Below are 57,671 nucleotides of genomic sequence, written 5' to 3' on the forward strand. Positions count from 1 at the left end.
CCGTCGGTGATCTGGAGCGCCAGTCCGCGGGCGGAGGCGAGCATCGCGAGGGTGGCGATGAACGGCACCATCCCGCCGTACGCGATGAGCAGGCCGTTGACCAGGCCGCAGCCGACGCCGACCAGGACCGAGGTGAAGAGCACCCCGCCGAAACCGTAGTCCTGGGTGGCGAGGGTGGTCGCCCACACCGAGGCCAGGGCGACGATCGCGCCGACCGAGAGGTCGATGCCGCCGGAGGTGATGACGAAGGTCATGCCGACGGTGACGACGCCGATCACGGACGCCTGGGTGAGGACGAGTTGGAGGTTGCGGGTGTCGAGGAACTCGTCGGGCTTGGTGATGCCGCCGATGACGATCAGTGCGGCGAGCACCCCGAGGAGGGAGAGGGTGCGGACGTCGGCGCGGGCCATCACACCCCGCCAGGGCGGGAGTTGGGGTATCGCCGCGGTCTTGCCGGTGCCGTCCCTCGGTGGGGACGCGTGCTGCGTCATGACGCCGGGCTTCCTTCCATGACGAGGTCGAGGACACGGTGTTCGTCGAGTTCACGGGCGGGCGCGGTGTGGACGACCCGCCCCTCCCGCAGGACCAGGACACGGTCGGCGAGGCCGAGGACCTCGGGCACCTCGCTGGAGACGAGCAGTACGGCGAGGCCCTCGTCGGCGAGGCGCCGGACGACCGCGTACAGCTCGGCGCGGGCGCCCACGTCGACGCCCCGGGTGGGTTCGTCGAGGAGCAGCACCCGGCAGCCGCGCAGCAGCCAGCGGGCCAGGACCGCCTTCTGCTGGTTGCCGCCGGACAGGGTGCGCACCGGCACGGCGGGGTTGTCGGGCCGCAGGGACAGTTCACGGGTGGCGGCGCGCGCGGCGTCGAGTTCGGCGCCCCGGTCGACCCAACCACCGCGTGAGAAGCGGGACATGGAGGATACGGAGACGTTGCGGGTGACGGACTCCAGCATCAGCAGGGCCTGTGCCTTGCGTTCCTCGGGTGCGAGCCCGAGTCCGGCGGCCACCGCGGCCCGGACGCTGCCGGGGCGCAACGCGGCGCCGTCGACGAGGACTTGGCCCTGGCTGGGCCGCCGCGCTCCGTAGATCGTCTCCAGGATCTCGGAGCGGCCCGAGCCGACCAGTCCGGCGAGCCCGACGATCTCACCGGGCCTGATCTCCAGGTCCAGCGGCTCGAACTCGCCTTCGCGGGCCAGCCCCTTGACCTGGAGCACGGGGGTGCCGACCGCGTCGGAGACGGGCCGCTCGGGGAAGACGTACTCGACGTTGCGGCCCGTCATCAGCGCGACGATGTCCCGGGTGGGTGTGGACTCGGCGGGCAGTCCGACCGCCACGGCCCGGCCGTCCTTGAGCACGGTCACCCGGTCGCCGATGCGCCGGATCTCCTCCAGCCGGTGCGAGATGTAGACGACGGCGACGCCCTCGGCGGTCAGGTCGCCGACGATCCGGAAGAGGTTGTCGACCTCGTCCGGGTCCAGGGCGGCGGACGGCTCGTCCATCACGATCAGCCGTACGTCGTGGGAGAGGGCCCGCGCCATGGAGACGATCTGCTGCTGCGCCGCCGACAGCTCCCCCACCAGCCGGCCGGGGTCGATCTCGGGGTGCCCGAGCCGTTTGAGGAGCCGGGCCGTCGACGCCCGGGCGGCCTTCCTGCGGACGACGAAGCCGGCGGCGGTCGGTTCGTGGCCGAGGTGGACGTTCTCGGCCACGGACAGGTGCTCCACCAGGTCGAGTTCCTGGTAGATGGTGGCGATGCCCAGCCGCATGGCGGCGATGGGCGAGCGCAGGGTGACCTCCTCGCCGCGCCAGCGGATGGTGCCGGTGTCCGGCTGGTGGGCGCCGGCCAGGACCTTGATGAGGGTGGACTTCCCGGCCCCGTTCTGGCCGAGCAGACAGTGCACCTCCCCGTCCAGGACCTCCAGATCGACTCCGTCGAGGGCCCGGACACCGGGGAAGGACTTGGTGATTTCGGACATGCTGAGCAGCGGTGGTTCTGGTGCCATGGGCTCCCCTTGGCGGGCGTGCGGGCCGTGTTCAGGGCAGGGCGAAGCAGGGCGCCGTGCTGAAGTGACTCGTGTAACGGGCCGGTTGCGCCGGGTCCGTGAGCAGATGCGGTGACGCGGGTGGGAACAGGTGCGGTTACGCGGGTGAGAACAGGTGGTCGCTGATGAGGCGGGCCGCGCCGATGACTCCGGCGGTGGGGCCGAGCTCCCCCAGCACGATGGGCAGGTTGCCGGTCGCCAGCGGCAGCGACTGGCGGTAGACCTGGGTGCGGATCGCGGCGAGCAGGGTGTGACCGAGGCCGGTGACCCCGCCGCCGATCACCACCAGGCCGGGGTTGAAGAAGCTGACCAGGCCGGCGATGACCTGGCCGGTGCGGTTGCCGCCCTCGCGGATGAGATCGAGGGCGGTGGCGTCGCCCGCGGCGGCCGCCGCGGCGACGTCGACGGCGGTGAGGCCGCCGTTCGTCTCCAGCCGCCCGGCGAGTTCCGCCGACCGCCCCTGTTGGGCGGCCTCCTCGGCGTCCCGGGCCAGGGCGGCCCCGCTGAAGTGCGCTTCCAGGCAGCCCCGGTTGCCGCAGGCGCAGGGCCTGCCGTCGGGGACGGCCTGGATGTGCCCGATGTCGCCGGCACTGCCCGTCACGCCCCGGTGGACGTCGCCGCCGACGACGATGCCGCAGCCGATGCCGGTGCCGATCTTCACGCAGAGGAAGTCGCCCACGGAGCGTGCCACGCCCGCGTGCTGCTCCCCCATGGCCATCAGGTTCACGTCGTTGTCGACCATGACCGGGCAGCCGAGTTCCTGGCTGAGCGCCTCCCGGACGGGGAAGCCGTCCCAGCCCGGCATGATCGGCGGGGCCACCGGGACGCCCTCGGGAAAGCGGACCGGGCCGGGGACGCCGATGCCGGCGCCGTCGTACCCCTCCGCGAGCCCGGACGCCCGCAGTTTGGCGGCCATGGCGAGGACCTGCTCGAAGACCGCGACCGGGCCCTCGCGCACGTCCATGGGGTGGTTGAGGTGTCCGAGGATCTCCAGTTCCGCGTTGGTGACGGCGACGTCGACCGAGGTCGCGCCGATGTCGACACCGAGGAAGCGGAGCCCGGGGTTGAGCCGGATGTTGTGGGAGCGGCGGCCGCCGCGCGAGGCGGCGAGTCCGTCGGCCACGACCAGGCCCGTCTCCAGCAGCCGGTCGACCTCCACGGCCAGTTTGGACCGTGAGAGGTCGATCTGATCGCCCAACTGCGCACGGGAGTTGGGACCCCCGTCGCGCAACAGCTTGAGCAGCCTGGCCTGATGGCCGTTCGCGGGTCGTGCCGTCATGCGTCTCACATGCCCCTCCCCGCCTCGATCGGCCACCGGTCGCCGTGCTTTCGAGGGGAACGTAGCAGCGGCCGCCACGGCTGGGAAGAAGCTGTGCAGGAATTACCCTCGACTTTTTCCACTCACAGGACAAAGGGCGGTCCGACCGGCCCCCCCGACACCCGGCGACCCACCCGCTTCCGGCGCCTCAGCCGCTTCCGAACCCACCCGCTTCCGGGCCTCAGCCACCTCCGGACCCCACCCGCCTCCGGGCCTCAGCCCCGCTGACGCGCGTGGTACGAGGTCCGGGTGTGCTCGGTGTGTTCGCGCATCAGCTCGGTGGCCCGCCGCTGGTCCCGGTCGGAGATCGCCGCGATGAGCCGGCGGTGCTCGATCCAGGACTGCTGCCCGCGCTGCCGCGCCACGGGCGTGTAGTACCAGCGCACCCGGCGGTCCACCTGGGCGGCGAGTTCGCCGAGGACGGCGTTGCCCGCCAGCTCCATCACCTTCGCGTGGAAGCGGGCGTTGAGTGCGACGGCGGCGTCCACGTCGTCGGCCTCGACCGCGCGCTCGCCCTCGGCGCACAGCTCCTCCAGCGCGGCGATGCCGGCCGCCCCGGCGTTGGCGGCGGCGAGCCGGGCCGCCTCGGCCTCCAGCAGGGTGCGCACGGTGAGGAGCTGGTCGGCCTCCTCCTCGGTCGGCTCGTGCACGAACGCGCCCTGGGCGGGCCGCAGATCGACCCAGCCCTCGGTGTTCAGGCGTTGCAGCGCCTCGCGCACGGGCTGCCGGGACACCCCGAGGTGCCCGGCGAGTTCGCTCTCGACCAGGTGCTGGCCGGGGCGCAGGGCGCGGGTGGTGATGAGTTCGAGGAGCGCCTCGTAGACCCGGTCGCGCAGCGGACCGGGGCGTTCGAGCCTGGGTACCGCCCCCTGCGGCAGTCCTGTCGGCAACATCGCCGTCCCCCTCCAGAGCCGTCGGACAGCAGAACAAGGATTGTCTTTCGTCTACAGTCTACGGCGCACCGAGGCCAGGCACAGGGGGAGTCGGCCTCGTCACACCCCCGCGGTCACGGGCAGCGGACGACCTGCCCCGCGTAGGAGAGGTTGCCGCCGAAGCCGAACAGCAGCACCGGGTCGCCGGCGGAGATCTCGCCGCGCTCGACGAGCTTGGAGAAGGCCATCGGGATGCTCGCGGCCGAGGTGTTCCCGGAGTCGACGACGTCCTTGGCGACGACGGCGTTCACCGCGCCGATCCGCCGGGCGAGCGGCTCGATGATCCGCAGGTTGGCCTGGTGGAGCACGACGGCGGCGAGGTCGGCCGGCTCGATCCCGGACCGTTCGCAGGTCCGGCGGGCGATGGCCGGCAGCTTGGTGGTGGCCCAGCGGTAGACGCTCTGGCCCTCCTGCGCGAACCGGGAGGGGGTTCCCTCGATCCGCACGGCGTGCCCCATCTCGGGCACCGATCCCCACAGCACGGGTCCGATGCCGGGGTCCTCGGCGGCCTCCACCACGGCGGCCCCCGCGCCGTCGCCGACGAGGACACAGGTCGTGCGGTCGTTCCAGTCCGTCACGTCGGTCATCTTGTCGGCGCCGATGACCAGGGCGCGGGTGGCGGCGCCCGCGCGGACCGCGTGGTCGGCGGTGGCCAGCGCGTGGGTGAAGCCGGCGCACACGACGTTGACGTCCATGGCGGCGGGCGAGGGGATGCCCAGCCGGGCGGCGACCCGGGCAGCCATGTTCGGTGAGCGGTCGACGGCGGTGGAGGTGGCCACCAGTACCAGGTCGATGTCGCCCGGGGTGCGGCCGGCCGCCGCGAGCGCCTTGGCCGCCGCGTGCCCGGCGAGCTCGTCGACGGGCTCGTCGGGGCCGGCGATGTGGCGCGTGCGGATGCCCACCCGGGAACTGATCCACTCGTCACTGGTGTCGACCATGCCGGCCAGGTCCTCGTTGGTGAGCACCTTGGCCGGCTGGTAGTGGCCGACCGCGGCGATGCGCGAGCCGTTCATCGGGGGGTCCCCCTCGTTGCCTTGGGTAGCGGGATCCACCAGTCTGATCAGTGACTCACGGGTACGGCGGCAGGTGATGCCACAGGAAACGGGCGCTCGGGTTGTCGGCTTCCATCAGGCACCCGGACGCCCGAACACTTTTCGAACGGTCGGCCGCCCCCGGTCACCCGGTGAACAGCTTCGTCGCCTTGCGCACCAGTTCGTACAGGCCGTAGGCGAGCGGTGTGCCCACCCACAGCCAGGCGAGGGCGATCAGTCCGCGCCGGTCAGGCGGACTCTGACTGCTGTCGTTCGGCATCGGGGACGGCCTCCTGACGGGGTGCGGGGACGTGGTGGTGGCGGGGGTGGACGGGGCGGACCAGTTCGTTGGCGACGAAGCCGACGGCCAGCAGGCCGATCATGATGGCGAAGGAGAGCCCGTACAGGGACGCCCCGGTCCGGCCCGCCTCCTCCTGCCGGTCGGCGATCCAGTTGACGATCAGCGGTCCGAGGACCCCGGCGGTGGACCAGGCGGTGAGCAGACGGCCGTGGATGGCGCCGACCTGGTGGGTGCCGAAGAGGTCCTTCAGATAGGCGGGGACGGTGGCGAAGCCGCCGCCGTAGAAGGAGAGGATCACCAGGGCGCACAGGACGAACAGCGGCTTGGAGGAGTCTCCGAACAGGGCGATGCAGGCGTACATCAGGGCGCCGACGCCCAGGTAGACGCGGTAGATGTTCTTCCGGCCGATCAGGTCGGAGGTGGAGGACCAGCCGATGCGTCCGGCCATGTTGGCGGCCGAGAGCAGGGCGACGAATCCGGCGGCGGCGGTCGCCGACACCGTGGTCGAGGTCTCCGCGAAGAAGTCCATGATCATGGGAGCGGCCTTCTCCAGGATGCCTATGCCGGCGGTCACGTTCATACAGAGGACGACCCACAGACACCAGAACTGGGGGGTGCGGATCGCCTGCCTCGCGGTCACCTGCGGGCCGACGGGCGCCGGCCGCGGCTCGGGGACGGGGGCGGGTGCCGCCGTTTCCGCACCGTCCGAAGCCCCGGCGGCCGCGGTCCCCACACTCCCCGACGCCCCCGCGAGATCGCCCCGCGCCACCGTGCCGGGCCCCGGCACCCGTACCAGGAAGACGCCCAGCGCCATGAAGACCGCGTACGACAGGCCGTGCACCAGGAAGGCGAGGGCGATTCCGTCGGAGTCCGCGCCGAAGGACTCCAGCATCTGCGCCGACCACGGCGAGGCGATCAGCGCGCCGCCGCCGAAGCCCATGATGGCGATGCCGGTGGCCATCCCGGGCCGGTCCGGGAACCACTTGATCAGGGTGGAGACGGGCGAGATGTAGCCGATGCCGAGGCCGATCCCGCCGACGAAGCCGTAGCCGAACACGATCAGCCAGTACTGCTCGGTGGCGGCGCCGAGGGCGGAGAGCAGGAAGCCGGACGAGAAGCAGCACAGGGCGACCGTCATCGCCCAGCGCGGGCCGTTGCGCTCGACCAGCGTGCCGCCGAACGCGGCCGACAGGCCCAGCATGACGATGCCCAGCTGGAAGGGGAGCGCGCTCTGCGTGCCGCTCAGACCGAGCGCGGACTCCAGTGGCGGCTTGAACACGGACCAGGCGTAGGCCTGTCCGATGGAGAGGTGGACCGAGAGGGCGGCGGGGGGAACGAGCCAGCGGCTCCATCCCGGGGGTGCCATGGGGGGACTCATGATCCGGAACGCTAGGAACGGGCACGGTGGTTGAGAACCCGACGGTCGACCGTATGCGGTGAGCGGTATGCGCCGCGCGGCGAACGGTCGTACCGCCCGGTTTTCGTCGCCGCGCGAACCCTTGCCGAACCCCTTGCCGCCCCAACAAGCATACTGTAGACAATATTTCGTCGACAGAGTTCGACGGTGCACCCACTCCGCGGTATCCCTCGAACCGAACGGAGCTCCCCCGTATGAAAGTCGCAGTCCTCGGCGCCGGTGCGATCGGCGCCTATGTCGGCGCCGCGCTCCACCGCGCGGGCGCCGACGTCCATCTCGTCGCCCGTGGACCCCATCTGGCGGCCATGAGGCAGCACGGCGTGCGGGTGCTCAGCCCGCGCGGTGACTTCACCGCCTTCGCCCACGCCACCGACGACCCCGCCGAGATCGGCCCGGTCGACTACGTGTTCCTGGGCCTGAAGGCCAACTCGTACGCGGCGTGCGGGCCGCTGATCGAGCCCCTGCTGCACGGTTCCACCGCGGTGGTCGCCGCCCAGAACGGCATCCCCTGGTGGTACTTCCACCGGCACGGCGGCCCGCACGACGGCCACCGTGTCGAGAGCGTCGACCCCGGCGGCGCGGTCAGTGCGGTGCTCGCCCCCGAACGGGCCGTCGGCTGTGTCGTCTACGCCGCCACCGAACTCGAAGGCCCGGGTCTGGTACGGCACCTGGAGGGCACCCGGTTCTCCGTCGGCGAGCCCGACCGCGGTGTCTCGCCGCGCTGTCTGGCGTTCAGCGAGGCGATGCGGGCCGGCGGCCTGAAGTGCCCCGTCGAGCCGGACCTGCGCAACGACATCTGGCTCAAGCTGCTCGGCAACATCTCCTTCAACCCGATCAGCGCGCTGGCCCGCGCCACCATGCGGCAGATGTGCCTGCACGGCGGCACCCGCGAGGTGATCGAGACGATGATGGCCGAGACGCTCGCCGTCGCCGAGGCCCTCGGCTGCGAGGTCGGCGTCTCCATCGAGCGCCGGATGGCCGGCGCCGAGCGGGTCGGCGACCACCGCACCTCCACGCTCCAGGACCTGGAGCGCGGCAAGCCGCTCGAACTCGACGTCCTCCTCGCGGCCGTCGTCGAGCTGGCGGAGATCACCGGTGTCCCGGTGCCCACCCTGCGCACCGTGCACGCCATCTCGGACCTGCTCGCGTCGAGGAGCGCCGCATGAGGAAACGCCAGGCGAAGACCTATACGAGGCTCACCCGTCCGCTCGTCAGGGACTCCCGCGACGAGCCCTTCCGCGAGGCCGGCTGGCAGGAGGCCCTGGACCGGGCCGCCCGGGGCCTGGCCCGCAACCGCGGCGCGTTCGGCATGTTCTCCTGCGCCCGCGCCACCAACGAGATGAACTACGTGGCCCAGAAGTTCGCCCGGGTCGTGATGGGCACCAACAACGTCGACTCCTGCAACCGCACCTGCCACGCCCCCAGCGTCGCCGGACTGTCGGCGGCCTTCGGCTCCGGCGGGGGTACCTCCTCGTACGAGGAGATCGAGCACACCGACGTCGTCGTGATGTGGGGCTCCAACGCCCGCTTCGCGCACCCGATCTTCTTCCAGCACGTCCTGAAGGGGATCAGGAACGGCGCCCGGATGTACGCCGTCGACCCGCGCCGGACGTCCACCGCCGAATGGGCGGAGAGCTGGATGGGCCTGAACGTCGGCACCGACATCCCGATGGCCCACGCCGTCGGGCGGGAGATCATCCACGCGGGCCTGGCCAACGAGGCGTTCATCCGGCGGGCGACCACCGGCTTCGAGGAGTACAAAACACTCGTCGAGCCCTGGACGCTGTCGCTCGCGGAGAAGGTGACGGGCGTACCGGCCGCCGCCATAGGCGAGTTGGCGCACGCCTACGCCCGCGCCGAGCGCGCCCAGCTGTGCTGGACCCTCGGCATCACCGAGCACCACAACGGCACCGACAACGTCCGCGCGCTGATCAACCTCTCCCTGCTGACCGGCCATGTCGGGCGCTACGGCAGCGGGTTGCAGCCCCTGCGCGGGCAGAACAACGTGCAGGGCGGCGGTGACATGGGCGCCATCCCCAACCGGCTCCCGGGCTTCCAGGACATCCTCGACACCGGCTCCCGGCTGAAGTTCGAGTCGGCCTGGGACACCGTCATCCAGCCGCACTACGGGCTCAACCTCACCGAGATGTTCGAGGCGATGGAGGAGGGCGCGCTCAAGGCGGTCTACTGCATCGGGGAGAACCCGGCCCAGTCGGAGGCCGACAGCGAGCAGGCCGTCCGCCGGATGCGGCAACTGGACTTCCTGGTGGTGCAGGACATCTTCCTGACGAGGACCGCCGAGCTGGCGGACGTGGTCCTGCCCGCCACGGCCGGGTGGGCCGAGACCGACGGCACCACCACCAACAGCGAGCGCCGGGTGCAGCGGGTACGGCGGGCGGTCGCCCCGCCCGGCGAGGCGCGCGAGGACATCGACATCATCTGCGAGCTGGCGGCCCGGCTCGGCCACGACTGGAAGTACGCCGACGCCGAGGCCGTCTGGAACGAACTCAGGTCGGTCTCCCCGGACCACTACGGGATGACGTACGAGCGCCTGGAGCGGCATCAGGGCATCCAGTGGCCGTGCCCGAGCACCGAGGGGGTCGAACCCTCCTATCTGCACGGCAGGTTGTGGGAGGCGGACCCGGCCGCGCGCGGGGTGCCGGCGCCGTTCGGGATCGTCCAGCACGATCCGCCGGTCGACCTCACCGACGAGGAGTACCCGGTCCGGCTCACCACCGGACGGCGGCTCGACTCGTACAACACCGGTGTGCAGAGCGGGAGTTTCGCCTCCCCGCTGCGGCGCGGCGAGTTCGTGGAGCTGTGCCCGGAGGACGCCGAGCGGTACGGGGTCGTCGTCGGCGAGGAGGTGCGGGTGAGTTCGCGCCGGGGCTCGGTGGTCGCGCCGGTGTGGATCGACACCGCGCTGCGGCCCGGGCTCGCCTTCATGACCATGCACTTCCCCGACGAGGTGGACACCAACGCGCTGACGATCGAGGCGAACTGCCCGATCGCGGGGACGGCGGAGTTCAAGGCGTCGGCGATCCGGATCGAGAAGCTGCCCGTCGCGACCATCGTGAGGTGACACACGTGGACCTGCACTTCGGCGACAGCAAGCCGACGGACGACGAACGGGCGGCCGTCGACGCCCTGTTGGGCCCCCCGGAGTCCTCGTGGGAGGGCGCCGACCGCTCCGGCGCCGACCTGAGGTGGGCGCGCGGCGGACGCGCGGCACGCGAGCGCCGGGACCTGCTGCTGCCGGGGCTGCACGCGGTCAACGACCGGGTCGGCTGGATCAGCGAGGGCGCCCTGGACTACCTGTGCCGCCGTCTGACCGTGCCCCCGGCCGAGGCGTACGGCGTCGCCACCTTCTACGCGATGTTCTCCGTCCGGCCGCGCCCGGCGACCGTACTGCACGTCTGCACCGACCTGGCCTGTACGGCGGCGGGCGCGGCCGAGCTGTGCGCCGGTGTCGAGGCGGCCCTCGGCCCCGGGGTCCACGCCGGCGCCGGCAACGAGGCGGGTCCCGGCCCCGGGGGCCACGCCGGCGAAGAGGAGGGTCCCGGCCCCGCGGTCCACGTAGAACGCTCCCCCTGCCTGGGCCTGTGCGAGCGCGCCCCGGCGGCCCTGGCGATCAGGGCGGGCGACCCGGCGCGTACGGCGGTCGCGGCGCCCGCCACCGTGCGCGGCGCCGTCCTCGCCGCGACCGCTCCGGACTCGGCGCCCGAGGAGCCCCCGGCGGCGACGGCGGTGCCCCAGGCCGGGGACCCCGGGCTCACCCTGCTCGGGCGGGTCGGCGTGGTGGACCCGGCGAGCCTGGACGACTACCGCGCCCACGGCGGCTACCGCGCCCTGCGCCGGGCCTTCGAGCTGGGCCCGGCCGACGTCATCCGTGAGGTGACCGACTCCGGGCTGGTCGGGCGGGGCGGGGCCGCCTTCCCCACCGGCCGCAAGTGGCAGGCCACCGCATCCCGGCCCGACCGTCCGCACTACGTCGTCTGCAACGCCGACGAGTCCGAGCCGGGCACCTTCAAGGACCGCGTGATCATGGAGGGCGACCCGTACGCCCTGGTCGAGGCGATGACGATCGCCGGGTACGCGACCGGCGCGCACCGCGGGTACCTGTATCTGCGCGGCGAGTACCCGCGGGCGGTCCGGCGCATGGAGCACGCCCTGGCTCAGGCCCGGGCGCGGGGGCTGCTCGGCGAGGACGTCCTCGGTCAGGGCTACGCCTTCGACATCGAGATCCGGCGGGGCGCGGGCGCCTACATCTGCGGTGAGGAGACCGCGCTGTTCAACTCCGTCGAGGGGTACCGGGGCGAGCCCCGCTCCAAGCCGCCGTTCCCGGTGGAGAAGGGCCTGTTCGGCAAGCCGACGGTGGCGAACAACGTCGAGACGCTCGTCAACGTCCTGCCGGTGCTGACCCTGGGCGCCCCGGCGTACGCGGCGATCGGCACCCCGGGGTCCACCGGCCCGAAGCTGTACTGCGTCTCGGGGAGCGTGGACCGGCCCGGGGTCTACGAGTTGCCGTTCGGCGCGACGCTGGGCGAGCTGCTGACGCTGGCCGGGGTCCGGGACGGGCTGCGGGCGGTGCTGCTGGGCGGCGCCGCGGGCGGCTTCGTACGCCCCGACGAACTGGACGTCCCGCTCACCTTCGAAGGGACCCGGGCGGCGGGCACGACCCTCGGCTCCGGGGTCGTCATGGCCTTCGACGGCACGGTGCCGCTGCCCCGGCTGCTGCTGCGCATCGCCGAGTTCTTCCGGGACGAGTCCTGCGGGCAGTGCGTGCCCTGCCGGGTGGGGACCGTCCGCCAGGAGGAGGCGCTGCGCCGGATCGCGGACCGCTCGGGTGCGGCGGCGGCCGATGACATCGCCCTGCTCAGGGAGGTGGGCCGCGCGATGCGGGACGCCTCGATCTGCGGTCTGGGACAGACCGCGTGGAACGCCGTGGAATCCGCCATCGACCGCCTGGGGGCCTACGAATGACCGCCATCGAGCGTCCGCAGGTCCACGCATGACCGCCATCGACCGTCCGGAGGTCCACGCATGACCGCCACACCGCTGGGCATCCCGCGCCGTCTGCTGGAGTTCACCGTCGACGGGGAGCCGGTGCGGGCCCCCGAGGGCTCCACCGTGCTGGACGCCTGCCGGGCCGCCGGGAAGGACGTCCCGACCCTGTGCGAGGGCGACACCCTGCGGCCGAAGAACGCCTGCCGGGTGTGCGTCGTCGAGGTCGAGGGGTCCCGCACCCTGGTCCCGGCATGCTCCCGCCGGGCCGAGGCGGGCATGGAGGTGCGCACCGACACCGAGCGGGCCCGGCACAGCCGCAAGATCGTCCTGGAACTGCTCGCCTCCTCGGTCGACCTGTCGACCACCCCGCGGGTGGCCGGGTGGATCAAGGAGTACGAGGCGGAACCGGACCGCTTCGGCCCGGACGCGGTCCGTCTCGGTGAGGAACCGAGGGTCGACAACGAGCTGTACGTGCGGGACTACGACAAGTGCATCCTCTGCTACAAGTGCGTGGACGCCTGCGGCGACCAGTGGCAGAACAGCTTCGCGATCTCTGTTGCCGGGCGGGGCTTCGACGCCCGGATCGCGGTCGAGCACGACGCCCCGCTGACCGACTCGGCCTGTGTCTACTGCGGGAACTGTGTGGAGGTGTGTCCCACCGGGGCACTCTCCTTCAAGTCGGAGTTCGACATGCGGGCGGCGGGCACCTGGGACGAGTCGGCGCAGACGGAGACGACCACGGTGTGCGCGTACTGCGGAGTGGGCTGCAACCTCACTCTGCACGTACAGGACAATGAGATCGTGAAGGTCACCTCGCCGCACGACAACCCGGTGACCCACGGCAACCTGTGCATCAAGGGACGCTTCGGCTACCAGCACGTCCAGAACCGGAACTGATCGGGGCTGATCGGGACATGGGACGAGTCACGGAACGACGCAAGGTGATCCGTATCCGGGACGGAGCGGTCACCGCCCGGCCGGACACGCTCGTCGCCGAGGAACCCCTGGAGATCCGGCTCAACGGCAAACCCCTCGCCATCACCATGCGCACCCCCGGCGACGACTTCGCGCTCGCCGCCGGGTTCCTGGTCAGCGAGGGCGTGCTGGGCGCCGCCGACGAGCTGCAGAACATCGTGTACTGCGCGGGCGCCACCGAGGACGGCTCGAACACGTACAACGTGGTGGACGTGCGGACCTCCACGGGCGTGCTGATCCCGGAGATCACGCTCGAGAGGAACGTGTACACGACCTCGTCCTGCGGGCTGTGCGGCAAGGCCAGCCTGGACGCCGTGCGCACGACCGCGCGCTGGCCCATCGCCGACACTCCCCCGCTGCGGATCGAGCCCGCGCTGCTGGCGGCGCTGCCCGACCGGCTGCGCGCCGCCCAGCGGGTCTTCGACCGGACCGGCGGGCTGCACGCGGCGGCCCTGTTCACCGAGGACGGACGCCTGCTCGACGTCCGGGAGGACGTGGGCCGGCACAACGCGGTGGACAAGCTGGTCGGCCGCGCCCTGCAGAACGGCCGGCTGCCGCTGTCCCGCACGATCCTGCTGGTCTCCGGGCGGGCCTCGTTCGAGCTGGCGCAGAAGGCGGTGATGGCCGGGATCCCGGTGCTGGCGGCGGTGTCGGCGCCCTCCTCGCTGGCCGTGGACCTCGCGGCCGAGACGGGCCTGACCCTGGTCGGATTCCTGCGGGGCAGTTCCATGAACGTGTACGCGGGCGAGGACCGGATCGCCGTGCCGGCCGCGGCCGCCCAGGGCTGACGGTCTCCCCCGCGGCACGGCGGCGGGGCCCTCGCCGGCGGGGAGCGCCCCCTGCGCCGCGGGGGCCCCGCCGTGCCGAGGCCCCATGGACCGGCGGCGCGCCTGCCACTAACGTCCCGGAGCGTGTCCGACGACGCACGAGTACGCCACCGCGTGGGAACGGGCCTCGGCCTGCTGCTGGCCCTGGTCCTGGGCGCCGTGCTGCTCAGCGCGTTCCCCGAGGACGACGGCGGCGAGGGCGCCTGCCCGGCCCGTACGGTCCGCTCCTGGTCCGCCGACGAGCGGCTCACCTCGGAGTTCGCGCGGTACGGCGACGACGCCTCGCGCACCGACGACTGGACCGGCGGCGACGGCACCCACTCGGTGCGGCTGCCGGACGGCCGGGTGCTGTGGCTGTTCTCCGACACCTATCTGGGCCCGGTGTACGGCCCGCCCAACCCGGTCGGCGAGTCCTACGCCTGGCGGGACACCACGGCGCCGCTGGTGCGCAACTCGGCGGTGGTGATGCGTGACGGACGGCTGGAGAGCACCCTCCCGGCCCCGCTCTTCGCCGACCCCGCGCCGGGCAGCTGGCGCTGGCCGGTCGCGGCCCGGGTGGAGCCGCGCCGGCCCGGCTCCGCCGACCTGGTGCTGCGGGTCCTGCTGTGGGTGCGCACGGCCGGACAGGCGCCGTGGATCTACGGGGTGCCCACCGCCACCGAGGTGGCGACCCTGTCCCTGCCCGATCTGCGCGTGGAGTCCACGGCCCGGATCCTCGACCAGGGCTCGGTCGCCGACCCGTCCCGGCGGGTGCTGTTCGGCACGACGCTGGTCGAGGAGGACGGCTGGACGTACGTCTTCGGCGGCGACGACCGCCGGGCCGTGTCCCGTCCGGCCTCCCTGGCCTACGCGGCACGGGTGCCCGAGGGCGGGCTCGCCGATCCGGCGGCCTGGGAGTACTTCGACGGCGAGGAGTGGGCGGCGGGGGTCCGGCCGCGGGCGGTGCTCGGCGACGGGCGGCGCACCGGGGTGGGCAGCGCGTTCTCGGTGGTGCGCGACGGGCGGACTTACGTGCTGTTCACGATGGCCGCGGGCGGCTCCGGGCTGACCACCGTGACCTCGTACTGGGCGTGCTCGCCCACCGGGCCCTGGCACGGCCCGACCCGGGACTTCAGCCCCGCCCTGCCCGACGGCCAGGTCGCCGCGTACAACCCGCAGACGCATCCGGAGCTGAGCGGGCGGGGGCGGCTGGTGCTCAGCTACGACGTCAACTGGCTGGAGACGACGGGCGCCGCGGCGAACCTCAGCCGGAACGTGGCCCTGTACCGACCGCGATTCGTGACCCTGCGGCTGGCGGCCCCGCGCTGACCTCCGGGTCCTTCGAACGCCGTTTCGCGATCACCGCGCAGACCATGAGCTGCATCTGGTGGAAGAGCATCAGCGGCAGCACGGCCAGCGAGGCGTGCGCGCCGAACAGGACGCTCGCCATGGGCAGTCCGGCGGCGAGGGACTTCTTGGAACCGGCGAACTGGATGGCGACGCGGTCCCCGCGGTCGAAGCCGAGGGCCTTGGCGCCGTACCAGGTCAGCAGGAGCATCACGGCGAGCAGGACGGCCTCGACGGCGAGCAGCACGGCCAGCCGGGCGGGGCTGACCCGCTGCCAGACGCCCTCGACCATGCCGGCGCTGAACGCGGTGTAGACGACCAGCAGGATCGACCCGCGGTCGACCAGGCCGAGGACCTGCCGGTGCCGGGCGAGGAAGCCGCCGATCCAGCGGCGCAGCAGCTGCCCGGCCAGGAACGGCACCAGCAGTTGCAGCACGATCTTCACGAGGGAGTCGGTGGAGAAGCCGCCGCCGCTGTTGCCGAGCAGGCTCGCCGCGAGCAGCGGGGTGGCGAGGATGCCGACCAGGGAGGAGAAGGAGCCGGCACAGATCGCGGCGGGCACGTTGCCGCGGGCGATGGAGGTGAACGCGATCGAGGACTGGACGGTGGAGGGGACCAGGGTGAGGAAGAGCAGTCCCTGGTAGAGGGGGTCGGTCAGCACCGGGGCCAGTCCGCGGGCGGCCAGGCCCAGCAGCGGGAAGACCAGGAAGGTGCAGGCCAGGATGGTGAGGTGGAGGCGCCAGTGGCGCAGCCCGTCCAGGGCCTCACGGGTGGAGAGCCGGGCGCCGTAGAGGAAGAACAGCAGGGCGACGGCGGCCGTGGAGGCGCCGGAGGCGACCTCGGCGCCGGTGCCGCGCGCCGGGAACAGCGCGGCCAGGCCGACCGTCCCCAGCAGCAGGAGGATGTAGGGGTCGACCGGCATCCTTCGCGGCCGTCGCAGGCGTTTCACTGTGCTCCACCACTCGCTGTACGTCCGTAGTCACGGGCACGTGCGTGCCCTCTCCATCGTCCTCCCCGGCCCCTCGATCGGGAATCCGGCATACCACTCTGACTGTCATCACGTTCCGCGATAACGTGGCGGTGTGTACGACCCTTCCCAGCTGCGGACGTTCCTGGCGGTGGCCCAGACGCTGAGCTTCACCGGGGCCGCCCGGCGGCTCGGGCTGCGCCAGTCGACGGTCAGCCAGCACGTACGGCGCCTGGAGGACGCGACGGGCCGGCAGCTCTTCGTCCGCGACACCCACTCCGTGGAGCTGACCGAGGACGGCGAGGCCATGCTCGGCTTCGCCCGCCGCATCCTGGAGGTCCACGAGCAGGCGTCGGCCTTCTTCACCGGCACCCGGCTGCGCGGCCGGCTGCGCTTCGGCGCCTCGGAGGACTTCGTCCTGACCCGGCTGCCGGAGATCCTGGAGGGCTTCCGGTACGAGCATCCGGAGGTCGACCTGGAGCTGACGGTGGAGCTCTCGGGCACCCTGCACGAGCAGCTGGCCGCCGGGAAGCTGGACCTGGTCCTGGCCAAGCGCCGCCCGGAGGACCCGCGGGGCGAGCCGGTCTGGAACGACCGGCTGGTGTGGATCGGCGCGGAGCGGCTGCGTCTGGACGCGGACCGGCCGGTGCCGCTGATCGTCTACCCGCCGCCGGGCATCACCCGCGCCCTCGCCCTGGAGGCGCTGGAGCGCCAGGGCCGCCAGTGGCGGATCGTGTGCACCAGCGGCAGCCTCAACGGCCTGGTCGCGGCGGCCCGCGCCGGGCTGGGCGTGATGGCGCACTCCCGGGGGCTGATCCCGCCGGGCCTGGTGCGGATGCCGGACCGCTCGGGGCTGCCGGAGCTGGGCCGGGTGGATTTCGTCCTGGTCCACGGCCCCCGTCCGACGGGCTCCCAGTCGGCCGCGCGGGCCCTCGCGGCGGCGGTCCTGGCGGGCGGCGAGCGGCTGCACCGGCGCTGAGAACGCGTCGTACAGATTCCGTGGAGATTGCGGCCCGGAAACTTACTCAACCGTCAGGTTTGTGTCCGACCCCGCCCCATGTGAGCGCATTTCCACTCACTGACCTGTGCGAACTCACGTCCCGCGCACCTTCCGCACCCTGCCGTGCGGTGGGACGGTGGGGTAGCTTTCACGGCGCCGTGCGGAGCGACACCAGGAGCGGGGAGCGGGGTTTGCGCGAGTTCACCAACCCTCCGTTGGCGTTGGCACCGCCGGTGGGCGGACTGGCCGACGTGGTGTTCCGGCATGCCCACGAGGACCCGGCCCATGTCGCGCTCGGCCGCAAGGACGACGCCGGCCGGTGGCGGGACGTGACCTCGGCGGAGTTCCGCGACGAGGTGCTGGCCCTCGCCAAGGGGCTGCTCGCCCGGGGCGTCCGGTTCGGCGACCGGGTCGCGATCATGTCCCGCACCCGCTACGAGTGGACGCTCTTCGACTTCGCCCTGTGGACGATCGGCGCCCAGGTGGTGCCCGTCTACCCGACCTCGTCGGCCGAGCAGTGCTTCTGGATGCTGCACGACGCGGAGGTCACGGCGGCGGTCGTCGAGCACGAGGACCACGCGATGACCATCGCCACGGTCATCGACCGGCTCCCCCGGCTGCGCGAGCTGTGGCAGCTCGACGCGGGCTGCGTGCCCGAGCTGTACGACGCGGGCGCCCACCTCGACGACGAGACCGTGCACCGGCACCGCAGAGCCGTCACCCCGGACTCGGTGGCGACCGTCATCTACACCTCCGGCACCACGGGCCGCCCCAAGGGCTGCGTCCTCACCCACGGCAACTTCATGTACGAGGCGGACACGGTCATCGAGCGCTGGCAGCCGGTGTTCCACTCCAGGAAGGGCGACGAGGCGGCGACCCTGCTCTTCCTGCCGCTCGCCCATGTCTTCGGCCGGATGGTGCAGGTCGCCGCGGTCCGCGGGGGCGTGCGCTTCGGCCACCAGCCGCAGATGAACGCGGCCGCACTGCTGCCCGACCTCGCCGCGTTCCGGCCGACGTTCTTCCTCGCGGTGCCGTACATCTTCGAGAAGGTCTTCAACGCCGCCCGCCGCAAGGCCGAGAAGGAGGGCCGCTCCGGCGCCTTCGAGAAGGCCGTCGAGGTCGCGGTGAAGTACGCGGACGCGATGGAGGCCAGGGCGTGGGGCATCGGGCCCGGCCCCTCGGCGGGGCTGCGGATGCAGCACCAGCTCTTCGACAAGCTCGTCTACGCCAAGATGCGGGCCGCGATGGGCGGGCGCATCCGGCACGCGATGTCCGGCGGCTCGGCCATGGACCGACGGCTCGGCCTGTTCTTCGCCGGCGCCGGGGTGCACATCTACGAGGGCTACGGACTGACCGAGTCGACCGCCGCCGCCACCGCCAACCCGCCCGAACTCACCCGCTACGGCAGCGTCGGGCAGCCCGTCCCCGGCGTGACCGTGCACATCGCGGACGACGGGGAGGTCTGGCTGAACGGCGGCAACGTCTTCCAGGGCTACCTCAACAACCCCAAGGCCACCGACGAGACCCTGCACGACGGCTGGCTGGCCACCGGCGACCTCGGCTCCCTCGACGAGGACGGCTATCTGACCATCACCGGGCGCAAGAAGGAGATCCTGGTGACCTCGGGCGGCAAGAGCGTCTCGCCCGGGCCGCTGGAGGAGCGGGTGCGCGACCATCCGCTGGTCGCCCAGTGCATCGTCGTCGGCAACGACCGCCCCTACGTGGCGGCCCTGGTCACCCTGGACCAGGAGGCCGTGGAGCACTGGCTGGGCATGCGGGACAAGCCGCGCATGGACCCGGCCCGGCTGGTGCACGACGCCGACCTGGAGGCGGAGGTGCGGCGGGCCGTGGTGGCCGCCAACACGCAGGTCTCCCAGGCCGAGTCGATCCGTACCTTCCGCATCCTGGCCCAGCCGTTCACCGAGGAGCACGGACTGCTCACCCCGTCGCTGAAGCTCAAGCGCCGGGCGATCGAGAAGGCGTACTCGGGCGAGGTGGAGGCGCTGTACCAGGCGTGAGCGGTCGGCGCGGGGGCGCTTCGGATTCGGCGATCAGGAATGCATCGGGGCCCGTGATCGTTGACGATGGAGGTACCACACCTGACGACAACCGTAAGGATCAAGAGCTCGTGAGCAGCAAGGTCCCCCAGATCACCCTCAACAACGGCGTCGAGATGCCCCAGCTGGGTTTCGGTGTCTGGCAGGTGCCGGACGACGAGGCCGAGCAGGCGGTCGCCACGGCGCTGGAGGCCGGGTACCGCAGCATCGACACAGCGGCGATCTACGGCAACGAGGAGGGCACCGGCAAGGCCATCACCACCTCCGGCGTCCCGCGCGAGGACGTCTTCGTCACCACCAAGCTCTGGAACGCCGACCAGGGGTACGACGCCACCCTGCGCGCCTTCGACACCTCGCTGGGCAAGCTCGGCCTGGACTACGTCGACCTGTACCTCATCCACTGGCCGCTGCCAGCGAAGGACACCTACGTCGACACCTACAAGGCGTTCGAGAAGCTGCTCGCCGACGGCCGGGCCAAGGCCGTCGGCGTGTCCAACTTCCTTCCCGAGCACCTGGAGCGGCTGACCGGGGAGACCTCCGTCATCCCGGCCGTCAACCAGATCGAGCTCCACCCGCACCTTCAGCAGCACGCCTCCCGCGAGCTGCACGCGCGGCTCGGCATCGCCACCGAGGCGTGGTCGCCGCTGGGCCAGGGCAAGGGCCTGCTGGAGGTTCCGGCGATCGTGGCCATCGCCCAGAAGCACAACCGCACCCCGGCCCAGATCGTGCTGCGCTGGCACCTCCAGCTCGGCAACGTGGTGATCCCCAAGTCGGTCACGCCGTCCCGCATCCGGGAGAACATCGACGTCTTCGACTTCAGCCTGGACACCGAGGACCTCGCGGCGATCAGCGCCCTCAACGAGGACCGCCGGATCGGCCCGAACCCGGCGACGTTCGACGTCGTCTGAGCCCGTCACGGAAGCGGGCGGCCCTTCCTCAAGGGCCGCCCGCTTCCACTCGGTTGGGCCGTACGACCTCAGTTGGGCTGCCCGACCGGCCGTACGACGACTGTGTTGACGTCGACTCCCTCGGGCTGCCGGATCGCCCAGACCACCGAGTCGGCGATCTGGTCGGCGGTGAGCAGATGACCGGGCGGCAGGCTGCCGTAGTTGTCCCAGAACGGGGTCTCGGTGCGGCCCGGCGCGATCAGGGTCACGCCGACGCCCCACTGCGTCACCTCGCGGCGGGTGTTCTCGGCGAGCCCGGTCACCGCCCACTTGGTCGCGCCGTAGAGGTTGCCCGGCCCGTGCACGAAGCCGGCGACACTGCCCACCAGCACGATCCGGCCCCGGGTCTCCTTGAGGGCGTCGATGGAGGCCCTGATGAGCAGGGCGGGTGCGAGGACGTTGGTGAGGATCATCTCCCGCCAGCCCGCCGGGTCGCCCTCGGCGACCGTGTCGTGCGTGGCCACACCGGCGTTGGCGACGACCGTGTCGATCCGCCCGAACTCCTTCAGCGTGGCCTCGACGGCCGCCTCGACCCGGGCGTGGTCGGCGGCGTCCCCCTGAAGGGTCAACAGCCCCTCGGGATGGCCGAGTTCGGCGGCGAAGCCGCGCAGCCGCGCCTCGCCCCGGCCGGTGACGGCCACCCGGTGCCCGGCGTCGAGCAGTTGACGGGCGACCGCGGCGCCGATGCCGCTGCCGCCGCCGGTGATGAGCGCGACCGGAGAGTCGGTCATGGTTACCCCCTGTTTCTACGGGCACCGGGATCCCCGGTGCCGCAGGGGAGTTCATCAGTTCGAGCACTCTCGAAGTCAAGCCCGGCCACCGGTGGGGTCCGGTCGCGTCAGGCGGGGCGGATCGCGGTGTGCACGGTGCGGGCGGCCAGGACGAAGAGGTCGGCCCGGTGGTGGACGCTCGCCTTGTCGTCCGGGTCGACGAGCCGGTCGAGCGTGGCCCGGTCCTCGGCGTCGAGCTCGTCGCCGAACATCTCCCGGAAGCGGCCGAAGGTGGCCGCGGCGACGGCCCGGGCCCGGTCGGGCGCGGGGGCGGGCAGGTCGAGCAGGAAGGTCCGGGTGCCGGTGGGCCGCAGCCCGGCCGCCGACATCATGGCCCGCCAGTCCTCCGGCACCGCCACCCCGTCGGGGAGGTCGGCGCGCATCCGGGCGAACCGGTCCTCGTGCACCGCGTCGAGCCGCGCCTGGAGGCCCGGGCGGCCGATGCCGAAGTCGCGCGGCAGGAAGCGGGTGGGCAGGCCGCCCTCGACCAGGGCGAGCGTGCCGCCCACGGCCAGTCGCTCGGCGCAGGCCGCGACGGCCGCCTGCTGGTCGCCGAGGTGGTGCAGGCTGTTGCTGGCCCAGATCAGATCGGCGGGATAGTCCAGGTCGGCCATGACGTCGGGGAGTTCACCGGTCAGCGTGGAGAAGCGGTCGGCGACCCCGAGCCGCTCCGCGCGGGCGCGGGCCAGCTCCAGCAGCGGTGCGGAGCCGTCGACGGCGACGACCCGGGCGCCGGGGAAGGCGTCGGCGAGCATGCAGGAGACAACCCCGGGTCCGCTGCCGGCGTCGACGACCAGGCCCGGTGCGCTCTGCTTGCCGCCCAGCCAGGCGAGCGCGTGCTCGTGCAGCGGCGTGTACAGCTCGGCCTGGGTCTGCAGGTACTCGGCCAGCTCGGACCAGTCGACGTCGGCGGGGCCGTGGTCGTGGTGGTGCTCGTGCGTCCGCCCGTGTACATGCTCGTGATCGTGATCGTGCGCCATGGTGGCCAGCCTCTCCTCCGGGTGCGGCCAGCGTGCGCCGACGCACCGGAGAAAGGCAAACACCGTTGCCGAATCCGCAAAGGCGACCGTCGCCGGGGCCCGGTTCGCACCGGGCCCCGGCGGGATCAGCCGCTTACGACAGCGGCGGGTAGGCGTTCTGCATCAGCTGCTGGAACTGGGCGGAGAACCAGTGACCGGACAGCGGGGCGTTCGGCAGGGAGCCGGACAGGTTGTTGCCGTTGCGCGGGTTGCCGGTGTACGTCGGGTCGCACATCCGGTCGAAGCCCTTGCCCTCGTCGTTGTCGATCTCCTGGCTCGCGCCGTCGGACTCACCCGGCGGCTTCATCCAGACGTAGGCGTCGATCCCGGTGGCCGGGCTGGCCTGCGGCCGCTCTCCGAGACCCGCTCCGGACTGGTTGCACCAGTTGCCGATGTGGAGGCGGCGGTCGTAGCGGCCACCGTCGACATAGGTGTCCACGCTGGTCGTGGCGCCGGGCCCGGCGGGCCGGGCGGAGCCGCCCCAGCCGTTGCGGGAGGTGTCGATCAGCATGCCGATGTTGGTGTTGAAGCCGACCGAGACCAGCTGGTTGCGGAAGCCCTGGGCGAAGGACTGCTCGTCCACGTACCGGTTCCAGTCGACCCACTTCGACTCGCGGACGGACTTGCCGGCCACGGAGTCGTTGATGGTGAAGTTGTTCTCCTTCAGGGCGCTGTAGTTGGCCGTGTTGGTGATGAAGCCGTGCACGTCGTTGACGGTGGCGCCCTCGGCGCTCGCCGCCTCCTTGAACAGCTGGGCGGACGGGGCGAAGTTGTCGTCCCAGCCGATCCAGCCGTGGTGGCCGGCGTCCACGTAGTTGTAGACGTTGGGCACGTCGCCGAGCTCGCTCAGCGCGTAGCCGACGCCCTTGACGTAGTTGCCGTTGGCCTTCATCACGTCGCACTGCGGGGTGGCGGTGGGCCGGCTGCCGGTGTTGGTGACGAGGTTGGGCAGCGAGTCGATCTCGACGGTGGTGACGATCCGCAGCGAGGCGTACTTGGGGTCGGCGAGGATCGCGGCGATCGGGTCGATGTACTCGGTCTTGTACCGGCCGATCTCGGTCGGGCCGAGTTCACCGTTGGAGGCGAGGGCGGCGCAGTCCCGGCCCGGCAGGTTGTAGATCACCAGCTGGACGACGAGTTCGCCGCTGCCCTTCTGGGTCAGGGCCGTGTCGAGGTGGTCGCGCAGGCCCATGCCGCCGTTGACGCCGTTGATGGCGGCGATCCGGTCCAGCCACACACCGGTGGGCTGACTGGAGATGCGGCTGCCGCCCGGCTCGGCGGCGGCCTTCGCCGACCACTCCGGGTTCACATAGACCTTGGCCCCGGAGTACGGGTTGTCCACGCGGGTTCCGGTGCCCGGGTCCGGGTCGGGGTCGGTGCCGCCACCGCCGTCGTCGACGTTGCAGGTCACACCGTCCAGCGTGAAGGTGGCCGGGATCGCGTTGGTGCCGCTGTAGGTGCCCTGGAAGCCGAAGCTGACCGAACCGCCGGTGCCGAGGCTGCCGTTGTAGGACTCGTTGACCGCGGTGACGGCCGCGCCGCTCTGGGTGATCCGGGCGTTCCAGCCGTTGGTGACCCGCTGGTTGCCGGCGTAGGACCACTTCACGTTCCAACCGCTCTTGGCGGCGCCGTTGTTGGTGACCGTGACGGCGGCGGTGAAGCCGGTGCCCCACTGGTTCTGGATCTGGTAGTCGACGGTGCACGGTACGGCCGCGGTGCCGATCTCGTCGGGCACGGCGGCGAGCGCCGTCCCGGAGGCCCCGGCGACCAGCGCCAGGGCGGCGAGCATCGCAGTTCTGGTACGACTCATGAGTGCGGGTTCCTTCTCGGTGAGAGGGGGTTGTCCGTTCAGGGCGCGCAGGTGTTCACGCGGCCCGATGCCGTACGACGTGGGGTTCCGTCGTAAGAGCCGTGCGGGGCGGGACCCGTGGAGCGGTCCCGGGTGTGCGGGGTCCGGCCCGGAGGGGCGGGGCCGCGACGGGGGCGAGCCAGGAGTTCGGACAGCTCTTGTCCACACCGGAGTTGACGGGGTGGGCATGCCGTGCCGCGGCCGGGGTGCCGGTGGGGTCACCGGGCCGGGACGTCGGCCGTGGACCGACGTCGTCCGAGGTGTCGAGCCCGCCGGCCGGGACCATGTACCCGGGGCCGGCCGGTTCGTCCTCGAAGGTGTGCGCCACCGACGCCCAGGACGTCTTCACCGCCGTCCGGGCGACGGGCAGGCCGGTGTCCCGCCGCCCGGTGGCGAAGTGCTCCACCGGGTGGACGGGTACGGCTTCCGACGCCGGGACAGCCGAAATGGTCATGCTCGTGACAAGATCGACCGCTTCGGCGGCGGTTAAAAGTACTGAACGCGGGGGGTGTCGCATGAGCGACTCCTTGCAGATCAGACACGTCGCGACGGACGCGTCGACTGATGGAACCGCTCCCACTGGTGTCACCGAAGTTAGCGCCAAGTGACGGTAAAGGACAGAGGAGTTGCTGACTTTTACTCAAACGACCACGTCGAACATTTTCGACTCTTCAAGCATCTTGACCCCCCGGACCCTCTTCCTCACTATGGGAGCGCTCCCACTGGTTCAAGCCTTGACTTCTCCGAGCCGCAAGGAGGAACCAGCACATGCAGCCCCCTCCCCGGAGGCGAAGAGCGCTACGGCGTGCCTGGACAGCCGTCGTCGCCGCTCTGGCGCTTCCGATCACCCTGCTCGCGACCGGTACCACCCCTGCTCAGGCGGCGCCGCTGCAGTGCAGCGTCGACTACAAGACGAACGACTGGGGATCCGGCTTCACCGCGGATCTGACCATCACCAACCGCGGTACGGACGTGATCGACGGCTGGACGCTGACCTACGCCTACTCGGGCAACCAGAAGCTCAGCAACGGCTGGAACGGCACCTGGTCGCAGTCGGGCCAGGGCATCACGGTGAAGAACGCCTCGTACAACGGCAGGATCGCGGCCGGCGCCGCGGTCTCCACCGGGGCGCAGTTCAGCTACAGCGGCACCAACGCCGCGCCCAGCTCCTTCGCGGTCAACGGCACCACCTGCGCCGGCGCCCACCAGCCGCCGATCACGGTGCTGACCAGCCCGGCCGCGGGCGCCGTCTACTCGCAGGGTGACGCGGTGCCGCTCGCGGCCACCGCCGCCGCGGCCGACAACGCCACCATCAGCAAGGTGGAGTTCTACGACGACACCACGCTGCTGGGCACGGACACGAGCGCGCCCTACTCGCTCTCCGTCTCAAGTTTGACCGTGGGCAGTCATTCCTTGCTGGCGAAGGCGTACGACAGCCTCGGCGCGTCCGCGGAGTCCACGCCGGTCGGCATCACGGTCGCCTCGGGTCCCGCCGTGGTGGCCTCCACCAACCAACTCGCCGTCCAGCAGGGCGAGTCGGGCACCTACGACCTGAAGCTGTCGACCCAGCCCTCGGCCAACGTGACCGTCACCACCGCGCGGACCGGCGGCAATTCGGGTCTGTCGGTGACCGGCGGCGCCTCGCTCACCTTCACGCCGTCGAACTGGAACACCACGCAGCGCGTGACCATCACGGCGGCCGCCTCCGGCACCGGCGCGGCGACCTTCGAGTCGACCGCGAACGGACACGCCAAGGCCGCGGTGACCGTGACCCAGATCGAGGCGTCGGGCGAGTACGACGCCCGGTTCCTGGAGCTGTACGGGAAGATCACCAACCCGGCGAACGGCTACTTCTCCCCCGAGGGCATCCCCTACCACTCGGTCGAGACGCTGATCGTGGAGGCCCCGGACCACGGCCACGAGACCACCTCGGAGGCGTACAGCTACCTCCTGTGGCTCCAGGCGATGTACGGCAAGGTCACGGGTGACTGGACCAGGTTCAACGGGGCCTGGGAGATCATGGAGAAGTACATGATCCCCACCCACGCGGACCAGCCGACCAACTCCTTCTACAACGCCTCCAAGCCCGCGACCTACGCGCCCGAGCTGGACACCCCGAACGAGTACCCGGCCAAGCTCGACGCCTCGGTGTCGGTCGGCCCGGACCCGATCGCGGCCGAGCTGAAGAGCGCGTACGGCACGGACGACGTGTACGCCATGCACTGGCTCCAGGACGTGGACAACGTCTACGGCTACGGCAACTCGCCGGGCAAGTGCGAGGCGGGCCCCTCGGACACCGGTCCGTCGTACATCAACACCTTCCAGCGCGGCGCGCAGGAGTCGGTGTGGGAGACGGTGCCGCAGCCGACCTGCGACGCCTTCAAGTACGGCGGCAAGAACGGCTATCTGGACCTGTTCACCGGTGACGCGTCCTACGCCAAGCAGTGGAAGTTCACCAACGCCCCGGACGCCGACGCGCGTGCGGTGCAGGCCGCCTACTGGGCGGACAAGTGGGCCGACGCGCAGGGCAAGGGCGGCGAGATCTCCGCGACCGTCGCCAAGGCCGCGAAGATGGGCGACTACCTGCGCTACGCCATGTACGACAAGTACTTCAAGAAGGTCGGCAACTGCGTGGGTCCGTCCGCCTGTCCGGCCGGCACCGGCAAGGACTCCTCGCACTACCTGCTCTCCTGGTACTTCGCCTGGGGCGGCGCGACCGACACCTCGGCGGGCTGGGCCTGGCGCATCGGCTCCAGCCACGCGCACGGCGGCTACCAGAACCCGATGGCCGCGTACGCGCTCGCCAGTTACGCCGACCTGAAGCCCAAGTCGGCGACGGGGCAGGCGGACTGGGCGAAGTCCCTGGAGCGGCAGATCGAGTTCTACCGCTGGCTGCAGTCGGCCGAGGGCGGCATCGCCGGCGGGGCGACCAACAGCTGGGCGGGCCGGTACGCGACCCCGCCGAGCGGCAAGTCGACCTTCTACGGCATGTACTACGACCAGCAGCCCGTCTACCACGACCCGCCCTCGAACCAGTGGTTCGGCTTCCAGGCGTGGTCGATGGAGCGGGTGGCGGAGTACTACCAGCAGACGGGGAACGCGGCCGCCAAGACGGTCCTCGACAAGTGGGTCGACTGGGCGCTGGACCACACCACGGTCAACCCGGACGGCACCTATCTGATCCCCTCGACGCTCCAGTGGTCGGGCCAGCCCGACACCTGGAACGCCACGAGCCCCGGCTCCAACGCGGGACTCCATGTCACCGTCGCCGACTACACCAACGACGTCGGTGTGGCCGCCGCGTACGCCAAGACCCTGACGTACTACGCGGACCGCTCCGGTGACACCGAGGCGGCGAGCACGGCGAAGGCGCTGCTGGACGGCATGTGGGACAACCACCAGGACGCCCTCGGGATCGCCGTCCCGGAGAACCGCGCCGACTACAACCGCTTCGACGACCCGGTCTACGTGCCGAGCGGCTGGACCGGGACGATGCCGAACGGCGACACGATCAACGCGTCGTCGACGTTCGAGTCGATCCGTTCCTTCTACGAGGACGACCCGGCCTGGTCGAAGATCGAGTCCTATCTGGCGGGCGGCGCGGTGCCGTCCTTCACGTACCACCGGTTCTGGGCGCAGGCGGACATCGCCCTCGCCATGGGTTCGTACGCGGAGCTGCTCGAGTAACCAGCCCCCGCCCGGCGCTCACCGGCGCCCGAACGGCTCCGCGTACGTGGTCCCGCCACCTGACCGGCGGGACCGGACGGCCGGGCGGTCCCCTCCCGCACGGGGGACCGCCCGGCCCCTCTCGCACCGTCGAGAAAGCGCTTACCCCGCTCTCCCCGGCAATCCCCCTGTACGCCCACCCCACCCCGAAAGGACTCCCCGTGCGAAGAACCCGCATCCTCACGGCCGTCCTGGCGCTGGCGGCCGGACTGCTCGCGGGCACCCCGCCCGCCCTGGCCGCCGAGCCCGCCGAGCCCGCCGAGCCCGCCGCTCAGGCCGTGTCGATCACGGCCGACACCTACACCTGGAAGAACGCCCGGATCGACGGCGGCGGATTCGTCCCCGGCATCGTCTTCAACCGCAGCGAGGCCGACCTCGCCTACGCCCGCACCGACATCGGCGGCGCCTACCGCTGGGTGCAGTCCTCGAAGACCTGGACGCCGCTGCTGGACTCGGTCGGCTGGGACGACTGGGGCCACACCGGCGTGGTCAGCCTCGCCTCCGACTCGGTGGACCCCAACCGGGTCTACGCGGCCGTCGGCACCTACACCAACAGCTGGGACCCGGGCAACGGCGCCGTGCTGCGCTCCGCCGACCGGGGCGCCACCTGGCAGAAGGCGAACCTGCCGTTCAAGCTCGGCGGCAACATGCCGGGCCGGGGCATGGGCGAGCGGCTCGCGGTCGACCCGAACCGCAACAGCGTGCTGTACCTGGGCGCGCCGAGCGGCAAGGGTCTGTGGCGGTCGACGGACTCCGGGGCCTCCTGGTCGCAGGTGACGAACTTCCCCAACGTCGGCAACTACGCCCAGGATCCGAGCGACACCAGCGGCTACGCCTCCGACAACCAGGGCATCGTCTGGGTCACCTTCGACGAGTCCACCGGCAGCGCGGGCAGCGCGACCCGGACGGTGTACGTGGGGGTCGCCGACAAGGACAACGCGGTGTACCGCTCGACGGACGCGGGCGCGACCTGGACCCGGCTGGCCGGGCAGCCCACCGGCTACCTGGCCCACAAGGGTGTCCTGGACGCGGAGAACGGCCAGCTGTACCTGTCGTACAGCGACAAGGGCGGCCCGTACGACGGCGGCAAGGGCCAGTTGTGGCGGTACACCACGGCGACGGGCGCCTGGACGAACATCAGCCCGGTGGCGGAGGCCGACACCTACTACGGCTTCAGCGGGCTCACCGTGGACCGGCAGGATCCGGGCACGGTGATGGCGACGGCGTACAGCTCCTGGTGGCCGGACACCCAGATCTTCCGGTCCACCGACTCCGGCGCCACCTGGACGAAGGCGTGGGACTACACCTCGTACCCCAACCGCTCCAACCGCTACACCATGGACGTCTCCTCGTCCCCGTGGCTGACCTGGAACGCCAATCCGGCGCCGCCCGAGCAGACACCGAAGCTCGGCTGGATGACCGAGGCGCTGGAGATCGACCCGTTCGACTCCGACCGGATGATGTACGGCACGGGCGCGACGGTCTACGGCACCGAGAACCTGACCAACTGGGACTCCGGGAGCACCTTCGCCATCAAGCCGATGGTGCAGGGGCTGGAGGAGACGGCAGTCAACGACCTGGCCTCTCCCCCCTCGGGCGCGCCGCTGCTGAGCGCCCTCGGTGACATCGGCGGCTTCCGGCACACGGACCTGACCAAGGTGCCGGCGATGATGTACACCCAGCCGAACTTCACCTCCACCACCAGTCTGGACTTCGCGGAGTCCAACCCGAACACGGTGGTCCGGGCCGGGAACCTCGACTCGGGCCCGCACATCGCGTTCTCCACGGACAACGGCGCCAACTGGTTCGCGGGCACCGACCCCTCGGGCGTCAGCGGCGGCGGCACGGTCGCCGCGGCGGCCGACGGCAGCCGCTTCGTGTGGAGCCCGCAGGGCGCGGGGGTCCACCACACCACCGGGTTCGGCACCTCGTGGTCGGCGTCGACGGGTATCCCGGCGGGCGCGGTCGTGGAGTCCGACCGGGTCGACCCGAAGGTCTTCTACGGCTTCAAGTCCGGCAAGTTCTACGTCAGTTCGGACGGCGGGGCGACCTTCACCGCCTCGGCCGCGACCGGGCTGCCGAGCGGCGACAGCGTCCGCTTCAAGGCTCTGCCCGGCGTCAAGGGCGATGTCTGGCTGGCGGGCGGGGCGACCGACGGCGCGTACGGGCTGTGGCACTCCACCGACGGCGGGGCGAGCTTCACCAAGCTCTCGGGCGTCGACCAGGCCGACACCATCGGCTTCGGCAAGGCGGCGCCGAACGCCTCCTACCAGACGCTGTACACCAGCGCGAAGATCGGCGGGGTGCGCGGCGTCTTCCGCTCCACCGACAAGGGTGCGACCTGGACCCGCATCAACGACGACGCCCACCAGTGGGGCTGGACGGGCGCGGCGATCACCGGCGACCCGAGGGTCTACGGCCGCGTCTACGTCGCCACGAACGGCCGGGGCGTCATCTACGGCGACTCCTCCGACGGGGGCGGCACCGATCCCGGTCCCGACCCGACGCCGACCGGCGCCTGCGCGGTGACGTACCGGATCACCAACCAGTGGCAGGGCGGCTTCCAGGCGGACGTGCAGCTGACCAACACCGGTTCCGCCGCCTGGTCCGGCTGGACGCTGAACTGGTCCTTCCCCAGCGGTCAGACCATCGGCCAGATCTGGAACGCCGAGCGCACCCAGTCGGGCGCGGCGGTCACGGCGAAGAACGTCGGCTGGAACGCCAACGTGGCGGCGGGCGCCTCGGTGAGCTTCGGCTTCACCGGCACATGGTCGGGCACGAACGGAAAACCGACCGCGTTCAAGGCCGGCGACCAGAACTGCGCGGTGAGCTGAGCCGGAACGGTTCGAGGGGCGCGTGCCGCGGGGCGGCGCGCGCCCTTCGCCGTGCCGGTCGGGGCACGGGCAGCCGCATGGCCTCCCGTGGGGAGCCGGGAGGTGCGGCGGGCCGACGCGGCGGGGCCCGGGTGGGGCCTCACCTGGGGAAGGGTGGGCCCGCGCGATCAACGATGCACCAGATTTCGGCCACTGGATAGATGCGTGACCGAAAACCGCGTCAGCCTCCTCTCGGGCCCCGGACACACGATCGCCCCGGTCTCCGTGCGGAGGCCGGGGCGAGGTGCGCGGTGCGCGGGACTCAGGGGGTGTAGACCGAGGGCCGGGGGGCCGTCGCCATGCCGTTGCCGAGGAAGAAGCTCGGGTGCGGGGGCTGGTTGTAGGCGGTGTTCTGCCAGGCCAGGCCCGTGCGGTACATCGTGTCGTGGAGCAGGGTGGTGATCTTGGTGTTCGTCTCGTACGGGGTCGAGTAGATTCTCAGGGCCGTGTTGTCGGTGGTGGGCCAGATGACCTCCTCGCGCCAGTCGCCGAGGATGTCGCCGGCCAGCGACGGGGTCGCCTTGGTGCCGTTGTTGGAGTGGACCGAGGACGCGGTCAGCAGCCGGGTGTCCGAGGAGGTGCCGTACTTGTCGATCCGGGTGCCGTCCAGGAGTTCGCGGACGGTGTCGCCGTCCCACCAGGACAGGAAGTTCACCGAGGACGGTTCGCGGCCCTTGGTGGCGCCGGACTCGTCCCGGACGGATGTGTCCGAGGCCGACCAGACCTCGGCGCCGTCGTTCCCGGCCCACACGTCACCGGCGACGCCGCGGCCGTTGTCGCAGCAGGCGGAGAGCTTCCAGCGGACCGCCCCGTTGGCGGGGTTGAGGTACAGCTCGGCGGGTTGCGAGGAGGACTCGGAGACCTTGAAGTACTCCAGGCCCGCACTCGACGGGTCGAGGTCGCCGAGGTGCTGGGCGTCGCCGTGGCCGGTCTTCGCGGTCCACAGGCCGGCGCCGTTGTCGTCGATGGCCATGGAGCCGTAGACGATCTCGTCCCTGCCGTCGTTGTCGACGTCGCCGACGGACAGGCTGTGCGAGCCCTGGCCGTCGTAGCCCTTGCCGGAGTTGGTGGAGGAGTTGGTGTCGAAGGTCCAGCGCCGGGTGAAGGCCCCGCCGCGCCAGTCCCAGGCCGCCACCACGGTCCGGGTGTAGTAGCCGCGCGCCATGATCAGCGAGGGGCGGGAGCCGTCCAGGTAGGCGGTGCCCGCCAGGAAGCGGTCGACCCGGTTGCCGTAGGAGTCGCCCCAGGAGGACACCGTGCCGCGCGCCGGGACGTAGTCGACGGTGCCCATCGCCCGGCCCGTCTGCCCGTTGAACATGGTCAGGTACTCGGGGCCGGAGAGCACATAGCCGCTGGAGTTGCGGTAGTCGGCCGAGGAGTTGCCGATGACCGCCCCCGTGCCGTCGACGGTGGCGTCGGCGGTCTTCATGGCGACCTCCGCCTTCCGGTCGCCGTCGTAGTCGTAGACCTGGAACTGCGTGTAGTGGGCGCCGGAGCGGATGTTGCGGCCGAGGTCGATCCGCCACAGCCGGGTGCCGTCGAGCTTGATGCCGTCGACGATGGTGTTGCCGGTGTAGCCGGACTGGGAGTTGTCCTTGGCGTTGGTGGGCTGCCACTTCAGCACCAGGTCGACGGCGCCGTCGCCGTCGAGGTCGCCGACGGAGGCGTCGTTGGCCTCGTAGGTGAAGGCCACCCCGTCGGGTGTGGTGCCGCCGGACGGCGGGGAGACGGGGACGTCCTTGTATCCGCCGCGGAACTGGATCGCGTGGACGGAGTCGCCCTGTTCCACACCGCCCACGACCGCGCGGACCGTGTAGTCGGCGGTGGCGGGGGCGCCGGAGTGGAAGTAGTTGGTGGAGCCGGTCACCGGGGTCGAGTTGACCTTGGTGCCGGCGCGGTAGACGTTGAAGGAGACGCTGTCGGGGTCGGTACCGAGCCAGCGCCAGCTGACCAGGTTGCCGCTGCCGGTGTAGACGCTGACCACGCCCCGGTCGAGGGCCTCGACCTGGCGTGCGGTGGCGGCCTCGGCGGTGCCGGCGCCGCCGAGCGCGGTCAGGCCGGCGCCGAGGAGAGCGGCCGCCGCGCCGAGCGCGGACAGCACGATGCGGTGCCTGCGGGGTCTGCGGTGCGGGTGCGGGTGCGGGTGCTGCACGAGACGTACCTCCCGGGAGGACGGACGGATTCCGTTACCCCTCAGTGGCCGCCGTCCGCCGCGAAGTTGCCGTACTTCTCGGCCAGTTCGCGGACGGTCCGGGCGATCATCGCGCGCAGTGCGGCCGGCCGGAGCACCTCGACGTCCGCGCCCAGACGCAGGAACTCCCCGTGGGCGTGGTCGACGGACTCGATGGGGACGACGGCCCGGGTCCAGCCGTCCGGTTCGGTGCCGAGCGTCCGGGCCCGGGGCAGGGTCCGTCCGGGTGCCAGCCTCACCTCGGCCTCGTCGCGGTGCAGACGGGCGAGGAAGTCCCGCTGGTACGCCGTCCAGTGGGCGACCAGGTCGAAGTCCGGCGGACGCTCGAACTCCTCGTCGCAGGGCAGCAGTTCGAGGATCTGGTCGACGCGGAAGGTACGCGGCCCCGGTCCCGCGACGACGTACCAGCGGCCCGCCTTGAGGACCAGGCCGTACGGTTCGAGCCGACGCTCCACGTCGGTGGGTTCGCGCCAGCGGCGGTAACGCACCTTCAGGACCCGGTTGTTCCACACCGCGCCGGCGACCGCCGGGAGGAACGGGGTCTCGTCGGCGTCGGTGTACCAGCCGGGCGCGTCGAGGTGGAAGCGGGCGCTGATCCGGTCGGCCGGCGCCGGGAGCGCGGCCCGCACCTTCAGCTCGGCGGCGGCGAGCAGCGGGCCGAGGCCCAGTTCGGCGGCGGGCCCGGGCACACCCGCGAGGAACAGCGCCTCGGCCTCGTCGGCGGTCAGCCCGGTGAGCCGGGTGCGGTAGCCGTCCAGCAGCCGGTAGCCGCCGGCGTGCCCGGCGTCGCCGTACAGGGGCACTCCGGCCGCGCCCAGCGCCTCCATGTCCCGGTAGACCGTGCGCACGGAGACCTCCAGCTCCTCGGCGAGCCGGGCGGCGGTCATCCGGCCCCGGGTCTGGAGCAGCAGCAGGATCGAGACGAGACGGCTGGACTTCACTGACAGAGGATGTCAGTGAAGCGGTCCTAACGTCACGCCATGCCCTTCACGGAGAAACTGCTGACCGTGCCGCCGCCCATCGAGGTGGCGGGCCGCCGGATCAAGCGCTACCACGTCACCGCCGACCCCGACGGCATCGCCCCGGAGGTGGCCCGGGCGGCGTACGCGTTCCTGCCGGAGCTGCTGCCGGAGCCCGACGGCACGCCCGCGGCGACCTTCGTCGTACTGCACCGCGGCGGCGACGACGGCGCCTACCTCAACGCCTACAGCTGGGTGTGGGACAACGTGCTGCACTTCCGGGGCGGGGCGGCGGGCCAGCCGGTGCTCGGCTGCCCGGACCGGGACCCGGCTCACTTCGTGGCGCCCGGCATGCCGTGGATCGGCTGCGTCTGGGAGCTGCCGCCGATCCAGCACGAACGGGACGCCTGGGTACGGCACATGCTGGCCCCCGAGACCCCCGACCTGGAGGCCTACCTGGCGGACTCCCTGCCCGAGGGAACGACGGGGGACCGGCGATGAGCGGCGCGCGCGACCTGCGGCTCCCTGCCCGCAGGAACCAAGAGGACCCGCCGATGAACACCGCGCACGCCTTCGGCCTCCGGCCCGACGGAACCACGGGGGACCGCCCATGAGTACCCCGCACGACTTCGACTTCCTGCACGGCGAGTGGGAGGTCCGCCACCGTCGCCGCACCGCCTTCCTCGACCCGAACAGTGCGTGGGAGGAGTTCCCGAGCACCAGTCGCTGTCTGCCGCTGTTCGACGGCGCCGCGAACGTCGACGAGATCGACATGCCGCATCTGGGCTACAAGGGGCTCACCCTGCGCCTGTTCGACGTGGAGACGCGGCAGTGGTCCCTGAACTGGGCTGCGAGCAGCAGCGGCAGGCTGTTCCCGCCGGTCACCGGCGGCTTCGAGGGCGGCCGCGGGGAGTTCCACGGCACCGACACCTACGCCGGCGAGGACGTACTGGTCCGGTTCGTGTGGTCGGGGATCTCCGCGACCACGGCCCGCTGGGAGCAGGCGTTCTCCACCGACGGCGGGGCCGGCTGGCTGATCAACTGGGTCATGGAGTTCACCCGGGCCTGTGGAAGGCCCGCAGGCTGAACACCGGGTCGGGGCGGCGGCGGTCGGGGTCGGGGAGCGCCTCCAGAGCGGCGGCGAAGTCCTCGGTGAGGGGGGCGCCCGGGGGCAGCTGGGTGAACCAGCCGCGCCGCAGGTCGGCCGCGGTGCCACGGGGGCTGCGCCCCTGGCCGAGGCCGGTGAAGGAGGCGCGGCCCGCCGGGCGCAGGCCGTGCTCGGCGGCGCGGGCCTCGACCCGGGCCGCCGCGTCCGGTGCCGCCCGGCGGGGGCGCGGTTCCAGTACGGCGTCTATGTCGCTGCCGACGTCGTGGGAGGCGGCCTTGTCGACGGTGGTCACATAGACCCCGCCCGGCCGCAGCACCCGGGCGCACTCGGCGACGACGGCGCCCATGTCGTCGCCGCGGTCCAGCAGATGCAGCAGCCACACGCTGGTCACCGCGTCGAACGAGGCGTCCGGGAAGGGCAGCCGACGGCTGTCGGCGAGCACCACGGCGCCGGGCAGCCGGGCGGCGGCCATCCGGGCCATGGCGTGGGTGAGGTCGGCGCCGGTGACCCGCAGGCCGGGGCGGGCGGCGGCGAGCCGCCGGGTGACGATGCCGGTGCCGCAGGCGACGTCGAGGAGGCGGCGGGCGCCGTGCGGGATCAGCCCGAGGACGGCCCCGGCCGCCGCCTCGGCGCGGGGCTCGCCGCCGCGGGAGGCGTCGTAGACGTCGGCTTCCTTGTCGTAGTCGAGCACGGGTCCCTCACTCGGCCCCGTGTCCCGCGGCGATCCCCTCCACACGGCGGGCCAGCTCGAAGTCCTTCTCGGTGACCGCGCCGCCCGCGCTGTGCGTGTTCACGGTGAGGGAGACGGTGTTGTAGCCGAGGACGAGGTCGGAGTGGTGGTCGAGCTCGTCCTGCACCCGGGCGACGTGGACCACCAGCGCGGCGGCCGCGAAGTGGGAGGGGAGCCGGTAGACGCGGGCGATGCGGTCCCCGTCGAGCGACCAGCCCGGCAGTTCGGCGAGGCGCTCCTCGATCTCCTTGTGCGACAGCGGTTCAACGGCCATGCACGGCTCCTCGGGTGGCTGCGGGCTTCCTCCCAGCGTGCCACAACCGGCCCGCCGAAGCCCTGGTCAGCAGGGGGGTTTCCCGCGGGTGGCGGCTCTTCGTCTACGGTCGTCGTATGACCGTCACCTCCGCCGACCGCGGCGTCGGCCCCCTGCTGCGTGCCTGGCGGACCCGGCGCCGGGTGAGTCAGCTGGAGCTGGCCCTGCGCGCCGACTCCTCGGCCCGGCACATCAGCTTCATCGAGACCGGCCGCTCCCGGCCGAGCGAGGAGATGGTGCTGCGGCTCGCCGAGCACCTGGAGGTGCCGGTCAGGGAGCGCAACGCCCTTCTCCTGGCGGCGGGTTACGCCCCGCGCTACCGGGAGACGCCGCTGGACGACCCGGCGCTGGACGCCGTGCGCACCGGCATGGAGCGGCTGATCCAGGGCTACGAGCCGTACCCGGCGATCGTGGTGGACGCCAGGTACGACGTCCTCGCGGCCAACCGGGGCATCCTGATGCTGCTGGACGGCATACCCGACCACCTCCTCGCCCCGCCGCTGAACGCGATGCGGCTGACCCTGCACCCGGAAGGGCTCGCACCGCGCATCCGCAACCTGCGCGAGTGGCGGGGGCACCTGCTGGAGCAGATGCGGAGGCAGATCGCCCTGCACCGCTCCGAACCGCTGCGCGCGCTGTACGAGGAGGTGGCGGCGTACCCGGTGCCCGAGGAGGACGACGAGGGCACGGACGGGGAACCGGCCGAGCCGGTGGCGTACTTCGCGCTGCCGCTGCGGATCGAGCACGCGGGCCGGACGCTGTCCTTCGTCTCCTCCATCTCCACGTTCAACACGCCGATGGACGTGACCGTGGCCGAGCTGGCCATCGAGACGCTGCTCCCGGCCGACCCGGCGACGGTCAAGTACCTTCAGTCCATGCTGCCCTGACGGGCTTTCAGCGCGATGTGCTGGAGGGCGGCGAAGCCGGCCACGGTGAGCGCCTGGAGCACCGTCCACACCGCGCCGGCCGCCGTGGGCGACAGCCACACGGCCAGGGCCAGCAGACTCAGGCCGGCCCAGGCGAAGTTGGCCTCGATCACGATCCGCACCCCGAGCGCGGCCGGCCGGGCCCGGGCGGCGAGCAGGCCGACGGCGCCCGCGTAGACGGCGAGGAAGACGCCGAGGGCGAGCAGCAGCCCCCGGTCGACGCCGAGGAGCCGCCCGAGCGGGCCGGAGGCGGCCAGGTAGGCGAGGGCGTTGGCGCCGGTCACGGCGGCGTCCAGGACCAGGAACCGGCGCAGCGCGGTCCGCGGGTCGGAAGTACGGGCGAGCGCGGTGAGCTGGGTCGCGGACATGGGATCCCTCCGTCGGGTCGGGAGTACGGCAGCGGAACCCGGGGCCCGGATCGGAGTGCGCCGACCCGGAACCCGGTGACCCGACTTTCGCGCACCCGGCCCGACCTGGTCGATTACCTCCCGGGTCATGGCGGGCACGGACAGTGGCGAGCGACTCACCCTCGAACAGGTGAGCCGGGAAGCGGAACGTGGCACACTGCACGGGTACTTCGGCGCGTAGGGGAGGGCGTGGCGTGAGTGAGCGGCGGCCTGCGCCGACCGTGGGCCAGGTGGTACTCGGCAAACGGTTGCAGGAACTGCGGGAGGCGGCCGGGCTCAAGCGCGAGGAGGCCGCGAAGGTCCTGCGCGTGGCCTCGGCGACGGTACGGCGGATGGAGATGGCCGAGGTCTCCCTGAAGATCCCCTACGTGCAGGTGCTGCTGGACACCTACGGGGTGGCCGAGCAGGAGGCGACGGCGTTCGTGTCGCTGGCCGAGGAGGCGAACCAGCCGGGCTGGTGGCAGCGCTACCACGACGTGCTGCCGGACTGGTTCAGCCTGTACGTGAGCCTCGAGGGCGCCGCGCGGATGATCCGCTCCTACGAACCGCACTTCGTGCCGGGCCTGTTGCAGACCGAGGAGTACGCGCGGGCCGTGCTGGAGGCCGGGACGATCGGGCAGACGGGGCCGGAGAGCATCGAGCGCCATGTGGCGCTGCGCATGGAGCGGCAGAACCTGCTGGAGCGGCCGGACCGCCCGCACCTGTGGGTGATCATGGACGAGACGGTGCTGCGGCGGCCGGTGAGCGACCACCACTCGGTGATGCGCGGGCAGCTCGACAGGCTCCTGGAGATCGCCGAGATGGAGCGGCTCACGCTCCAGATCGCGGAGTTCGCGCGCGGCCCCCACCCGGGCACCTACGCGCCGTTCACGCTGTTCCGGTTCGCCGAGCCCGAACTGCCGGACATGGTCTTCACCGAGTACCTGACCGGCGCCCTGTACCTGGACTCCCGTACCGAGGTCGCGGCCCATCTGGAGGTGCTGGACCACATGTCCACCAGTGCCGCCTCCGCCGACCGCACCAGGAAGCTCCTGCGGGACCGGCGCGCGGACTTCTAGGCGCCGGCGCCCACTCCCCCTCCCCTGACCCGTACGGGCGCCGTCAGCGGGTGCGCTCCCCCGCTCCGCCCTAGGTTCGAAAGCACGGGCCAGCAAGGGAGCGCATGTGACGGACACCCGGACTCCGCCCACCGAGCCCGGTGCGGCGCTGCTGACGGCCGGACGGTTCTTCCGGCCCGGCACGACCGCCCCCGACCTGCACAGCATCGGCCTGGTCGGAGGCCGGGAGGCCGACGCCTTCTACCGCGACCGCTGGAGCCACGACAAGGTCGTGAACTCCACGCACGGGGTGAACTGCACCGGTTCGTGCCGCTGGAAGGTGTACGTCAAGGACGGCATCATCACCTGGGAGACCCAGGAGACGGACTACCCGAGCGTCGGCCCCGACCGGCCCGAGTACGAGCCCCGGGGCTGTCCCCGCGGGGCCGCCTTCTCCTGGTACACCTACTCGCCCACCCGGGTGCGCCACCCGTACGTACGGGGCGTGCTGCTGGAGCTGTACCGGGAGGCCAAAGCGCGGCTGAAGGACCCCGTGCTGGCCTGGGCCGACATCCAGGACGACCCCGAGCGCCGGCGCCGCTACCAGCGGGCCCGCGGCAAGGGCGGCCTGGTGCGGGCGAGCTGGGACGAGGCCGTGGAGATCGTGGCCGCCGCGCACGTCCACACCATCAGGACGTACGGCCCGGACCGGATCGCCGGGTTCTCCCCCATCCCCGCGATGTCGATGGTGTCGCACGCGGCGGGCGCCCGCTTCCACTCCCTGATCGGCGCCCCCATGCTGTCGTTCTACGACTGGTACGCGGACCTGCCCGTCGCCTCCCCGCAGGTCTTCGGCGACCAGACCGACGTCCCCGAGTCGGGCGACTGGTGGGACGCGGCGTACCTGATGATGTGGGGCTCGAACGTCCCCGTCACCCGTACCCCGGACGCGCACTGGATGGCGGAGGCCCGCTACCGGGGCCAGAAGGTCGTCGTGGTCGCCCCCGACTACGCCGACAACGCCAAGTTCGCCGACGAGTGGCTGCACCCGCACCCCGGCACGGACGGGGCGCTGGCCCTGGCGATGGGGCATGTGGTCCTCAAGGAGTTCTTCGTCGACCGCCGGACGCCGTTCTTCACCGACTACGTCAAGCGCTTCACCGACCTGCCGTTCCTGGTGTCGCTCACCGAACGGGACGGCGCGTACGTGCCGGGGAAGTTCCTGCGCGCCGCCGACCTGGGCATGCGCGGGGAGGGCGCGGAGTGGAAGACGGTCGTCCTGGACGAGGTGACCGGCCGCGCGGTCGTCCCGAAGGGCTCGCTGGGCTTCCGCTGGACGGAGTCCGGCCGGGGCGACTGGAACCTCGACCTCGGGGACATCGACCCGCGGCTGAGTCTGCACGGCGAGGCGGTCTCGACCGGGGTGGAGGTGCTGCTGCCCCGCTTCGACACCGAGGGCGGACCGCACGGACAGGGCCGCGGCGAGGTGCTGCGCCGGGGTGTCCCCGCCACCCGTCTCGGCGGGGCGGACGGGCCGCTGGTGACGACGGTGTTCGACCTGCTGCTCGCCCAGTACGGGGTGTCCCGGGCGAGGCTGCCCGGTGACTGGCCGGCCTCCTACGAGGACGCCGGATCACCCGGCACGCCCGCCTGGCAGGAGGCGCACACCTCCGTCCCCGCGGACCGGTGCGTACGGATCGCCCGGGAGTTCGCCCGCACCGCCGAGCGGTCCGAGGGCCGCTGCATGATCCTGATGGGCGCCGGGACGAACCACTGGTTCCACTCCGAGACGATCTACCGCGCCTTCCTCGCCCTGCTCCAGCTCACCGGCTGCCAGGGCCGCAACGGCGGCGGCTGGGCGCACTACGTGGGGCAGGAGAAGTGCCGCCCGTCGACCGGCTGGGCGACCCTGGCCGCCGCCTCCGACTGGTCCCGCCCGCCCCGCCAGATGATCGGCACCGCCTACTGGTTCCTCAACACCGACCAGTGGCGCTACGACCGGTTCGGCGCGGACGTCCTCGCCTCGCCGCTCGGCGAGGGCCGGTTCACCGGGATGACGGGCGCGGACTGTCTGGCGCTGTCGGCGCGCGCGGGGTGGATGCCGTCGTATCCGACCTTCGACCGCAATCCGCTACGGCTCGGCGAGGCGTTCGGCGATCCGGTGGCCCGGGCGGTGGCCGAACTGCGGGCGGGCACCCTGAAGTTCGCCTGCGAGGACCCCGACGCGCCGGAGAACTGGCCGCGGGTGCTCACCCTGTGGCGGGCCAACCTGCTGGGCTCGTCGGCGAAGGGCGCGGAGTACTTCACCAAGCACCTGCTGGGCACCCAGTCCTCGCTGCGCGCCGAGGAGGCGGCGCCCGGTGAGCGGCCGCGTGACGTGACCTGGCGGCCGGAGGCCCCCGAGGGGAAGCTCGACCTGCTGCTGTCGCTGGACTTCCGGCAGACCTCCTCCACCCTGCTCTCCGACGTCGTCCTCCCCGCCGCGACCTGGTACGAGAAGCACGACCTGTCCAGCACGGACATGCACCCCTATGTGCACTCCTTCACCCCGGCCGTCGACCCGCCCTGGCAGGCACGGACCGACTTCGACACCTTCAAGGCGCTCGCCGAGCGGCTGAGCGAACTCGCCGAGGGCCATCTGGGGGTGTGCAAGGACCTGGTGGCCACCCCGCTCCAGCACGACACCCCGGGCGAGACCGCGCAGCCCGGCGGCGTCGTACGGGACTGGCGGCGCGGCGAGTGCGACCCCGTGCCCGGCGCCACGATGCCGAACCTGACCGTGGTGGAGCGCGACTACACCCTGATCGGCGCGAAGTTCTCGGCCCTCGGGCCCCTCGTGGAGGAGCTGGGACTGCCCGCCAAGGGCATCGTGCTGAAGCCGGACGACGAGGTGGAGCACCTGCGCCGGCTCAACGGCGCCTCCGCCGAGGGCCGTCCGCTGCTGGACACGGCGGTGAAGGCCGCCAACACGATCCTCGCCCTCTCCGGCACCACCAACGGCCGCCTGGCCACCCAGGGTTTCCGCACCCTGGAGGCGCGGACCGGGCGGGAGATGGCGCATCTGGCCGCCGAGCACGAGGGCCGGCGCGTCACCTACGCCGACACCCAGGCGGCCCCGCAGCCGGTGATCACCTCGCCGGAGTGGTCGGGCAGCGAGTCCGGCGGGCGCCGCTACACGGCGTTCACGCTCAACACCGAGCAGCTCAAGCCCTGGCACACCCTCACCGGGCGCCAGCACTTCTTCCTGGACCACGACTGGATCCACGAGCTGGGCGAGGCGCTGCCGGTGTACCGGCCGCCGCTGGACATGCACCGGCTGTTCGGCGAACCGCGCCTCGGGCCGGACGGGGGCGCGGAGGTGACGGTCCGTTACCTCACTCCGCACAACAAGTGGTCCATCCACTCCGAGTACCAGGACAACCTGTTCATGCTGGCGCTCTCCCGGGGCGGCCAGAACATCTGGATGTCGCCCGTGGACGCGGAGGCGATCGGCGTCGGGGACGACGACTGGGTCGAGGCCGTGAACCGCAACGGTGTGGTCGTGGCCCGCGCGGTCGTCTCGCACCGGATGCCGGCCGGCACCGTGTACATGCACCACGCGCAGGAGCGCACGGTGAACGTGCCGAAGGCCGAGGCGACGGGCATGCGCGGGGGCATCCACAACTCCCTGACCCGGCTGATCCTCAAACCGTCCCATCTCATCGGCGGCTACGCCCAGCTGTCGTGGGCGTTCAACTACCTGGGCCCGACGGGCAACCAGCGCGACGAGGTGACGGTGATCCGCCGCCGCGCCCAGGAGGTCGAGTACTGATGCGTCCGATGGCCCAGATCGCCATGGTGATGAACCTCGACAAGTGCATCGGCTGCCACACCTGTTCGGTCACCTGCAAACAGGCGTGGACCAACCGGCAGGGCATGGAGTACGTCTGGTTCAACAACGTCGAGACCCGTCCCGGCCAGGGCTATCCGCGCCGCTACGAGGACCAGGAGCGCTGGCGCGGCGGCTGGGAGCTGAACCGGCGGGGCGCGCTGAGACTGAAGTCGGGCGGACGGCTGCGCAAGCTCGCGGGGATCTTCTCCAATCCCCGGCTGCCCGAGCTGAAGGACTACTACGAGCCGTGGACGTACGAGTACCGCAACCTCACCGACGCCCCGCTCGGCGACGACTATCCGGTGGCCCGGCCGGTCTCCCAGATCGACGGCAAGCCGATGAAGATCGAGTGGTCCTCGAACTGGGACGACAACCTCGCGGGCGCCCCCGCCTACGGCGACCTCGACCCGATGGTGGAGCGCACCCGCAGACAGGCGTCGGACGCGGTGCGGTTCGAGTTCGAGCAGACCTTCATGTTCTATCTGCCGCGCATCTGCGAGCACTGCCTCAACCCGTCCTGTGTGGCCTCGTGTCCCTCGGGCGCGATGTACAAGCGGGCGGAGGACGGCATCGTCCTGGTGGACCAGGACGGGTGCCGGGGCTGGCGGATGTGTGTGACGGGATGCCCGTACAAGAAGGTGTACTTCAACCATCGCACCGGCAAGGCGGAGAAGTGCACGCTGTGCTATCCGCGGATCGAGGTCGGTCTGCCGACGGTGTGCTCGGAGACCTGTGTGGGGCGGCTGCGCTATCTCGGCGTGGTGCTCTACGACGCCGACCGGGTGACGGCCGCGGCCTCCGTCGAGGACGACAAGGCGCTGTACGAGGCGCAGTTGGGGGTCTTCCTCGATCCGGAGGACGCCGAGGTGCGGCGGGCCGCGGAGGCGGCGGGGATCCCGCACGACTGGGTGGAGGCGGCCCGCCGCTCGCCGGTGCACGCGCTGATCAGCAGGTACCGGGTGGCGCTGCCGCTGCATCCGGAGTACCGCACGATGCCGATGGTCTGGTACATCCCGCCGCTGTCGCCGGTGGTGGACGCGCTGACCGGGACCGGGCACGACGGCGAGGACGCGGGCAACCTGTTCGGCGCGATCGACACCCTGCGCATCCCGCTGGAGTACCTCGCCGAGGTGTTCACCGCCGGTGACGTCGGCCCGGTGCGGGCCTCGCTGGAGAAGCTCGCGGCGATGCGCGCGCACATGCGCGCCCTCAACCTGGGCGAGAGCCCCGATCCCTCGGTCCCCGCGGCCGTGGGGATGACACCCGGGGAGATCGAGGCGATGTACCGGCTGCTGGCCGTCGCCAAGTACGAGGACCGGTACGTGATCCCGACCGCCGCCGTCGGCGACGCGCGACGCCTTGAGGAGTCCGCGCTGCCCGACGGGTGCAGCCTCGACTACGAAGGCGGGCCCGGCGCGGGCGGCGACGGCCCGTTCGGCCAGGACTCGGGGCGCAAACGGCTGCCGCTGGTGTCGGTGGAGAACTTCCACGCCCTGCGCAGACGCCAGACCACGGACGACGCGGAGGAGACCTGATGCCCTCGGATGCAGTGTTCTACCAGGCGGCGGCGCTCTGCCTGACCTATCCCGACGACGACTTCCGCGCCCGGCTGCCGCTGCTGCGCGAAGCCGCCCCGCAGCTGCGGGAGTTCACCGACCACGCGGCGGCCACCGACGCCGGGGAGCTCCAGGCGCACTATGTGCAGGTCTTCGACTTCAAGAACCGGCACAGCCTGTACCTGAGTTGGTGGCAGGACGGGGACACCCGGCGGCGCGGGATGTCGCTGGTCCGCTTCAAGGACCTCTACCGGGCGCACGGACTGGAGTTCAGCGGGGAGGAACTGCCCGACTTCCTGCCCGCGGTACTGGAGTTCACCTCCCGCACCGGTGACACCGCGCTGCTGGTGGAGCACCGGGCCGCGCTGGAGCAACTGCGCACCCGGCTGACCGACTTCGGCACGCCGTACGCGTCCGTCCTCGACGCGGTGTGCGCCACGCTGCCGCCCGCACGCGCCGGGGCCCGCCGATGACCACACTCCTGTGGGGTGTCCTGCCCTACGTCGTCATCACCCTGCTGGTGGCCGGCCTGATCTGGCGCCACCGCTACGACAAGTACGGCTGGACCAGCCGCTCCTCGCAGCTGTACGAGTCGCGGCTGCTGAACGTCGCCTCGCCCGCCTTCCACTACGGCATCCTCTTCGTGCTGGCCGGACATGTCGTCGGGCTGTTCGTCCCTCAGTCGTGGACGAGCGGCCTGGGCGTGAGCGAGCACACCTACCACCTGTTCTCCCTGTACGGCGGCACCGCGGCCGGCGTCCTCACGGTCGCCGGGATCGCCCTGCTGGTCTACCGCCGCCGCACCCGGTCGCCGGTGTTCCGGGCCACCACCCGCAACGACAAGCTGATGTACCTGGTGCTGGTCGCCGCGATCGTGATGGGCATGGTCGCCAAGCTGACCCACACCTCGGGCGACGGTTACGACTACCGTGACTCCATCGCCCCTTGGACGCGCAGTCTGTTCACCCTCAGCCCCGACATCGACCGGATGAGCGGCGTCCCGGTGCTGTACCAGGTGCACGCGGTGATCGGCATGGTGCTGATCGCGCTGGTGCCGTACACCCGGCTGGTGCACATGTTCAGCGCGCCGGTGCAGTACCTGTTCCGCCCGTACGTGGTCTACCGCAGCCGGGATCCGCGGCAGTTGGGGCCTCGGCCGGAGCGCCGGGGCTGGGAGTCGACTCCCCGGTAGGGGTCAGGCGGCGCCGTCCGCGCGGCCCGGTCCGTCGTCGACGATCTCCGCGTCGACCACGCCGTCGGCGTCCGGTGGCGCGGCCGGGTCACCGGCGTCCTCCGTCGGGGGCCGGCCGGCCCGGGCGTACAGGGCCTGCCCCAGCTTCTGGCTGACGGTGGCGAGCCGCTCGACGCCGGCCCGCAACTCGCCCGTGGCGGCGTTGCGTTCCAGGAGCCCCTTCAGGTCGGTGATCGCGGCGTCCACCTCGGCCCGGGTCTGATCGGGCACGGTGTCCTCGACGCCGGGGTTCTCGCGGAGGAACCTCTCGGTCTGGTAGAGGAGTTGCTCGGCCCGGTTGCGGGTCTCGGCGGCCTCGCGCAGGCCCCGGTCCTCCTCGGCGTACCGTTCGGCCTCGCGGACCATGCGGTCGATGTCGTCCTTGGCCAGGGCGGACCCTCCGGTGACGGTCATCCGCTGTTCCCGGCCGGTGGCCAGGTCCTTGGCGGAGACGTGGGTGATGCCGTCGGCGTCGATGTCGAACGCGACCTCGATCTGGGGGACGCCCCGGGGCGCGGGCGGCAGCCCGGCGAGGTCGAAGAGCCGAGCTTCCTGTTGTGGGCGGCGATCTCCCGCTCGCCCTGGAAGACCTGGATGCCCACCGAGCGCTGGTTGTCGGCGGCCGTGGTGAAGATCTCCGAACGGCGGGTGGGGATCGTGGTGTTGCGTTCGATGAGCCTGGTCATCACGCCGCCCTTGGTCTCGATGCCGAGGGACAGCGGGGTGACGTCGAGGAGCAGCACGTCCTTGACGTCGCCACGGATCACGCCGGCCTGGAGGGCGGCGCCCAGGGCCACCACCTCGTCGGGGTTCACCCCCTTGTGCGGGTCCCGGCCGGTCAGCTGTTTGACCAGGTCGGTGACGGCGGGCATCCGGGTGGAGCCGCCGACCAGGATCACATGGTCGACCGCGGCGAGTTCGATCCCGGCGTCCCTGACCGCCTGGTGGAAGGGGGTCGTGCAGCGGTCCAGCAGATCGGCGGTCAGCTCCTGGAAGCGGGCCCGGCTCAGCGTCTCGTCGAGGTGCAGCGGACCCTCGGCGGAGGCGGTGATGTAGGGCAGGTTGACGGTGGTCTCCGAGGAGCCGGACAGCTCGGTCTTGGCCTTCTCGGCTCCCTCGCGCAGCCGTTGCAGCGCCATCCGGTCGCGGCCGAGGTCGATGCCGTGCCGCGCCCTGAACCGCTGCACCAGGTGCTCCACGACCCGCTGGTCCCAGTCGTCGCCGCCCAGACGGGTGTCGCCGTTGGTGGCCTTGACCTCGATGACGCCGTCGCCGATCTCCAGCAGGGAGACGTCGAAGGTGCCGCCGCCGAGGTCGAAGACCAGCACGGTCTGCTCCTCGCCCCGGTCCAGTCCGTAGGCGAGGGCGGCGGCGGTCGGCTCGTTGACGATGCGCAGCACGTTCAGGCCGGCGATCTCCCCGGCCTCCTTGGTGGCCTGCCGCTGTGCGTCGTCGAAGTAGGCGGGCACGGTGATCACGGCGTCGGTGACGTCCTCGCCGAGGTAGGCCTCGGCGTCCCGCTTCAGTTTCTGCAGCACCCGGGCGGAGAGTTCCTGGGCCCGGTAGCGGGTGCCGTCGATCGAGCCCTCCGGCGGGAAGCGCCAGCCGGTGTCCCCCATGTGGCGCTTGACCGAGCGGGCGGTGCGGTCGACGTTGGTGACCGCCTGCCGTTTGGCGACCTCGCCGACGAGCACCTCGCCGTTCTTGGCGAACGCCACCACCGACGGGGTGGTCCGCGCCCCCTCCGCGTTGGCGACGACCGTGGGCTCGCCGCCCTCCAGCACGGCGACCACGGAGTTCGTGGTTCCGAGATCGATACCGACCGCACGTCCCATCGCTGTCCCCTTCCGCCCGGGCACGTCCCGGACTCCAGCACGCAACCCGGGCGGGCCGTTGTCAATGGGGCGGGGGTCCGGCGCGGGGGCGCGGGCTCAGCCGGTCACGCGCTCCGGCTCGCGGGGCTCGCCGCGCAGCGCCACGGCGCGCCGGGGCCGGTCGGTGATCAGGACGTCGACGCGGGGGTGGTCGAGGAAGGTCCGCATCAGGGTGTCGTCGTTGACGGTCCAGACCATGGTGAACAGTCCGTGCCGGGTGGCCTCCCGCAGCACGCTCGCGCGGGCGAGCCGCTGGTTGACCGCGACCCCGTCGGCTCCGCAGGCCCGTACCCGGCGCAGGGGCAGCAGCTCGCTGAGCCGGGTTCCGGGCAGCCGGGCCCAGCCGATCTCGCCGCGGTCGCGGCCCAGCGACAGGGCGGTGCGCACCCCGGGGAAGGCGCGGGAGATCTCCGCGACGGAACGGTCCTCCAGGGTGGTGGCGACGAACCCGTCGGTGCCGAGCAGGGCGACCGCGCGGTCGATGATCTCGCGCTCGTGGCCGATCTCCTTGAGGTCGAGGTGGCCGATGAGCTTGCCCGCGATCAGCGCCATGACCTCGTCGACGACCGGCACCGGGTATCCGGCCCGTTCGCTCAGCTCGGCATGGGTGATCGTCGACAGCGGTGGTCCGGTGTGGCCGGCGCGTGAGTCGTGGTAGACGACGAGGACCCCGTCGGCCGTCCGCCGGATGTCGAACTCGACGTACTCGGCCCCGCTGAGCAGTGCGTCCTCGTACGCCTCCCAGGTGGCGGCGCCGGAGTTCTCGGAGCCGCCGCGGTGGGCGGAGACGGCGGGTCGTAGGGGCATGGGCGGTCAACTCCCTGATGAGGTACGGGGCGCGGGCACCGGTGCGGGCGGCGGGTTCGCGGAGAGCAGGGTGCCCGGGCGGCGGCCGACCCTCCGCAGCAGCAGGTATCCGGTGGCGGTGAGGACGACGAAGGGCAGCCAGGCCAGCGCGTACGCGGTGCCGTACCGGCCGAGGTCGAGGATGGAGCGGCCGCCGTCGACGTCGGTGGCGTTGACGCCGAAGAAGGCGAGCAGCAGGGTCGGCGGCAGGGCTATCAGGGTGGCCGCGGCGACCAGCGCGGAGACGATCCGGTTCTGGCGTTCGTCGCGTTCGGCGAGGGCCGCGTCCAGGGCGGCGGAGCGGGCGTTGATGACGGAGGTGAGCCGCTCCACCATGCGGGCGGAGTTGTCCAGGCTGTCGCGGACGCCGAGGGTGTCGCGCAGCGAGGACTGGAAGCCCTCGGTGAGCATCTCCGGGATCAGCAGGCTGTCGACGTACGCCTCCACCCCGAAGGCGAGGTCCAGTTGGAGTTCGTTGACGCCGTCGGAGAGCCGGGAGATCAGGGTGCGGACCTCGGAGGGCGAGTCGATGAGGGCCTGCTCGTTCTCCTTCATCATCGCGAAGGCCACGAGCCGGGTGCGCTGGAGCACGGCCAGCGCGGAGATCATGCCGAGGGCGACGACGGCCAGGCCGTTCTCGACGTGCGGGGCCCAGCCGGCCTGCACGGAGACGCCGCGGCCGTGCGCGGAGAGGGTGATGCCCTGGTTCTTGAGGTTGGGCGGCACACTGACGGCGAGCCTCTCGGCGGCGGGCATCTTGCCGCGGTAGATGATCCCGTTCAGCTGGGCGCGCCGGGCGGGTTCGTCGTCGTGGGCGAGCAGTTCCTCGCGTAACCGGCCACCGGGGTAGACGAGTTGGTGGACGTTCAGGCCGAAGGTGAGGGGTTCGGCGAGCCCCAGGCGTTCGCCCACGACCGCCAGCAGGGGGCGGTCGCCCAGGCGCAGGTGCTCCCGGTCGAAGCAGGTGGTGGCCAGCCAGGCGGCCACGTCGGCGGCATCGGTCTCGCCCGTGAACTCGCAGTCCAGGAGGAGGGTGGCGTCGCCGCGCGGGGTGGCCACGACGAGGAGGTCGACGGAGGCGAGGGCCAGTCCGCCGCCGTCGCCGGGCAGCCGCAGTTCGGCAGGGTCGGGGCGCTCGGTCAGGACGGGTACGGGCAACACGGCGCCGCCGGAGGCCAGATGGGGTTCGAAGCGGCCGAAGTGGAACCGGTCGACCAGGCCCTCCGGCGCGTCACCGGGCGGCCGGACCCGGCAGCCCAGGCTGAACAGCAGCAGTATGCGCGTGAGTTCCCGAGCAGCGGAGTCAAGCACCGGCGCACTGCCGGCGGTTCCCGTCACCATCGCGTTCCTTCCGAGTCATCGGCGTCCGTCTCCTACCCCGAACCGACCTCGCGCAGGCCGCCCCGGGTGGGCGACCTGCGCGAGCCGTGATCCGCGAAGCTCAGGCGAGCTTCGCGTCCAGGGTGATCGGAACGGCCTTCAGGGCCTGGCTGACCGGGCAGTTGGCCTTGGCGTTCTCGGCCGCGGCGAGGAAGCCGCTCTCGTCGAGACCGGGCACCTCGCCCTCCACGGTGAGGTGGATGCCGGTGATGCCCTCACCCGGCTGGAAGGTGACGTCGGCCGAGGTGACGAGCTTGGTGGGCGGGGTTCCGGCGCCGGCCAGTCCGTGCGAGAGCGCCATCGAGAAGCAGCTGGAGTGGGCGGCGGCGATGAGCTCCTCGGGGCTGGTCTTGCCGTTCGCCTGCTCGGCGCGCGACGGCCACGAGACCGCCTGCTGGCCGATGCCGGAGGAGTCGAAGGTGACGGTCCCGCTGCCCTCCAGAAGGTTGCCTTCCCAGACGGTGTGTGCGGAGCGCGTGGTGGCCACGGTGATTCCTTTCGAGTGTCCCGGCTTCGGGGTTACGGGGACATCCGATCACACTCCGGCTCAACTCACCCGGAAGACCGGCCCACGCGGGCTGAAGGGCAGCCGTGCTCCGCGCGGGATCAGGTAGGCGTGCTCGCGCCGCACCCGCAGGGTGTCGCACCAGCCGTCGGTGATCACCAGGACGGGTGCGCCGGGCGGGAAGTCGTCGGCGCGGTGCAGGAGATCGATGCCCGGCTGGAGGACGGTGCCGCCGCGGCCGTGCACCCGGACCCGCCCGGCGATCTCGGTGACCGGTACGTAGCCCGCGTCGTGCGGGGCCGCGTCGCAGAACACCACCCGGGCCGCCGGTACGTCACGGGCCCCGGCGTAGGAGGCGATGGCGCCGAGCGCCTTGCCGAGCAGGACCCGGTCCATGGAGCCGGAGGTGTCCAGGACGACGCCGAAGGTGCAGCGGGCGATCTCCTCGGGCGGGAAGTACCGTCCCGCGCGCGGGATGTCGGGGGTGGACGCCTGGCGGCGCGCGGGGCGGGAGTAGCTGCGCACCGGCTCGGGCCGGGGCACGAACTCGTCGAACCAGCGGGCCAGTCGGGCGTCCCAGGGCAGCGGGGGGTGGCTGAGCGCGCGGATCTCCTCGACCAGGCCGCCGGGCAGGAAGCCGCGTTCCTGCGACTGGTGCAGGTCCAGGCCCTGGTACAGGCCGCGCCGGTAGAACTCGTCGAGGTCGACGTAGTCGCCGGGCGGGCATAGCGGGGCGCCGAGGATGTCGCCGACGCCCTTGCCGCGCAGGGTGGACAGGCGCCGCATCCGGCGCAGGTCGCCGGCGATGCGGTCGTAGACCTCCTCGGCGGACAGGCCGGCGAGCGAGGCGTCGTGCAGCAGGCCCTCGGGCATGGTGCCGACGTCCATCTCGTTCAGCCAGCCGTTGATGACGTAGTCGCAGGCGACGTTGAAGAGGTAGGGGTCGCGGCCGCCGCAGCGGTCGCCGTGGCGCAGGGCGGCGTGCAGCATCTCGTGGGCGAGGACGAACCGCCACTCCTCGTCGTCCAGCACGACGAGCGGGTTGACGTAGATCTCGCCCGCCTCGGCGTTGACGGCGGCGACGGAGACGCCGTGGGCGCGGGCGAGTTCGGCGTCGGCGACCAGGGTGATGCCGGCCGCGACGCCGGCGAGCAGCGGGTAGGAGGTGAGGAACCAGTTCAGGGCGCGCTGCCAGGGGCGCTTGGGGGCGATGTCGCCGTCCAGGCTGTCGCGGCGGCCGCCGGCCATGTCCATCGCCGCGCTCACCGTGCGGGTGAGCGCGGTGGCGAAGGCGAGCTGGTGGTCGGGCGGGCTGCCGTACCAGCCGTGCCACTCCACCAGGTGCAGGTCGGGTTCGTCGCCGGCGGTGCCGCAGCGGGCGTAGGCGGCGGGGACGCCGTCGCGCCGCCAGCGCGCGGCGAGCTGTTCCTCGTCGCCGTCGGGGTAGGCGGTGGGCAGCTCCTCGGGGGTCCGGCCGATGGGGAAGCCGAGCAGGAAGCGGTTGACGACGGCGCAGCGGGCGGCGAGGTCGCAGGCGTCCGGCTGGGCGCGGGTGCCCTTGGCGGCGGGGACGTGGCCGAAGCCGAGGTGGAGGACGGCGTGCGCGAGGGCCCAGGCCCAGGCGGCCGGATCGGCCGTCCGGTCGGGGTGGACGTGCAGGGTGGCGTCGGAGCAGACGCGCACCAGGCCCTCGCGCGGGGCGAGTTCGCAGCTCTCCTGGCGGCAGACGTCGAACTCCACCGCGGCCAGCGCGGGGTTGGCCCGCACCAGCCGCATGCCCTCGGCGAACGCCTCCGCCGCGAGGTCCCGCTTCCGGGACCGGGTGCGGCTCACCGGCGGGCCTCCACCAGCCGCGGCATGTCCCGGGCCGCCTCGACGAGGAACCAGGCGGGCAGGACGGGGTTGCCGTCGGCGTCCGAGGCGATCACGGTCTGGGCGACCTCGACGGAGACCTCGGCGAGCTGCACCAGCAGCGACTTGGCGCGGTAGGCGGTCTGGCGGCCGTTCGCCGACATGTGCTCCTTGCTGGCGGGCAGTTCCTTGACCAGCCGGCCGCGGAAGGAGTCGGCGAGGTAGTAGAGCAGGTCGCGGTCGGCCGGGCCGCCGGGCCAGCGGGCGTCGCCCTTGATGATCGCCTCGATGCCGAACCGGCTGCGGACGATCTTGACGTAGCCGCAGAAGGCGCTCGCGTGGGCGGGGGTCAGCGTGCCGTGCGCGAGGACCTTGAGGGTCTCCTCGTCCAGGCCGGGGCCGAAGGAGTGCAGGGCGTCGGAGAGCATGTGCCAGGAGCGGGGCGTGGAGAACGGCTCCTCGGTCTTGGGCGGCTTGGACCACAGGTGGTCGGGCCGGTCGGTGAGGTGGTCCACCACCCAGGGGTGGATGCCGTTGCCGCCCGCCCAGGCCAGCCAGTCCTTGGGGGACGCCTCCAGATGGACATGGGTGAGCCGGTTGACCAGCGCGGAGGCGATCGGCCGGGCGAGGGCGTTGTCGGTGGCGCGGTTCCCGGCGCCGATGACGATGGACCCCGCGGGCAGCTCGTAGGAGCCGATCCGGCGGTCGAGGATCAGCGAGTAGAACGCCTTCTGCACATCCGGGGTGGCCGCGTTGAGTTCGTCGAGGAAGAGGCAGTACGGCTCGTCGCGGGCGATGGTCTCGGGCGGGCAGAACACCGACCGGCCGTCGCGGATCTGCGGCACGCCGATGAGGTCCTCGGGGGCGAGCTGGGTGCCGAGCAGGCTGACGCACTCCAGACCGAGCGAATCGGCGAAGTCCCGCACCAGGGAGGACTTCCCGATGCCGGGGGCGCCCCAGACGAAGACCGGCCGCACGGTGGCCAGGCCGAGGAGAAGTTCGGGCAGACGGGCGGGGGTGACGGTGACGGCAGCCTGCAACGCAGAGCCTTTCAAGGGTGTTCGAGCGAGTTCGACTGCCGAACAGTGTGGGCGGACCGCCCGCTCGTCGCACCCGGTTTTCAGGCCGCCCGCTCCTCCTCCGCCGTCGGCTCCACCGGCACCTGGGGGCCGTCGGACTCGCGCAGCCAGCGGCGCAGTACGCGGTGGACGTGCTCGGCGCCGACGAGTTCCGTGCCGTCCTCGGCCGGCGTGGACAGGGCGAGCGGGGACAGCAGGAAGGGCAGGCCCTGGGCGCCGCCGAGTCCGCCGTGGGAGCCGATCTGCTCCTCGAAGGCGAGGACCTCGCCGTCGGCGGGGTCGTACATCGAGTTGACCATGATGTCGGCGGTGTGCGGGAAGGTGTGGGTGCGCCGGACGGCGTCGGCGGCACCGGGGCCGAAGGGGGCGAGGGGTCCCGGGTCCCGGTCGAGCCGGTCCAGCGGGATCTCGGTGCCGAACGGGCCGAGTACGACGCCGCCGTGCCGCTCGCTGCGGACCAGCAGGAAGCCGATGCCCGGGTGGTTGGCGAGGGTGGTCAGCAGCGCGGGGTGGCGGGCGTCGATCTCCTCCTTGGTCATCCGGTGCGGGACGTCGGGGAAGGAGATCAGGCCGAGGTTGCCGGAGGCGAGGACGATCGGCTCCGAGTGGCGGTCCGGGCGGTGCCGCTCGTCGCGCGAGTCGCCGGGCATGCGCAGCGCGGCCCGTACGGCGGCGCGGGCCTCGGCCCCGCTGTGGGTGCGCCGGGCCCGGCGCGGCACGGGCAGCCCGCAGCCGGCCCGCACCAGGTCGCCGAGGGTGAGGCCGTAGCGGGTGCGGAAGGTCTCCCCCGGGCTCTGCCCGTGGTCGGACAGGACGACGAGCCGGTAGGGGCGCGGGGCGTGTTCGGCGACCTTCTCGATCAACCGCAGCGCCCTGTCCAGGCGTTCGAGGACCTTCTCGGCGTCGCGGCTGGCCGGGCCGGAGTGGTGGGCGACCTCGTCGTAGGCGACGAGGTCGGCGTAGACGGCGGTGCGGCCGGCGAGCATGTCGCCCATGACCGCGGCGACGACGACGTCCCGTTCGACGACGGTCGCGAAGGCCCGGACGAAGGGGTACAGGCCGCCGCGGGAGACCCGGGGGCGGGCCTTGCGCAGCCGGGCGCGGGTGGACTGGCCGAGTTCCCGGCCGACCTCGGCGAAGAACGACAGGGCGGTGCGGACCGCGTTCGCGGGGTCGGAGAAGTAGGCGAAGTAGCCCGCCCGGGAGCGGTTCTCGCGGCTGCGGCGGCGGGTGGCGATGGAGAGCACGAGGGCCTGTTCGTCGGCGCCGCCGCTGAACAGGTTGCCGCGGCTGGCGCCGTCGAGGGTGAGCAGTCCGCCGTCGCCTCGGGCCTCGACGGCACGGCGCTGGAGTTCGGCGGCGCTGGTGGGACGGTTGCAGACCATCACTTCCCGGCTGTCCTTCTCGTACCAGCGGAAGGCGGGTACGTCGTGGTTGCTGCCGTGCAGGATGCCGAGCTGGCTTGCGCCGGTCTGGCTGGACCAGTCGGTGCGCCACGGGGTGAGGCGGTGGGTGGGGCGCTCGGGGTCGGTCCAGCGGGCCAGGGTGGGCATCAGCCCGGTGGCGACGGCGTCCCGCAGCAGATCGTGCCCGACGCCGTCGAGCTGAAGGAAGACGGTGCCCGGGGTGGACGGACAGGCCGGCCCGGCACCCCGTCTGCGGTCGGCGAGGCGGTACAGCCTTCGCCGGTAGGCGTCGTCGTCGCGTACGGCGAGGGCGGCGCCGGTGGCGGAGGCGACCGCCGACATCACGGCGGCGACCACCACGGCCGTCTCCCAGGCGGCGCCGCCGCGTTCGGCGGGGTTCAGCCGCAGGGCGACCAGGAGGAGGGCGCCGTTGAGGAAGAAGACCAGCAGGCCGAGGACGAGCGCGGGCACCAGGAGCAGCAGCCGCACCAGCAGGGGCCAGACGAGGGCCGACAGCACACCGAAGGCGCCGGCGCCGAACGCGGCGGTGACCGCGATGCGGGTGGCGCTGTCCCCGTCGGGGGACTGGAGCTGGAAGTCCGGCAGGATCCCGGCGAGCACCAGCATGGTGAGCGTGGACACCGCCCACACCGTGACGCTGCGCCCGACCTGACTGGCGACCCGCCGCCAACGCCGCCCCAGCACGCCCCGCACACCTCACGTCCCGGCCCGACACCCAGCCGGACCTCCCCCCACCCTGTCACACACCCCAGACCCCCCGCCCCTGCACCAACCGACGGCACGCCCAACCCACCCAGGGGCGCGAGGAACTGCGCGACCAGCCCCAACGGCGCGGCACCCGCGCTAGGGGGCGCGAGGAACCGCGCGACCAGCCCCCACCGGCCGGCACCCGACCAACAACCCCTCAAGGGGCGCGGGGAACCGCGCGACCAACCCCCACCGGCCGGCACCCGAACAACAGGGCCCCAGAAGAACCCCCGGTTCAGCGCCCGTCGTACCCCGCCGTCGGCAACGACAACCTCCGATGCACCCGAGCCTTCATCTGCGAGTCGTACCGCGGCTCCTCACACCCCACCGTCTCCACCCGCACCCCCCGCCGCACACACTCCGCCGCGAACTCCTCCACGGAGGACACCGCACTCTCCAGCACCCGCCGACTCGGCACCACGAACAGATCGACCCCGGCCCGAACCCCGTCCCACAGGGCGTTGTGATCGGTCCGAAGCCCCCGCACCAGCAGCTCCCGGCTGACCGTGTACCCCCGCTCCGCCGCCCACCGCGCACAGATCGCGTGCTGGCTGCGGGAGTCCACCAGAAAGGGCTCGGCGTCCAGTTCCTCCAACGGCGTCAGACTCGCGATCGCCGTGACCCGCACCGGTCCCATGGGGTCCCCCTCACCTCCGGGTTTCAGGCGCCGACACTACTCCTGCCCGTAGGCTTCGGGGGAGTCGCACGAAGGAGGCAAAGAGGTGTCCGTGGAGATCACCTGGTGGGGACACGCCTCCTGCACGGTCACCGACTCAAACGTGCGCGTGCTCACCGATCCCCTGTTCGCACGCCGGCTCGCGCACCTGCGCAGGCGCCGGGGCGAGCTCCCCCCGCCGGACGCCTGGCGTGCGGACGTCGCGCTCGTCTCCCATCTGCACGCCGACCACCTGCACGTTCCCTCGCTGGCGCGGCTCGCGCAGGGCACGCGCCTGCTCGTGCCCCGGGGCGCACTCCGTGCCGTGCCGGGGTTGCGCCGGCTCACGGGTCTGCGGGTCACCGAGGTCCGGCCCGGCGATGTGACGCGGGTGGGCGCACTGCGGGTGCGCGTGGTGCACGCGCGCCACGACGGGCGCCGGCTGCCGGTGGGACCGCACCGCTCCCCCGCGCTCGGCTATGTCGTCGAGGGGCAGGCCCGTACGTACTTCGCCGGGGACACCGGGCTGTTCGACGAGATGGCCCGGGAGGTCGGCCCGGTCGACGTGGCGCTGCTGCCGGTGGGCGGCTGGGGGCCGTACCTCGGCGAGGGGCATCTGGACGCGGGGCGCGCGGCGGAGGCGCTGGCCCGGCTGGCACCGCGCAGCGCGGTGCCGGTGCACTACGGCACGTACTGGCCGATCGGGATGGACGCGGTGCGCCCGCACGAGTTCCACGCCCCCGGCCACGAGTTCGTGCGGCTGGCCGCGGAGCGCGCGCCCGGTGTCGCCGTGCACCGGCTCGGGCACGGGGAGAGCGTCCGGCTGGAGGTGACCGCGTGAGCTGGCTGGCCGCCGCCTCGACGACGGCGCCGACCGAGTCCGCGCAGCAGGCGATCGGTTATCCGACGCTGTTCGTGCTGGTGCTGGTCGGGGCGCTGGTGCCGGTGGTGCCGACGGGTGCGCTGGTGAGTACGGCGGCGGTGGTGGCCTTCCATCAGACGGCGCCGTTCGCGCTGGCGATGGTGTTCGTGACGGCGTCGGTGGCGGCGTTCCTCGGGGACATCACCCTGTACTGGCTGGGGCGCCGGGGCCTGCGGTCGAAGAACGGGTCGCGGTGGCTGGGGGCGATCCGGTCCCGGGCGCCCGAGGAGCGGCTGGAGCAGGCCCAGGGCAAGCTCGCCGAGCACGAGGTGGCGGTGCTGGTGCTGTCCCGGCTGGTGCCGGCAGGCCGGCTGCCGGTGATGCTGGCGTGTCTGCTGGCCGAGTGGCCGCTGCGGCGGTTCGCGCGCGGCAACCTGCCCGCGTGCCTGGCCTGGGCGGTCACCTACCAGCTGATCGGGATCCTGGGCGGTTCGCTGTTCCCGGAGCCGTGGGAGGGCGTGGTCGCGGCGGTGGCGCTGACGCTGCTGCTCAGCGTGGTGCCCGGCCTGTGGCGGCGGATCCGCACCGCCAGGTGAGGTCCGGGGCGCAACCCACCCGACAGGCGCGCCCGACCCGCGGGGCGGGTCAGCGCCGGTCGTAGGCCGGCTCCAGGATCCTGGAGCCCCCCACCGGCAGGTCCCACAGGTCGGCGCGGTCCAGTCCCGCCCGCTTCCAGGCCGCCCGCACCCTGATGAGGGGTTCCAGGACCGGCTCCGCCGACAGGACGAAGGTGCCCCAGTGCATGGGGGCCATCCGGCGCGCGCCCAGGTCGCGTACGGCTCGGACCGCCTCCTCCGGGTCGCAGTGCACGTCGCTCAGCCACCAGCGGGGGTCGTAGGCGCCGACCGGCATCAGGGTGAGGTCGATCCCGGGGTGGCGGCGGCCGATGCGGGCGAACCAGTGGCCGTATCCGGTGTCGCCGGCGAAGTGGACGCGGCGCCCGTCGGGGGCCGTGAGGACCCAACCGCCCCACAGGCTGCGGCAGGTGTCGGTGAGGCCGCGCCGGGACCAGTGGTGGGCGGGGACGAAGTCGAGGCGGACGCCGCGCAGTTCGGCCGCCTCCCACCAGTCGAGTTCGGTGACGGTGGTGAACCGGCGGCGACGGAACCAGTGGGCGAGGCCGGCCGGGACGAACACCGGTGTGTCGCGCGGGAGCAGGCGCAGGGTGGGGGCGTCGAGGTGGTCGTAGTGGTTGTGGCTGATGACGACCGCGTCCACCGGCGGGAGGGCCGCCCAGTCGATGCCGACGGGGGTGATCCGCGCGGGTGTGCCGATGATCCGACGGGACCAGACGGGGTCGGTCAGGACGGTGAGCCCGCCGAGGGCGATGACCCAACTGGCGTGTCCCGCCCAGGAGACGGCGACGGTCCGGGCGTCGACGCGGGGCGGCGGGGCGGGTTCGTAGGGCACCAGCGGGATGTCGGCGAGACCGCCGGGGCCGGGGCGTACGGAACCCTCGCGGGCGAACCGGGCGATGGCCTTGAGTCCGGGCAGGGGTGCGGTGAGCCGGTCGTGGAACGTCCGCGGCCACACCCGGTGTTCGCCGAGCGGACGGGGTTCGGCGAGCGGTGGGGACGGCGTCTCGGGTCCCGGGCGGCCGACTCCCGTCGCCCGCGACTCGGACTGCTGCGTCACCTCGGGGGCTCCCCTCGCCGGGCGTCGTCGCGGAG

47 protein-coding genes and 1 pseudogene (2 of these 48 running past the window's edge) are annotated in these 57,671 nt (G+C 72.2%); 21 read left to right on the top strand and 27 right to left on the bottom strand.

The genetic code is table 11. The features are described 5' to 3' along the window. The 7 genes from ABT296_RS08780 to ABT296_RS08810 all read right to left on the bottom strand — a co-directional run. Nucleotides 1-491, bottom strand: the 5' portion of a protein-coding gene (locus ABT296_RS08780) for an ABC transporter permease (RefSeq protein ID WP_351924760.1). The gene continues 529 nt to the left of window position 1, outside the view; 491 of the gene's 1,020 nt are visible here — the first part of the coding sequence; it begins with the start codon at nucleotides 489-491; its stop codon lies beyond the left edge, outside the window. Then, complete coding sequence (locus tag ABT296_RS08785; RefSeq protein WP_351924762.1) at nucleotides 488-2,005, bottom strand: sugar ABC transporter ATP-binding protein; 1,518 nt, start codon at nucleotides 2,003-2,005, stop codon at nucleotides 488-490. The genes ABT296_RS08780 and ABT296_RS08785 overlap by 4 nt, the downstream gene beginning before the upstream one ends. Before the next feature lie 136 nt (nucleotides 2,006-2,141). Beyond that, nucleotides 2,142-3,323 carry an ROK family transcriptional regulator gene (locus tag ABT296_RS08790; protein ID WP_351924764.1) on the bottom strand — a complete coding sequence of 394 codons (1,182 nt, stop codon included), beginning with the start codon at nucleotides 3,321-3,323 and terminating at the stop codon, nucleotides 2,142-2,144. A gap of 254 nt (nucleotides 3,324-3,577) precedes the next feature. Continuing rightward, on the bottom strand, nucleotides 3,578-4,255 hold the full coding sequence (locus ABT296_RS08795; protein WP_351924766.1) for a GntR family transcriptional regulator: 678 nt from the start codon (nucleotides 4,253-4,255) through the stop codon (nucleotides 3,578-3,580). Nucleotides 4,256-4,368: 113 nt separating this feature from the next. After that, the gene (locus ABT296_RS08800; protein ID WP_351924768.1) at nucleotides 4,369-5,307 is read right to left on the bottom strand and encodes a beta-ketoacyl-ACP synthase III; all 939 of its coding nucleotides are present in this window, start codon (nucleotides 5,305-5,307) and stop codon (nucleotides 4,369-4,371) included. 163 nt (nucleotides 5,308-5,470) lie between these two features. Next, a complete protein-coding gene (locus ABT296_RS08805; RefSeq protein ID WP_351924770.1) occupies nucleotides 5,471-5,605 on the bottom strand; it encodes an MFS transporter small subunit in 135 nt (44 codons plus the stop codon). Further along, nucleotides 5,574-7,004 carry an OFA family MFS transporter gene (locus tag ABT296_RS08810; RefSeq protein WP_351924772.1) on the bottom strand — a complete coding sequence of 477 codons (1,431 nt, stop codon included), beginning with the start codon at nucleotides 7,002-7,004 and terminating at the stop codon, nucleotides 5,574-5,576. Before ABT296_RS08810 ends, ABT296_RS08805 begins: the two co-directional genes overlap by 32 nt. A gap of 233 nt (nucleotides 7,005-7,237) precedes the next feature. Between ABT296_RS08810 and ABT296_RS08815 the strand changes: the two genes are divergently transcribed. The 6 genes from ABT296_RS08815 to ABT296_RS08840 all read left to right on the top strand — a co-directional run bounded on the left by ABT296_RS08815 (nucleotide 7,238) and on the right by ABT296_RS08840 (nucleotide 15,160). Then, a complete protein-coding gene (locus ABT296_RS08815) occupies nucleotides 7,238-8,209 on the top strand; it encodes a 2-dehydropantoate 2-reductase (RefSeq protein WP_351924774.1) in 972 nt (323 codons plus the stop codon). Beyond that, nucleotides 8,206-10,125 carry a molybdopterin oxidoreductase family protein gene (locus tag ABT296_RS08820; protein WP_351924776.1) on the top strand — a complete coding sequence of 640 codons (1,920 nt, stop codon included), beginning with the start codon at nucleotides 8,206-8,208 and terminating at the stop codon, nucleotides 10,123-10,125. The genes ABT296_RS08815 and ABT296_RS08820 overlap by 4 nt, the downstream gene beginning before the upstream one ends. 5 nt (nucleotides 10,126-10,130) lie before the next feature. Beyond that, nucleotides 10,131-12,026 (top strand): NADH-ubiquinone oxidoreductase-F iron-sulfur binding region domain-containing protein, encoded by a 1,896-nt coding sequence (locus tag ABT296_RS08825; RefSeq protein WP_351925177.1) that lies wholly within the window; start codon nucleotides 10,131-10,133, stop codon nucleotides 12,024-12,026. A 60-nt stretch (nucleotides 12,027-12,086) separates the two neighbouring features. Further along, the gene (locus ABT296_RS08830; RefSeq protein ID WP_351924778.1) at nucleotides 12,087-12,947 is read left to right on the top strand and encodes a 2Fe-2S iron-sulfur cluster-binding protein; all 861 of its coding nucleotides are present in this window, start codon (nucleotides 12,087-12,089) and stop codon (nucleotides 12,945-12,947) included. A gap of 17 nt (nucleotides 12,948-12,964) precedes the next feature. Then, nucleotides 12,965-13,813 carry a formate dehydrogenase accessory sulfurtransferase FdhD gene (fdhD, locus tag ABT296_RS08835; RefSeq protein ID WP_351924780.1) on the top strand — a complete coding sequence of 283 codons (849 nt, stop codon included), beginning with the start codon at nucleotides 12,965-12,967 and terminating at the stop codon, nucleotides 13,811-13,813. Between the two features lie 123 nt (nucleotides 13,814-13,936). After that, entirely contained in the window at nucleotides 13,937-15,160 is a 1,224-nt protein-coding gene (locus tag ABT296_RS08840; RefSeq protein WP_351924782.1) for a DUF5005 domain-containing protein, read from the top strand. Here the strand turns inward: ABT296_RS08840 and ABT296_RS08845 are convergent. After that, complete coding sequence (locus tag ABT296_RS08845) at nucleotides 15,096-16,100, bottom strand: bile acid:sodium symporter family protein (RefSeq protein WP_351924784.1); 1,005 nt, start codon at nucleotides 16,098-16,100, stop codon at nucleotides 15,096-15,098. The genes ABT296_RS08840 and ABT296_RS08845 overlap by 65 nt on opposite strands. 160 nt (nucleotides 16,101-16,260) lie before the next feature. Here ABT296_RS08845 and ABT296_RS08850 point away from each other — a divergent pair, with 160 nt between their 5' ends. The 3 genes from ABT296_RS08850 to ABT296_RS08860 all read left to right on the top strand — a co-directional run bounded on the left by ABT296_RS08850 (nucleotide 16,261) and on the right by ABT296_RS08860 (nucleotide 20,110). After that, on the top strand, nucleotides 16,261-17,124 hold the full coding sequence (locus ABT296_RS08850; protein ID WP_351924786.1) for a LysR substrate-binding domain-containing protein: 864 nt from the start codon (nucleotides 16,261-16,263) through the stop codon (nucleotides 17,122-17,124). A gap of 212 nt (nucleotides 17,125-17,336) precedes the next feature. Beyond that, nucleotides 17,337-19,163, top strand: a complete 1,827-nt coding sequence (locus ABT296_RS08855; protein WP_351924788.1) for an AMP-dependent synthetase/ligase — start codon at nucleotides 17,337-17,339, stop codon at nucleotides 19,161-19,163. A 110-nt stretch (nucleotides 19,164-19,273) separates the two neighbouring features. After that, nucleotides 19,274-20,110 carry an aldo/keto reductase gene (locus ABT296_RS08860; protein WP_351924790.1) on the top strand — a complete coding sequence of 279 codons (837 nt, stop codon included), beginning with the start codon at nucleotides 19,274-19,276 and terminating at the stop codon, nucleotides 20,108-20,110. 68 nt (nucleotides 20,111-20,178) lie between these two features. Here the strand turns inward: ABT296_RS08860 and ABT296_RS08865 are convergent, their stop codons facing one another. From ABT296_RS08865 to ABT296_RS08880, 4 genes are all read right to left on the bottom strand, one after another. After that, complete coding sequence (locus tag ABT296_RS08865) at nucleotides 20,179-20,880, bottom strand: SDR family oxidoreductase (protein WP_351924792.1); 702 nt, start codon at nucleotides 20,878-20,880, stop codon at nucleotides 20,179-20,181. Nucleotides 20,881-20,987: 107 nt separating this feature from the next. Beyond that, on the bottom strand, nucleotides 20,988-21,899 hold the full coding sequence (locus tag ABT296_RS08870; RefSeq protein WP_351924794.1) for a class I SAM-dependent methyltransferase: 912 nt from the start codon (nucleotides 21,897-21,899) through the stop codon (nucleotides 20,988-20,990). 133 nt (nucleotides 21,900-22,032) lie between these two features. After that, nucleotides 22,033-23,748, bottom strand: a complete 1,716-nt coding sequence (locus ABT296_RS08875) for a glycoside hydrolase family 6 protein (RefSeq protein WP_351924796.1) — start codon at nucleotides 23,746-23,748, stop codon at nucleotides 22,033-22,035. Nucleotides 23,749-23,803: 55 nt separating this feature from the next. Next, entirely contained in the window at nucleotides 23,804-24,241 is a 438-nt protein-coding gene (locus tag ABT296_RS08880; protein WP_351924798.1) for a hypothetical protein, read from the bottom strand. A gap of 314 nt (nucleotides 24,242-24,555) precedes the next feature. Between ABT296_RS08880 and ABT296_RS08885 the strand changes: the two genes are divergently transcribed. Both ABT296_RS08885 and ABT296_RS08890 read left to right on the top strand, forming a co-directional pair. Next, nucleotides 24,556-27,474 carry a glycoside hydrolase family 48 protein gene (locus tag ABT296_RS08885; protein WP_351924800.1) on the top strand — a complete coding sequence of 973 codons (2,919 nt, stop codon included), beginning with the start codon at nucleotides 24,556-24,558 and terminating at the stop codon, nucleotides 27,472-27,474. A 200-nt stretch (nucleotides 27,475-27,674) separates the two neighbouring features. Continuing rightward, entirely contained in the window at nucleotides 27,675-30,347 is a 2,673-nt protein-coding gene (locus ABT296_RS08890; RefSeq protein WP_351924802.1) for a cellulose binding domain-containing protein, read from the top strand. Nucleotides 30,348-30,648: 301 nt separating this feature from the next. Here the strand turns inward: ABT296_RS08890 and ABT296_RS08895 are convergent, their stop codons facing one another. Continuing rightward, entirely contained in the window at nucleotides 30,649-32,538 is a 1,890-nt protein-coding gene (locus ABT296_RS08895; RefSeq protein ID WP_351924804.1) for a rhamnogalacturonan lyase, read from the bottom strand. Nucleotides 32,539-32,579: 41 nt separating this feature from the next. After that, nucleotides 32,580-33,518 carry a helix-turn-helix transcriptional regulator gene (locus tag ABT296_RS08900; protein ID WP_351924806.1) on the bottom strand — a complete coding sequence of 313 codons (939 nt, stop codon included), beginning with the start codon at nucleotides 33,516-33,518 and terminating at the stop codon, nucleotides 32,580-32,582. A gap of 39 nt (nucleotides 33,519-33,557) precedes the next feature. Between ABT296_RS08900 and ABT296_RS08905 the strand changes: the two genes are divergently transcribed. Then, nucleotides 33,558-34,037, top strand: a complete 480-nt coding sequence (locus ABT296_RS08905) for a hypothetical protein (protein WP_351924808.1) — start codon at nucleotides 33,558-33,560, stop codon at nucleotides 34,035-34,037. Nucleotides 34,038-34,146: 109 nt separating this feature from the next. Continuing rightward, a complete protein-coding gene (locus ABT296_RS08910; protein WP_351924810.1) occupies nucleotides 34,147-34,623 on the top strand; it encodes a hypothetical protein in 477 nt (158 codons plus the stop codon). Here the strand turns inward: ABT296_RS08910 and ABT296_RS08915 are convergent. Both ABT296_RS08915 and ABT296_RS08920 read right to left on the bottom strand, forming a co-directional pair. Next, nucleotides 34,592-35,335 carry a class I SAM-dependent methyltransferase gene (locus tag ABT296_RS08915; RefSeq protein ID WP_351924812.1) on the bottom strand — a complete coding sequence of 248 codons (744 nt, stop codon included), beginning with the start codon at nucleotides 35,333-35,335 and terminating at the stop codon, nucleotides 34,592-34,594. The two genes, ABT296_RS08910 and ABT296_RS08915, sit on opposite strands and share 32 nt — an antisense overlap. Before the next feature lie 7 nt (nucleotides 35,336-35,342). After that, nucleotides 35,343-35,648, bottom strand: coding sequence for a 4a-hydroxytetrahydrobiopterin dehydratase (locus tag ABT296_RS08920; protein WP_351924814.1), 306 nt, complete (start codon nucleotides 35,646-35,648; stop codon nucleotides 35,343-35,345). A 116-nt stretch (nucleotides 35,649-35,764) separates the two neighbouring features. Between ABT296_RS08920 and ABT296_RS08925 the strand changes: the two genes are divergently transcribed. Then, a complete protein-coding gene (locus ABT296_RS08925) occupies nucleotides 35,765-36,574 on the top strand; it encodes a helix-turn-helix domain-containing protein (protein ID WP_351924816.1) in 810 nt (269 codons plus the stop codon). On the opposite strand, the gene ABT296_RS08930 is transcribed toward ABT296_RS08925, so the two are convergent. Further along, nucleotides 36,556-36,981: a hypothetical protein gene (locus tag ABT296_RS08930; RefSeq protein WP_351924818.1), complete on the bottom strand. Its 426-nt coding sequence runs from the start codon at nucleotides 36,979-36,981 to the stop codon at nucleotides 36,556-36,558. The two genes, ABT296_RS08925 and ABT296_RS08930, sit on opposite strands and share 19 nt — an antisense overlap. Before the next feature lie 233 nt (nucleotides 36,982-37,214). Here ABT296_RS08930 and ABT296_RS08935 point away from each other — a divergent pair, with 233 nt between their 5' ends. The 5 genes from ABT296_RS08935 (at nucleotide 37,215) to narI (ending at nucleotide 44,676) form a co-directional block, all read left to right on the top strand. After that, a complete protein-coding gene (locus ABT296_RS08935) occupies nucleotides 37,215-38,078 on the top strand; it encodes a Sco1979 family transcriptional regulator (protein WP_351924820.1) in 864 nt (287 codons plus the stop codon). A gap of 106 nt (nucleotides 38,079-38,184) precedes the next feature. After that, nucleotides 38,185-41,868 carry a nitrate reductase subunit alpha gene (locus ABT296_RS08940; protein WP_351924822.1) on the top strand — a complete coding sequence of 1,228 codons (3,684 nt, stop codon included), beginning with the start codon at nucleotides 38,185-38,187 and terminating at the stop codon, nucleotides 41,866-41,868. Then, nucleotides 41,868-43,463: a nitrate reductase subunit beta gene (narH, locus tag ABT296_RS08945; RefSeq protein ID WP_351924824.1), complete on the top strand. Its 1,596-nt coding sequence runs from the start codon at nucleotides 41,868-41,870 to the stop codon at nucleotides 43,461-43,463. Before ABT296_RS08940 ends, narH begins: the two co-directional genes overlap by 1 nt. After that, nucleotides 43,463-43,957, top strand: a complete 495-nt coding sequence (gene narJ / locus ABT296_RS08950; protein WP_351924826.1) for a nitrate reductase molybdenum cofactor assembly chaperone — start codon at nucleotides 43,463-43,465, stop codon at nucleotides 43,955-43,957. Before narH ends, narJ begins: the two co-directional genes overlap by 1 nt. Then, on the top strand, nucleotides 43,954-44,676 hold the full coding sequence (gene narI / locus ABT296_RS08955; protein ID WP_351924828.1) for a respiratory nitrate reductase subunit gamma: 723 nt from the start codon (nucleotides 43,954-43,956) through the stop codon (nucleotides 44,674-44,676). The genes narJ and narI overlap by 4 nt, the downstream gene beginning before the upstream one ends. A 3-nt stretch (nucleotides 44,677-44,679) precedes the next feature. Here the strand turns inward: narI and dnaK are convergent. From dnaK to ABT296_RS08995, 8 genes and pseudogenes are all read right to left on the bottom strand, one after another. Beyond that, nucleotides 44,680-46,550 (bottom strand): annotated as a pseudogene (dnaK, locus tag ABT296_RS08960) (molecular chaperone DnaK). A gap of 96 nt (nucleotides 46,551-46,646) precedes the next feature. Further along, nucleotides 46,647-47,396, bottom strand: coding sequence for a glycerophosphodiester phosphodiesterase family protein (locus tag ABT296_RS08965; RefSeq protein ID WP_351924830.1), 750 nt, complete (start codon nucleotides 47,394-47,396; stop codon nucleotides 46,647-46,649). Between the two features lie 6 nt (nucleotides 47,397-47,402). Beyond that, on the bottom strand, nucleotides 47,403-48,776 hold the full coding sequence (locus ABT296_RS08970; protein WP_351924832.1) for a magnesium transporter CorA family protein: 1,374 nt from the start codon (nucleotides 48,774-48,776) through the stop codon (nucleotides 47,403-47,405). 100 nt (nucleotides 48,777-48,876) lie between these two features. Then, nucleotides 48,877-49,302 carry an OsmC family protein gene (locus ABT296_RS08975; RefSeq protein WP_351924834.1) on the bottom strand — a complete coding sequence of 142 codons (426 nt, stop codon included), beginning with the start codon at nucleotides 49,300-49,302 and terminating at the stop codon, nucleotides 48,877-48,879. A 60-nt stretch (nucleotides 49,303-49,362) separates the two neighbouring features. After that, nucleotides 49,363-51,153: a vWA domain-containing protein gene (locus ABT296_RS08980; protein ID WP_502977208.1), complete on the bottom strand. Its 1,791-nt coding sequence runs from the start codon at nucleotides 51,151-51,153 to the stop codon at nucleotides 49,363-49,365. Further along, nucleotides 51,150-52,211 carry an ATP-binding protein gene (locus ABT296_RS08985; RefSeq protein WP_351924836.1) on the bottom strand — a complete coding sequence of 354 codons (1,062 nt, stop codon included), beginning with the start codon at nucleotides 52,209-52,211 and terminating at the stop codon, nucleotides 51,150-51,152. Before ABT296_RS08985 ends, ABT296_RS08980 begins: the two co-directional genes overlap by 4 nt. A gap of 80 nt (nucleotides 52,212-52,291) precedes the next feature. Next, nucleotides 52,292-54,361 carry an alkaline phosphatase family protein gene (locus ABT296_RS08990; protein ID WP_502977209.1) on the bottom strand — a complete coding sequence of 690 codons (2,070 nt, stop codon included), beginning with the start codon at nucleotides 54,359-54,361 and terminating at the stop codon, nucleotides 52,292-52,294. A 298-nt stretch (nucleotides 54,362-54,659) separates the two neighbouring features. Further along, nucleotides 54,660-55,061, bottom strand: coding sequence for a hypothetical protein (locus tag ABT296_RS08995; RefSeq protein WP_351924840.1), 402 nt, complete (start codon nucleotides 55,059-55,061; stop codon nucleotides 54,660-54,662). Between the two features lie 85 nt (nucleotides 55,062-55,146). On the opposite strand from ABT296_RS08995, the gene ABT296_RS09000 reads away from it, so the two are divergent. Then, nucleotides 55,147-55,920 (top strand): MBL fold metallo-hydrolase, encoded by a 774-nt coding sequence (locus ABT296_RS09000; RefSeq protein WP_351924842.1) that lies wholly within the window; start codon nucleotides 55,147-55,149, stop codon nucleotides 55,918-55,920. Beyond that, on the top strand, nucleotides 55,917-56,537 hold the full coding sequence (locus tag ABT296_RS09005) for a DedA family protein (protein WP_351924844.1): 621 nt from the start codon (nucleotides 55,917-55,919) through the stop codon (nucleotides 56,535-56,537). Before ABT296_RS09000 ends, ABT296_RS09005 begins: the two co-directional genes overlap by 4 nt. A gap of 49 nt (nucleotides 56,538-56,586) precedes the next feature. Here the strand turns inward: ABT296_RS09005 and ABT296_RS09010 are convergent, their stop codons facing one another. Continuing rightward, entirely contained in the window at nucleotides 56,587-57,636 is a 1,050-nt protein-coding gene (locus tag ABT296_RS09010; RefSeq protein ID WP_351924846.1) for an MBL fold metallo-hydrolase, read from the bottom strand. Then, a protein-coding gene (locus ABT296_RS09015) for an aminotransferase class I/II-fold pyridoxal phosphate-dependent enzyme (RefSeq protein ID WP_351924848.1) crosses the window boundary here: on the bottom strand, nucleotides 57,633-57,671 show its 3' end. Its footprint extends 1,209 nt past the window's final position; the window shows 39 of its 1,248 coding nt (coding positions 1,210-1,248); the start codon falls outside the window, past its right edge; the stop codon is at nucleotides 57,633-57,635. The genes ABT296_RS09010 and ABT296_RS09015 overlap by 4 nt, the downstream gene beginning before the upstream one ends.

It is taken from the genome of Streptomyces sp. NPDC000983, from assembly GCF_040299205.1.
Taxonomy (GTDB): domain Bacteria; phylum Actinomycetota; class Actinomycetes; order Streptomycetales; family Streptomycetaceae; genus Streptomyces.

Excerpts from the sequence above, each read along its gene's own strand:
- ABT296_RS08785 (WP_351924762.1), bottom strand. The coding sequence starts at position 2,005 with ATGGCACCAGAACCACCGCTGCTCAGCATGTCCGAAATCACCAAGTCC.
- ABT296_RS08790 (WP_351924764.1), bottom strand. The coding sequence starts at position 3,323 with ATGACGGCACGACCCGCGAACGGCCATCAGGCCAGGCTGCTCAAGCTG.
- ABT296_RS08795 (WP_351924766.1), bottom strand. The coding sequence starts at position 4,255 with ATGTTGCCGACAGGACTGCCGCAGGGGGCGGTACCCAGGCTCGAACGC.
- ABT296_RS08800 (WP_351924768.1), bottom strand. The coding sequence starts at position 5,307 with ATGAACGGCTCGCGCATCGCCGCGGTCGGCCACTACCAGCCGGCCAAG.
- ABT296_RS08805 (WP_351924770.1), bottom strand. The coding sequence starts at position 5,605 with ATGCCGAACGACAGCAGTCAGAGTCCGCCTGACCGGCGCGGACTGATC.
- ABT296_RS08810 (WP_351924772.1), bottom strand. The coding sequence starts at position 7,004 with ATGAGTCCCCCCATGGCACCCCCGGGATGGAGCCGCTGGCTCGTTCCC.
- ABT296_RS08815 (WP_351924774.1), top strand. The coding sequence starts at position 7,238 with ATGAAAGTCGCAGTCCTCGGCGCCGGTGCGATCGGCGCCTATGTCGGC.
- ABT296_RS08820 (WP_351924776.1), top strand. The coding sequence starts at position 8,206 with ATGAGGAAACGCCAGGCGAAGACCTATACGAGGCTCACCCGTCCGCTC.
- ABT296_RS08830 (WP_351924778.1), top strand. The coding sequence starts at position 12,087 with ATGACCGCCACACCGCTGGGCATCCCGCGCCGTCTGCTGGAGTTCACC.
- fdhD (WP_351924780.1), top strand. The coding sequence starts at position 12,965 with ATGGGACGAGTCACGGAACGACGCAAGGTGATCCGTATCCGGGACGGA.
- ABT296_RS08845 (WP_351924784.1), bottom strand. The coding sequence starts at position 16,100 with ATGCCGGTCGACCCCTACATCCTCCTGCTGCTGGGGACGGTCGGCCTG.
- ABT296_RS08865 (WP_351924792.1), bottom strand. The coding sequence starts at position 20,880 with ATGACCGACTCTCCGGTCGCGCTCATCACCGGCGGCGGCAGCGGCATC.
- ABT296_RS08870 (WP_351924794.1), bottom strand. The coding sequence starts at position 21,899 with ATGGCGCACGATCACGATCACGAGCATGTACACGGGCGGACGCACGAG.
- ABT296_RS08875 (WP_351924796.1), bottom strand. The coding sequence starts at position 23,748 with ATGAGTCGTACCAGAACTGCGATGCTCGCCGCCCTGGCGCTGGTCGCC.
- ABT296_RS08880 (WP_351924798.1), bottom strand. The coding sequence starts at position 24,241 with ATGACCATTTCGGCTGTCCCGGCGTCGGAAGCCGTACCCGTCCACCCG.
- ABT296_RS08885 (WP_351924800.1), top strand. The coding sequence starts at position 24,556 with ATGCAGCCCCCTCCCCGGAGGCGAAGAGCGCTACGGCGTGCCTGGACA.
- ABT296_RS08905 (WP_351924808.1), top strand. The coding sequence starts at position 33,558 with ATGCCCTTCACGGAGAAACTGCTGACCGTGCCGCCGCCCATCGAGGTG.
- ABT296_RS08910 (WP_351924810.1), top strand. The coding sequence starts at position 34,147 with ATGAGTACCCCGCACGACTTCGACTTCCTGCACGGCGAGTGGGAGGTC.
- ABT296_RS08920 (WP_351924814.1), bottom strand. The coding sequence starts at position 35,648 with ATGGCCGTTGAACCGCTGTCGCACAAGGAGATCGAGGAGCGCCTCGCC.
- ABT296_RS08925 (WP_351924816.1), top strand. The coding sequence starts at position 35,765 with ATGACCGTCACCTCCGCCGACCGCGGCGTCGGCCCCCTGCTGCGTGCC.
- ABT296_RS08930 (WP_351924818.1), bottom strand. The coding sequence starts at position 36,981 with ATGTCCGCGACCCAGCTCACCGCGCTCGCCCGTACTTCCGACCCGCGG.
- narH (WP_351924824.1), top strand. The coding sequence starts at position 41,868 with ATGCGTCCGATGGCCCAGATCGCCATGGTGATGAACCTCGACAAGTGC.
- narJ (WP_351924826.1), top strand. The coding sequence starts at position 43,463 with ATGCCCTCGGATGCAGTGTTCTACCAGGCGGCGGCGCTCTGCCTGACC.
- narI (WP_351924828.1), top strand. The coding sequence starts at position 43,954 with ATGACCACACTCCTGTGGGGTGTCCTGCCCTACGTCGTCATCACCCTG.
- ABT296_RS08965 (WP_351924830.1), bottom strand. The coding sequence starts at position 47,396 with ATGCCCCTACGACCCGCCGTCTCCGCCCACCGCGGCGGCTCCGAGAAC.
- ABT296_RS08970 (WP_351924832.1), bottom strand. The coding sequence starts at position 48,776 with ATGGTGACGGGAACCGCCGGCAGTGCGCCGGTGCTTGACTCCGCTGCT.
- ABT296_RS08995 (WP_351924840.1), bottom strand. The coding sequence starts at position 55,061 with ATGGGACCGGTGCGGGTCACGGCGATCGCGAGTCTGACGCCGTTGGAG.